Here is a 57,671-nt window from a genome sequence, read left to right as displayed (position 1 = left end):
GCATCGAACCGCCATTTTCTAGAGAATTTGCGGCGGAAGGCAACGATATAAGCCGGGTAATCGTGTATAGACCTGCGAACGCAACTGAGGGCGGAGAGAGGATTATCATGCCTGTAGACGCGCTAGGCATTCCAGGCAGACACAATGCGGCAAATGCGTTGGCGGCCATTGCGGCGGCCATTGCGGCGGGCGCTCCAATTGAATCGCTGGCCAAACCTTTGATGGAGTTCAAAGGGGTAGAGCATCGCCTTGAGTTTGTGAGAGATCATAACGGCGTTTATTACTATAACGATTCCAAGGCGACCAATCCGACGGCGACTACGATGTCCGTCCGTTCCTTGAAAAGACCTATCGTGCTGATCGCGGGCGGTCTTGACCGAGGCTCCGATTACATGGAGCTGCTGCCTCTGTTCAAGGGGTTGAAAGGGCTTGTCACGCTGGGCGAAACAAGCGAGAAGCTTCTGCGAGTGGCGGAGCTGGCAGGTTTATCGAACGTCCTTTCGGTGAACGCTGAGAAGGACGCCGAGGGCACCCTCCAGCAGGCGGTCAAGCATGCGGCAGAGCTGGCGGAGCCGGGCGATGCCGTGCTGCTGTCGCCTGCGTGCGCGAGCTGGGACATGTTTGCATCCTATGAGCAGAGAGGGAGCATTTTTAAACAATCGGCGCATACCTTGTAAGTAGGGGGCCTGTCCCTACTTTCCTATGCTAAGAGGTGTGTTCGCTATGGCAAAAGCGCGGTCTGCCCCGGATATTTGGCTGCTTGCGGCAATAGGGCTTATTCTTGCGATTGGTTTGATCATGGTATACAGCGCGAGCGCGGTGCTCGCCTTTCATGAATTTGGAGACCGATTCTATTACGTAAAGCGGCAGCTGTTGTTTGCCGGGCTGGGCATAGGTGCGTTACTATTTACGATGAACGCCCATTATTCGAATTGGAAGAAATGGGCGCCGGCCGCATTGATCGTCTGTTTCGTCTTGCTCGTTATCGTTTTGATCCCCGGAGTCGGGGTCGTGCGGGGCGGAGCGCGAAGCTGGCTCGGCATCAGCTCCTTCGGCATTCAGCCTTCGGAGTTTATGAAGCTGGCCATGATTTTGTTCTTATCGAAATGGCTGTCTGAGAAGCAGCAAACGATTACGCTGTTTGCGAAAGGGCTTATGCCCCCATTAGGCCTTGTCGGCCTCGCTTTCGGCATGATCATGCTGCAGCCCGATCTCGGAACCGGCGCGGTTATGGTCGGAGCTTCTCTTATTCTTATTTTTACGGCCGGCGCAAGAATGGCGCATTTGGGCGCGCTTGCGCTTGTGGGCGTTGCGGGCTTCGTCGGACTTATTTTGGCGGCCCCTTACCGCCTTGCGCGGATTACTTCTTTTTTGGACCCTTGGGGAGATCCCCTTGGCGGCGGCTATCAAATCATTCAATCGCTTTTTGCGATAGGCCCCGGAGGGCTTGTTGGTCTCGGCCTTGGCATGAGCAGGCAAAAGTTCAGCTATTTGCCGGAACCGCAAACCGATTTTATTTTTTCCATCTTGGCGGAGGAGCTTGGTTTTATCGGCGGTGCCGCTTTGATCTTTTTATTTTTAATTGTAGTGTGGCGAGGCATCCGGGCGGCGATTGCGGCGCCGGATACTTTCGGAAGCCTGCTCGCTGTCGGCATAACCGGCATTATCGGCGTACAGGTGCTTATTAACATTGGCGTTGTCATCGGCATGATGCCGGTAACCGGCATTACGCTGCCGCTAGTCAGCTATGGGGGCTCTTCGCTTACGCTGCTGCTGACGGCGCTTGGCATTTTGCTGAACATATCCCGTTATTCGAGGTGAAAATGATGCGTATCGTGTTGACTGGAGGAGGAACGGGCGGCCATATTTATCCTGCGGTTGCCGTTGGCAAACATATGGTGCAGAACGATCCGGACACGAAGTTGCTATATATCGGAACGCCAAATGGAATGGAGAGCAGAGTGGTTCCTGAACATGGCATCCCGTTTGAGTCGATTGAAATTACAGGCTTCCGCCGGAAGCTTTCATTTGAAAATGTAAAAACGGTCATCCGCTTTTTGAAAGGGGCGCAGCGGTCGAAGAAGCTGCTGCTGGAGTTCAAGCCCGACGCAGTCGTCGGAACGGGCGGCTACGTGTGCGGTCCCGTCGTTTACGCGGCGGCGAAGCTTGGCATTCCTACTTTTATCCATGAGCAAAATGCAATTCCCGGTCTGACCAACCAATTTTTGTCCCGTTACGCGGATCATGTCGGTGTCAGCTTTCCGGATGCGGAATCCCATTTTCCAAAAGCGAAACAAACGTCGTTTACCGGCAATCCTTGCGCAACGAACGTACTGCGCGCCGTTTCCGGGAGGGGGCTTCAGTCGCTGGGACTGCCTCCTGGCAAGCAATATGCGCTTATGGTAGGGGGAAGCAGAGGGGCTAGAGCTTTTAACGAAGCGATCGTGGAGATGGCCCCTATGCTGGATAGGCTGGGCAGTGTTCATTTTGTATTTGTAACGGGCGATATCTACTATGAGTCTACAAAAAAAAGAATAGAGGAGACGGCGCCGGACGCGCTGGCGCGGCTGACTCTCCTCCCGTATGTGCACAATATGGCCGAAGTGCTGCGCGATTCGGCGCTTGTCGTCAGTCGTTCGGGCGCGTCCTCGCTTGCGGAAATTACGGCGCTTGGACTGCCGTCCATTTTGATCCCGTCTCCTAATGTAACGAACAACCATCAGGAGGCAAACGCAAGAAGCCTCGTATCGGGCGGAGCGGCCGAGATGGTGCTGGAGCGGGAGCTGTCTGGAGCTTCGCTCATCCGCAAGCTGGAAGAGATGCTGAAGGACCCTTCCCGTCTGTCGGCGATGTCGGACGCTTCAAGCCAGCTTGCTGTTCCGGATTCGGCGAGCCGGATCGCGGACGTTCTCATTCGGATGAATGCGAGGCGCTAGCGGACGGTGTGGGCGATTGTCACACAAAATGGCAATAAGGCATAGGATACGTTATAATTCGTGACCGTCAACTGCGGGAGCGGAATTACAATAGTCGGCGAATGGCAGAAGATCTTGCAGCATCAAAGGAGGAAGTCGCAATGGAAGCACTTATAGCGGAACTGGAAAAGGCTGGCGTAGGCGAACTGCTGCGCAATGAACCGCTTTCGAAACATACAACTTGGAAAATCGGCGGACCGGCCGATCTTTTGATTCTTCCGAGGGGAAAGGAAGGGCTGGTAGCGGCCGTCCGGCTGCTGCATCGGCACGGAGTGGAGTGGACCGCTCTTGGGCGCGGCTCCAATATGCTGGTCGGAGACAGGGGCATTCGCGGCGTTGTAATCAAGCCGGCGAGCGGACTCGATTATGTGCGCTTCGATGGGGGGACCGTTATTGCGGGAGCTTCCTATTCATTTATTAAACTGTCGGTTATGGCAGGCAAGCAAGGCCTGACGGGATTGGAGTTCGCGGGGGGAATTCCCGGAACGGCAGGCGGCGCCGTCTACATGAACGCGGGCGCGCATGGGTCGGATGTGTCACGTATTTTCAAATATGCCGACATTGTTCTGGAAACAGGAGAATTGGTTCGCTATGGGCGGGAAGATATGCGTTTTGCCTACCGGCACTCGATTCTTCATGAGATGAAGGGGCTGGTTGCGGAAGCGGCATTTGAGCTGGAGGAAGGCGACAAGGCGGAAATTACTGCGAATATGGCTTCCTATAAGGAACGGAGACTTAGAACGCAGCCATTGCAGATGGCCTGCGCGGGAAGTGTATTCCGCAATCCTCCCGGCGACTTTGCGGCAAGGCTGATCCAAGAGGCGGGGCTTAAAGGCTACAGCATTGGAGAAGCGCAGGTATCCGAACTTCATGCCAATTTTATTGTCAACACAGGGACAGCGACAGCTAGAGATGTTCTCGCCCTTATGTCTCATATCCAAAGCACCGTGGAGCAGCGTTTCGGCGTCAAGCTGGTGCCGGAGGTATTGGCGGTGGGCGAGCGGTAACTCGGAGGTGATACATTGGACAAATTGGTGATTGAAGGCGGGAAACCACTCTCAGGAACCATAGTTATCCAAGGAGCGAAAAATGCCGCCTTACCGATATTGGCAGCGAGCCTGCTGGCCGAGGGCACGACTACGATTGATTCCGTGCCTCATCTGCTCGATATCGACGTGATGCTGAACATTTTGCGCGAATTGGGATGCCGGGCCGAACATGCTGGAGACACGGTTGTGCTGGATACATCATCGGCACATACGGCGCATGTTCCGGAAACGCTTATGAAACAAATGCGATCTTCGATTTTTCTGATGGGCCCGCTTCTTGCGCGGTTTGGCGAAGTCCAGGTTTATCAGCCTGGCGGCTGCGCGATCGGCGAGCGGAAAATCGATTTGCATTTGCAAGGCCTTGAGGCGCTTGGAGCGGAAATTGAAGAGGTAGGAAACCGGATCATATGCCGGGCAGGCAAGCTGAAGGGAGCCGATATCCATCTGAGTTTTCCAAGCGTAGGCGCGACGGAAAACATTATGATGGCGGCCGTTCTAGCGGAAGGCCGTACAACGCTTAGCAATGCGGCCCGGGAACCTGAAATTCAGGATTTGCAGCGGTTTCTCAATGAAATGGGCGCTAAAATTATGGGCGCCGGAACAGATACGATTACGATTGAAGGCGTGAGCCGCCTAACTCCTTGCAGATACAAAGTGATTCCCGACCGAATCGTAACGGGCACCATTATGGTGGCAGCTGCGGCTACAAGAGGTCAGATCACGCTCCAGCAAACTCAGCCCGCCCATCTCTCTTCTCTCATTCACGTTCTTCGTCGTGCAGGTGTTCAAATCGTCGTCGACGGTGATATAATAAAGGTTGGCAGTTCCGCAAGGCCGAAAGCGGTGGAGCGTATCGTGACTTCCCCGTACCCGGCTTTCCCTACCGATTTGCAATCTCAGGTTATGGTGCTTCTCGCTCTGGCGGACGGAGTAAGCATTTTGAAAGAAACGATTTTTGAAGGCCGCCTTAAACATGTGGATGAACTGTCCCGCATGGGAGCGGATATCCGGGTCGATATTAACGCAGCGTTTATCCGCGGCGTGCCGCGGCTTTACGGAGCGACGGTAGAAGCAACCGATCTGCGCGCGGGCGCGGCGCTTGTGATAGCCGGCCTTGCCGCTCAAGGCCGAACGGTTGTGGAGCAAGTTCATCATATCGACAGGGGCTACGACAAAATAGAGACCATGCTGGGCAGACTTGGAGCCCGGATTACGCGGTCCGCCCCGGTGCCTCATACACCTACTAATTCATGATATGCCGGTGACTGGCAAGTTAGAAACGATAGGCTTCCTCGAGGATGAGAAGATAAAGCGACGGGTGCGAACATGCCGATCCGCTTTACTTTGCAACTGCTAGAGGGGCCGTCGTTTTACAGAAACGAGGGACAAGTTATGAGTACAGGAATGCCTGTGCTGAAGGAGCCCGTTCGCAAACGCAAAGGCAACAAAAAGCTGCTTGCCGTATTGTTTCTGCTCTTTGTCTCTTTGCTTGCGGTTTTGTTTTTTAATTCCTCCATCAGCAAAGTTTCAGATATTCAAATTACGGGTACCCATTTTACGACAACGGATGAAATTGCAGCGTCAGCCGGCCTCGCGGTAGGAGACGCTTTTTTCAAAACGGCATCGGAAGTCATCTCCTCCAAAATACAGAAGCTGCCTCAGGTGCAATCGGCAAAAGTGACAAAGGCGTTTCCTGGAGTCGTTAAAATCGTGGTGCAGGAATATCCAGTCGTCGCCTTCGAGCTTGCCGTAGACGGGAAATTGACAGCTTTATTATCGAATGGAACGAGCGTAGAAGCGGACCATGAGGGTGACCGGCTACTGGACAAGCCAGTGCTGACGGGGTGGAAGCCGGACGATTCCGTTAAGCTGGAGCTTACAAAGCAATTGGCGAAAATTCCGGACAAGCAATTATCCGATCTTTCGGAAATAACACCTATTCCTTCCAATGCCTATCCTGACCGCATCCGTATGTATACGCGCACTGGCTTTGAAGTGATGACGGCCGTCTCCGTTCTCCCGGACAAAATCGAGGCGCTTAACGCCGTCATTGAAACTCAAGAGCCTGGAAAGATCACCATGCTGCTCGCAGATACGTATGTCCCTTTTCAAATAGAGGACTTAGAAAATGTGGAATCTGGGCAAAAAGAGACTACTCAATAGCTTGAAAGAATGGTAGAATTTTATGTATTACGCCCTTGGACAAGGGCTGGCGGCGATTTGCCGGGCATAAAAATACGGCGCAATATTCATGCAAAAGAATGACGCTAACGCTTTAATAGTAATATTTTTCCAACCTTCGATGGTCATTCATGAAAGTTATGAAATTTTTGTTGAAAAAAGAGGGAAAATATTAATAGCGTTGAATATGTAGAGAGACTTAATTCAATTTACAATATAACCGTAATTATTATTATTGGAAACGGAGGTGCCGCAAGTTGAGCAGCAATGACATCATCGTCAGTTTGGACATCGGTACATCCAAGGTTCGTGCTATTATTGGCGAGATGAATAATGGAGCCATTAATATTATTGGTGTTGGATCGGCCGATTCAGAGGGGATTCGCAAGGGAGCAATCGTCGATATTGACCAGACTGTGCAATCGATACGCAATGCGGTAGAGCATGCGGAGCGCATGGTCGGCATTCAAATATCTGATGTATACGTAGGTATTCAAGGCAATCATATTGCGTTGCAGACGAATCATGGCGTTGTTGCCGTATCCAACGAGGACCGGGAAATCGGTGAAGAAGATATTGAACGAGTATTGCAAGCCGCGAAAGTCGTTGCCCTTCCTCCAGAGAGGGAGATTATTAATCTCGTGCCGAAGCAGTATCTAGTAGACGGGCTGGAAGGCATATCGGACCCTAGAGGGATGATCGGGGTACGGCTGGAAGTGGAAGCGACGATTGTAACGGGAACGAAGACGGCCATACATAATCTGATGCGGTGCGTGGAAAAGGCGGGATTGCGCATTTCCGGCGTTATTTTGCTTTCGCTTGCTTCTGGAGTCATGTCTTTGACAAAAGACGAAAAAAGTATTGGCACGGTGCTCGTCGATATCGGCGCGGGCTCCACAACGATCGCCGTTTACGATCAAGGCGGTCTGGCAGCCATTTCGACTCTGCCGATCGGAGGAGAATTCGTTACGAACGATATCGCTTATGGTCTCAGGACGCAGAGCGATCAAGCAGAGAAGTTTAAGCTGAAATACGGCTGCGCTAACGTGGCAGACGCTGCGGAGGACGTGAAGTTTAAAGTGACTCGCATGGGAAGCAACCTGGAGAAGGAGTTTTCCCAAAAGGATTTGTCTAGCATTATCGAGCCTCGCATGCAAGAAATCTTCCAGCTCATTAGACAAGAGGTTCGCCGGCTTGGCTATGGAGAAAAAGTGAACGGTTACGTGCTGACCGGCGGGGCAGTCGCTTTGCCGGGCACTCTCAACCTTGCTCAATTGGAGCTGGAGGCATCGGTTCGCATTGCGTTGCCGGATTATATCGGCGTGAAGGATGCGGCCTATAGCAGCGGAGTAGGCATGATTCAATATGTGTCGAAATATATGGGTGTACGAGGCGCTGGCGCCGTCAAGAAGACGTCAAGCCGCAAAGCGGGTCCCGCAGCTACATCTTCTAAACCCGGTATGTTCGAACGGATTAAAAATATGTTTAACGAATTTATTTGACTGGGGGACAATGAGAGATGTTGGAATTCGACTTGGAGCTTGAACAGCTTGCACAAATAAAAGTAATTGGCGTTGGCGGCGGCGGCAGCAATGCCGTCAACCGAATGATTGAAAATGGCGTTAAAGGTGTGGAATTTATTACGGTAAATACGGATGCTCAAGCGCTGCATCTGGCAAAGTCCGAGCATAAGCTCCAAATTGGGGACAAGCTTACGCGGGGTCTTGGCGCTGGCGCTAATCCGGACGTAGGAAACAAAGCCGCAGAGGAGTCGCGCGAGCTGATTTCGAACCAGCTTAAAGGCTCCGATATGGTATTCGTGACGGCCGGCATGGGCGGCGGCACAGGAACGGGAGCGGCTCCGGTCATTGCCGAAATCGCCCGCGAATGCGGCGCGCTTACGGTCGGTGTTGTAACGCGTCCGTTCACGTTCGAGGGACGCAAGCGTTCCGGTCAAGCAGAGCAAGGCATTGAAGCCTTGAAAGAAAAAGTCGACACGCTGATCGTCATTCCGAACGACCGTTTGCTTGAAATCGTCGACAAAAAGACGCCGATGCTGGAAGCGTTCCGCGAAGCGGACAACGTTCTCAGACAAGCGGTTCAAGGCATTTCCGACCTGATTGCGGTACCCGGTCTAATCAACCTTGACTTTGCCGACGTCAAAACGATCATGACGGAGCGCGGCTCCGCCTTGATGGGAATCGGTATTGCTGCAGGCGAGAACCGTGCGGCAGAAGCGGCTCGCAAAGCGATTATGAGCCCGTTGCTTGAAACGTCGATCGACGGCGCTCGCGGCGTTATTATGAACATTACAGGCGGCAGCAATTTGTCGCTCTATGAAGTGAACGAAGCGGCGGAAATCGTCATTTCCGCGTCCGACCCTGATGTAAACATGATTTTCGGCGCTATTATCGACGAAGATTTGAAAGATGAAATCAAAGTAACGGTTATCGCTACCGGTTTTGAGTCCAAGGCATCCGCTCAACAGAACGCTGCCCGCAGAGTTGCTCCGCAAGGCGCAGAGCAAAGCGAAACAAAAGCGGCACCGAACCCATCGAGCGTAAAACCTTTTGGATCGGGCACATCAAGCGATCAACTTGAAATTCCTGCCTTTTTGCGCAAGCAGCCTCGCGATCGTTAATACGATACATTTGCAATAAACGAGAAAAAACGCCCCTTCGGCATAGCTGAAGGGGCGTTTTTTGTATGGAAAGTCGACAAAAAAAGATGGCTGAACCCGTCATGAATAGACAGACTTTGAAATAGGATTAACATATACTGGTGGCATGACGGTATATATCGATATATTGTTTCTCCGGGAGCTGCTGGTAGACGGTGCCGTTTTGCTGACGACGGCATGGGTTCGGCATTACAAACCGAATCCGTGGCGAATACTTGCCGCATCAGCGTTCGGCGCTTGTTATGTTGTACTTATGCTTTTTCCGGGTTTATCATTCCTCTTTACGCTGGCCGTCAAGGTATTGTTTTCCTTGATCATGGTGTGGATCGCTTTCGGCTTTGCCTCCTTGCAGCATTTTATCCGAAATATAGCGGCCTTTTATTCCGTCAATTTTGTAGCGGCCGGCGCTGTACTGGGACTCTATTACTTATTTATGCAAGGCTCGGGCGAGGTGTGGAAATCGATTACGTTTGCAAATGGCAGCGTGAATGCGGAATTGAAGCTAGGCCTCTTTTATTTTGCTGCCGCCTTTTGTATCGGACTCTATGTGTACAAGGCGGTTTTGAGGGGGAAAAGAGAGAAGGAGCTGGTGCGTACCCATTTGGCTGAAGTAAAAGTAGTCATCGGAGGACAGTCATTTGCTTGCACAGGACTTATCGATACCGGCAATCAACTCTACGATCCGCTCACCCGAACGCCGGTTATGGTTATGGAAGCGTCGAAGTGGGAGGAAGATTTGCCTGAAGCCTGGCTCAAATCCATTCGCGAAGGCGGGGCCGATCGGCTCGTAGCCGGAATGGATGTTGAAACGTTTAAATGGCAAGACCGTTTGCGCCTTGTCCCTTATCGAGGGGTGAACAGAGGCTCGCAATTTATGCTCGCGCTCAAGCCGGATTCCGTTGAAGTGACGCGGGAAGGACAAGTATTTGAAACAAGCAGGGTGCTAATTGGATTAGACGGCGGCAAGCTTTCGTTAGATGGAGCTTACCAAGCCATTATCCATCCGGCAATGGTACAAACATAACCGGTTATCGCACACTTCACTCGGGGAGGGATGGGTCACATGCTCGTCAAGTATAAACTGATTTTGCATTTATACTACTATCGGATTTTGTTTTTATTCGGCCTAAAAAGCGAAGAAATCTATTATATCGGCGGAAGCGAGGCTTTGCCTCCCCCTTTGACGCGCGAGGAAGAAGAATATTTGCTCGAGAAGCTGCCATCCGGGGACACCGCGATTCGCGCGATGCTCATCGAAAGAAATTTGCGGCTTGTCGTCTATATCGCCAGAAAGTTTGAAAATACCGGCATTCATATTGAGGACTTGGTTTCGATCGGAGCGATCGGGCTAATCAAAGCTGTCAATACATTCGATCCTGAGAAAAAAATAAAGCTGGCCACTTATGCTTCCCGCTGTATCGAAAACGAAATTTTGATGTATTTGCGGCGGAACAGCAAGACGAGGACGGAAGTTTCGTTCGACGAGCCGCTGAATATTGATTGGGACGGCAACGAGCTTTTATTGTCGGACGTGCTTGGGACGGAAAACGATACGATTTATCGAAATATAGAGGAGCAAGTGGACCGCAAGCTGCTCCACAAGGCGCTCGACAAGCTGTCCGAACGCGAAAGAATTATTATGGAGCTTCGCTTTGGACTGGCGGACGGCGAGGAAAAAACACAAAAGGATGTTGCCGATATGCTGGGCATTTCACAATCCTATATTTCGCGGCTGGAGAAACGAATTATTAAGCGGCTGCGCAAGGAATTCAACAAAATGGTTTAACGTTAAGGGACGCGCGGCGTCCCTTTTTCATTTTTCCTGGACATGTCAGACGAGGAATAAAAAGAGGGTCCGGGGAGATAATGAACATTAATGTTTCTCCTTGGGAGGTAATCACGATGACCCGAAATAAAGTCGAGATTTGTGGAGTGGATACCGCGAAACTGCCCGTATTGACTAATGTCGAGATGCGCGAGCTATTTACGGCGTTGCAAACCCGGAACGAGTGGGCAGCAAGGGAAAAATTAGTGAACGGCAATTTGCGGCTCGTTCTCAGCGTTATTCAGCGGTTTAACAATAGGGGAGAGTTTGTGGACGATCTGTTTCAGGTTGGCTGCATTGGACTTATGAAGGCGATCGATAATTTCGACCTTAGTCAAAACGTTAAGTTTTCCACCTATGCCGTGCCGATGATCATTGGGGAGATTAGGCGTTACTTGCGCGACAACAACCCCATCAGAGTGTCCCGCAGCTTGAGGGACATAGCGTACAAAGCGCTTCAAGTTCGCGACAGTCTCACCAACAAAAATTCTCGGGAGCCCACAATTTTCGAAATTTCCGAAGCTTTGAACGTTCCTAAAGAAGATGTCGTATTTGCACTTGACGCTATTCAGGATCCCGTGTCTCTTTTTGAGCCGATTTACCATGATGGAGGCGATCCGATCTATGTCATGGACCAAATTAGCGACGACCGCAATAAAGACGTATCCTGGATTGAGGAAATTGCCCTGCGCGAAGCGATGCATAAGCTGAACGACAGGGAAAAGATGATTCTCTCCATGCGCTTTTTTGAAGGCAAAACGCAAATGGAGGTTGCCGACGAAATCGGTATCTCGCAGGCACAAGTATCCAGGCTGGAGAAATCGGCTATTCAACAAATGCAAAAACACGTCAAAACATAAAAAACGGAGGGGCGGCTTAAGCCTCTCCGTTTTTTGATGCCGGGGGCATTGGAGCGGGCAGCGAATTTTTAAAGAGGGGGACATATTGGGCATTTGTCTCATATACATAAAAGAAAGGCAGTCGGTCAACAATCCCCCGGAAACGTGGTGAGAAGGCATGAAAATATCCGATTTCCAGTCCAAAGATGTGATCAACATTGTAGACGGGAAAAAGCTGGGCCATATTAGCGATCTGGAGCTTGATCTTCGTCAAGGAAGAATCGATTCCATTGTAGTGCCGCAGTTTACAAAAATGTTTGGTTTGTTCGGCAGCAACGGTGGGGAAATGGTTATTCCTTGGCGCAATATCGTCAAAATAGGGGCGGATGTTGTGCTTGTGCGCATGGATGAGGCAAAAGCGCTGCGGGGCGAAGAGGAAGATTTGCACGCCCGGGCATAAGCGGGTAAACTTGAGCATAGGCAGGTAAAGGATGCTTAAGCAGCGGTCGTGCAAAACCTCCGCTTATTATTCATGGGGTGATCGTATGGAGCCATTTGTTCAGGCTAGAGAAATAGAGAATCGGAATGAGGCGGAGACACCTTCGCTTTTTTTGTTGTCGGAATGGATGGACGGCGATAGAGGGTTGGCGGCCGGTTTTTCCGGCCGTGGAGGCGGAGTGAGTTCCGCTCCATGGAACAGCCTCAATATAGGGCTTCACGTGGGCGATTCGCCAGTGGATGCAGTAGAGAACCGGAGACGGCTGGCAGAAGCGATTGGTTGGCCGTTTGAAGCTTGGACATGCGCAGAACAGGTTCACGGCACCCTCGTTGCGGAAGTAAAGGCTGAGGATCGGGGACGGGGCAGGATCGAGCAGTCGGATGCGCTTGCGGGCTGCGATGCGATTATGACTAATGTTCCCGGCTTATTGCTAGCCTCTTTTTATGCGGATTGTGTGCCGCTTTATTTTTATGAGCCCCAATTAGGCGCGGTTGCGCTTGCTCACGCCGGCTGGAAGGGAACGGTAGGGGAAATTGCGGCCAAGACAGTGGAAGCAATGGGGAAGGCCTATGGAGCGGCTCCCGAATCGATCCAAGCGGCGATTGGTCCGTCTATCGGGGGATGCTGCTACGAAGTGTATGGCCCCGTCGTAGAGGAGATTGAACGGCTGCTCGTAAAACTTAAGCTGGATCAGACTTTCGCAGAGTCATGCCTTCAGCGGAATGAAAACGGCAAAGCTTTTGTCAACTTGAAAGAAATAAACCGACAGATTATGATAAAAGCAGGAATTTTGCCGAGCCGTATCGAAATAACCAATTGGTGCACCGGCTGCCGGACGGATTTGTTCTTCTCGCATCGGCTTGAAGGAGGCAAAACCGGAAGAATGGCCAGCTGGATCGGGATTCGGGAAAGGTGATTGGAAGTTATGTCTATGCAGGAAAGAATAAACGAAGTGCAGCGTAGAATCGCGGCGGCATGCGAGCGTTCGGGCCGTTCCCGGGACGAAGTGAACATTATCGCTGTTACAAAATATGTATCGCTTGATACGGCCGTATCCGCTTATGAGCATGGGCTCCGCCATCTGGGCGAAAACCGTTGGCAGGATGCGCAGCAGAAGTGGCATGCGCTGAGCGGGGAAGGCCGTGAACATGCGGAGCATGAAGGGCCAATTTGGCACTTTATCGGTTCGCTTCAAACGAATAAGGTAAAGGATGTTGTAGGGAGGTTCGCCTACATCCACTCGTTGGACAGGCTAACGCTCGCGGAGGCTATACATAAGCGGGCTTCCGGGCTCGGCATAACAGTTCCTTGCTTTATTCAAGTAAACGTATCGGGCGAATCTTCAAAGCAAGGTCTCGCGGCTGATGAGCTTCCTGCTTTTTTGGAGCAGTTGCAGCAGTACCCGTCCTTGCAGGCCATCGGACTGATGACCATGGCGCCCTACGAGGCGGAGCCCGAGGATACAAGGGAAGTATTTCGAGCGCTGCGACATCTAAGGGACGAATTGCGCCAGTCTTCGCCGCATGGCAGCCTCTTGGAGCACTTGTCCATGGGCATGTCCAATGACTTTGAGGTTGCGATTGAAGAAGGTGCGACTTGGATTCGCTTAGGCACTACACTAGTCGGGAAAGAGGAGGAATGAGGCATGAGCGTCATGAACCGGATCATTAATTTTTTTGGATTGCAGGAGGAAGAAGAAGTTGTTGAGCGCGAGCGGGTGAGCCAAATCGAAGAGCAGGAACATGAAACCTCGCCGTTTGAGACACGTAGAAACTTAAAGCAACAACAAGCCGTCAGCGGCAGCAACGTCGTAAGCATCCACTCCCAAAAAAATGTACGGGTCGTGCTGAGCGAGCCCCGTTCCTATGACGAAGCGCAGGAAATTGCGGATCATTTGCGTTCCCGCCGCGCCATTGTCGTCAATTTGCAGCGCGTCCGCAGCGATTTGGCGCTGCGCATTGTTGATTTCTTGAGCGGTACGGTGTACGCTTTAAACGGCAGCATCTCTAAACTGGGTCCTCATATATTTCTGTGCACGCCTGATTCGGTTGAAATTCAAGGTGCCATTACGGAAATGCTGGCGGAGGAGAACGATTACAACAAAATGAGGTGACCTTGAACTTGGAAGCAACTATTGTAAACATTGTATCAGACGTACTAAACATTTACAGCTATCTCATAATCGGATATGTGCTGTTGTCCTGGTTTCCTAATGCAAGGGAAAGCTTTATCGGACAATTTTTAGGCCGGGTAGTCGAGCCTTATATCGGGATATTCCGCAGATTTATTCCGCCGATTGGCGGAGTGCTCGATTTATCGCCAATCGTAGCCCTGATCGCTTTGCGTTTTATTGGGATCGGGTTGGAATCGGTTATTATATTTATACTGAACGGCTTAGGCGGTTAGGATATCCTTATGAAACAAGCTATGTACAACCACTTTCACCCCGAAGAAAAACCGTTTGTCGATCGGGTATTGGAATGGATAGATCGGTCCGCATTGCAGCATGAGCTGAAGCGGACCGATTTTTTGGACCCGAGACAAATTCAGATTTTGACGATTCTCGCAAACCGCAATCCCGATGTAGCTCTAAGAGTTGACGGAGGATACGAGAGAGCTGAGCGGAAACGCGCAATGATCGCCCCCGATTACCGCAGTCTGGACGATGAGGCTGCGGGCATTGTCGTGCTCGAAGCGAGAGCTGCGGGAACGTCCCATTTGGAGCTGGATCACGGCGATTTTTTGGGCGCTTTGCTTGGGCTTGGCATTAAACGGGACCGGATTGGCGATATTCATGTTCATGATTCTTTCGCACATATAATCGTTACGGATGAAATTGCCGATTATTTAAATATACATCTCCGGCAAGTGCATCGTTTGAATGTACTGACGGATGTGCTGCCGCTTTCCGGGCTTCAGATCACAGAGGTTAAGCTGGAAGAGATGAGCCTTATCGTAGCGTCGATGCGCCTGGACGGCATTGCAAGCGACGTCTACCGCATCAGCCGCTCCAAAATCGTCGATCCTATCCGTGCGGGCCGCTGCCGCATCAATTGGAAAACGGAGGAGAACCCTTCCGAGACGCTAAATGAAGGCGATATCGTCTCCATTAAGGGACTAGGGAGATTCAAAGTTTTGGAAGTGGACGGCGTGACAAAAAAAGGCAGAATTCGGGTAAAGGTCGGCAAATTTATTTAAAAGGTTGCAGGAAATGGCGCCGGACTGTCGAATCTCTTCACACAGACAGTGAGCGGTGGCGTTCGTGCAGCAAGCTTCCATCGTTTGCGCAAAAATCCAAACAGAAGCAGGAGGTGTTCCAATGCCGCTTACGCCATTGGACATACATAACAAGGAGTTTTCGCGAAGATTGCGCGGTTACGACGAGGATGAGGTTAACGAGTTTTTGGACCAAGTAATCAAGGATTATGAATCGCTCATCCGGGAAAACAAAGAGATTCAAAATCAAATGTTTGCGCTTCAGGAGAAGCTGAACCACTTTTCCAACATTGAGGAGACGCTGAGCAAGACGATTATCGTTGCGCAAGAAGCGGCCGACGAGGTGCGCAACAACGCCAAGAAGGAAGCACAGCTTATCATTAAAGAGGCGGAAAAAAATGCGGACCGCATCGTCAACGACTCCCTCAACAAATCCCGTAAAGTATCGCTCGAAGTCGAAGAGCTTAAAAAGCAAGCTTCTATTTATAGAGCTAGATTCCGGACGCTTGTGGAAGCGCAGCTGGAACTGCTGTCGCAGGACGGATGGGAGACGCTGGAGTCCAGCGCGCCGAGAGAAGCGGAGCGGGAACTGCTTCGCGGATAGATTTTGCGGCGGCAGAACAACGTTTGACACGGGCAGTCCTTTTGCGCTATAACTAAACTAATCAAAACGAATGAAATTCCTTGACGAGATCAAGTACGTTTCGCGTTCATTCCCCAGAGAGCCGGCGGTTGCTGCAAGCCCGGCGTATGAGCCGTTACGGAATATCCTCTCCGAGAAGAGGCGCCTAACCCGCTGCTTAGCGGTTTTAAGCGCCAACGGTCGTCCCCCGTTACCGGGAACTCGAATCAGGCTTTACCGATTCGTGACTAAGGTGCCGCAAGCGTCGCATTTGACGCTGCAGTCTTTTCCAAATGGAGGACTGGCGGAACAAGGGTGGTATCGCGAGTAAAACCTCGTCCCTTTTTGGGGACGGGGTTTATTTTTTTTATCGACATAAGGAGGCTAACACCATGCAACGCGTAGACGTTAAGGAACGTGCGCGCAGCCGTGAGCTGCGGGTGCTTCAGCAATGGAAGGAACAGGATACTTTTAAACAATCGATCGCAAACCGGGAAGGCAAACCTAATTTCGTATTTTACGAGGGGCCGCCTACGGCGAACGGAGCTCCGCATATCGGCCATGTACTCGGACGCGTAATTAAAGACTTTATTTGCCGCTACAAAACGATGTCGGGATACCGTGTTGTCCGTAAAGCGGGCTGGGATACGCACGGATTGCCGGTGGAGCTAGGCGTTGAGAAGCAGCTTGGCATTTCCGGCAAACAGGAAATCGAAAACTACGGCGTAGAGGCATTCGTAAAAAAATGCAAAGACAGCGTATTTGAATACGAAAAGCAGTGGCGTGAATTGACGGAAGCGATCGCTTATTGGACGGATCTCGACAACCCTTATATTACTTTGAAAAACGAGTACATCGAGAGCGTATGGCATATTTTGTCCACCATTCACAAAAAAGGGCTGCTTTACCGCGGTCACCGCGTAAGCCCGTATTGCCCTTGCTGCCAAACGACGCTTAGCTCGCATGAGGTTGCACAGGGCTATGAAGATGTGAAAGATTTGAGCGCAACGGCGAAATTTAAGCTAACGGATTCCGGCGAATATATTCTCGCGTGGACGACGACTCCTTGGACGCTGCCTGCGAACGTAGCTTTGGCTGTACATGCTGACCTCGATTACGTACGTGCTTCCAAAGACGGTGAAGTTTATATCGTCGCTCAGAACTTGGCTGAGAACGTGCTGAAGGAAAACTACGAAATTTTATCGACAGTTAAAGGTTCGGAGCTGGCCGGATTGTCCTATGAGCCGCCGTTCCGCTACGTGCCGATTGAAAAAGGGCATGTGGTCATTACCGGCGAATTTGTCAGCGATACTAGCGGTACAGGTATCGTTCATATCGCGCCTGCACATGGCGAAGACGACTACAAGGTAGCGCGTCAAAACGGAATCAGCATGCTGAGCGTCGTAAACAACGCCGGCCGTTATGTGGACGAAGTGACGGATTTGGCGGGACGTTTTGTAAAAGATTGCGACGTCGACATTGTGAAAATGCTCAGCGAAAAAGGACTGCTTTTCTCCAAAGAACGCTACGAGCACAGCTACCCGTTCTGCTGGCGTTGCAAATCGCCGCTTCTGTACTACGCGACAGAGAGCTGGTTTATTGAAACGACGGCGGTAAAAGATCAACTGATCGCGAACAACAGCGGCGTTGACTGGTATCCGGGACATATTCGCGAAGGCCGCTTCGGCAAGTTCCTTGAAGACCTAGTCGATTGGAACATCAGCCGCAACCGCTACTGGGGCACCCCGCTCAACGTTTGGGTTTGCGAAGCGACGGGACAGCAGTACGCGCCTGACAGCATCGCCGATTTGCGCGCCCGCGCAGTAGGCGAAGTGCCTGCCGATATCGAGCTGCATAAACCTTATGTCGACGACATTTTGCTAAAATCTCCATTTGCCGAGGGCGCTGTAATGAGACGTACGCCGGAAGTGATCGACGTATGGTTCGATAGCGGATCCATGCCGTTTGCTCAGCAGCATTACCCGTTCGGAGATGCAGCGCAGTTTGAGGAGCAGTATCCTGCGGATATTATTTGCGAAGGCATTGACCAAACGCGCGGCTGGTTTTTCAGCTTGCTCGCCGTTTCTACTCTGTATAACGGGAAAGCCCCGTATAAAGCCGTTATTTCGACGGGCCATATTTTGGATGAAAACGGGCAGAAGATGTCCAAGTCCAAAGGCAACGTTATCGATCCATGGGAAATTATTAACGAATACGGCACGGATGCGTTCCGCTGGGCGCTTCTGGCGGACAGCGCGCCATGGAACAGCAAGCGCTTCTCTCGCGGCATTGTAGGCGAAGCCAAATCGAAAGTAATCGATACGATTGTCAACACTCACGCTTTCTATGCCTTGTATGCGTCCATCGACGGCTACAAGCCGGAAGAGCATGCTGCGGCGAAGTCGGACAACAAGCTGGATCGCTGGATTTTATCCCGTCTGAACAGTTTGATCGGATCGGTTACAAAAGGATTGGATGCGAACGACTTCCTTAATCCGGCCAAATCGATTGAGCTGTTTGTCGACGAGCTGAGCAACTGGTATATCCGCCGCTCGCGCGACAGATTTTGGGGAAGCGGACTTACGGAGGACAAATTGGCGGCTTATGGAACGCTGCGTCAAGTGCTTCTGACGTTGTCCCGTCTCATCGCTCCTTACACGCCGCTGCTGGCCGACGATGTTTATGGCAACCTTGGCGGAGAAGGCAGCGTTCATCTCGTCGATTTCCCTGTCCAAGACGAATCGTTGATCGATTTGGAGCTGGAGCGCGATATGGAAAGCACCAAAGTGATCGTGGAGCTGGCCCGCAATGTGCGGAACGAGACGTCAATCAAAACGCGTCAGCCGCTTTCTGAGCTGATCGTGTCGCTTGACGGCAACTACCCGATTGACCAATATGAAGAGATTATTAAAGACGAAATCAATGTAAAAACGATTGTCGTTCAGCATTCGGACAGCGGATTCGTCGATTTTACATTAAAGCTGAATTTGAAAGTGGCAGGCAAAAAATACGGGAAGCAGGTCGGCCCGATTCAAGGCGCGCTTAAAGCGCTGACGGCGGAAGAGGCGCGTACGGTTGTAGTGGGCGGAAGCTTCGAATTCGCAACGGGCGAAGGGGAGACGCTGTCGATTAGCGTGGAAGAGCTGCTTGTCGAGAAACAAGCGAAATCCGGTTTCGCTTCTGCATCCGGAAGCGGGATGACGGTTGCTCTGAATACCGATATTACGCCGGATCTTGAGCAAGAGGGCTGGGTACGCGAAGTGATCCGCGCCGTTCAGGATACTCGCAAAAAGCTGGATTTGCCAATCGAAAAAAGAATCGATCTCGTGCTGGACGCGGATGCCGGGCTTAGAGCTGCGCTGGAGTCGTTTAGCAGCGTGCTGAGCGACAATGTTTTGCTGAATTCCGTTTCGTTCGAAACAGCAGAGGGTATGGATAGAGTAAAGCTGGGCGACAAGGAAATTGGCATTTTCATCAAAGGTTAAGGTTATAGTAAGGGAACAAGCGAAAGCGGCGAACGCCTAAGAGGGACAGCCGCTTGTTCACGAAAAAAGAAGCCCGCTTGTCCGCCTGGCTGGCGGGGCGGGCTTCTCTGCTTCGAACCGGAGGTGGCATCTATGACCAGAGACAAACGCAGCAAGGAGCCTCATACAAGCAACGGTGAGGGAAAAGATATGAACGAATTGACCCAATCGCTTGGTCTTTTGGACAAAAGATTGCAGCATATCGCCTCGGAGATGGAGAGGACGCATATCGCGGAATACGTCGATTTGCTCAACCGTCCCATTTCGCTCATTTGGCGCAATCTGCTTGCGGGAACAGCGAGAGGAGTCGGTATCGCAATCGGCTTCACCTTTTTTGCGGCGACGATTTTATACGTCCTGCAAATATTGGGGGCGCTCAACCTGCCCATTATTGGCGATTACATTGCGGATATCGTAAGAATCGTACAGATTCAGCTAGAAGGCAAAACATACTGATATTAGCGTCGCCTTGTCAGCGCTCGTCTTCTTCAAACTCCAAGCCGTGATCGCCTTCATCGCTGTGCATGTAGCGATTGTACTCGCGGTTTCGCACGACGGAAACATGCCGTCCCGTAATGTCGGTTGCGAGGAAGCTTTCCAGCGGCTCCACGTAACCGTCATTTTCAGTGGATTCGATCCCGATATGGTCGTAATCGGCCACATTCGGATTTTCAGACATGGCGGGGGAGTCGGAGTTGCCCCATTGCTCTACAATTTGCCAAGCATCCTCCCCGTCAAAGCCGGCGCCATCCTCACGCTCGTCAAGACTTGTCCGGCCGAACGGAGGCTGCATGAAGTTTTCTTCGATTGGCCTGCGCTCTGATACGATATTTCGCGGAGCATGGTCAATGCAATAAAGGGCATCGGGTACGGCATCCAGCCTCTCGTAAGGAATTGGTTTGCCGCATTCCGCGCAAACGCCGTAAGAGCCGGTTTCTATGGCGGTTAAAGCGGCTTCGATACGAAGCAGATGAAGCTCTTCCTGCTCCAGCAGCGAAATGTCTTTTTCCCGCTCATACAGCTCCGAGGCCGTATCGCCTGGATGATTGTCGATTGGAGAAAGCTCTCCGGTTTCATCGCGTAAGGAATCGCCTTTGCCGTAATGCTCGTTTTGAAGCAATCTCAATCGGATATCTAGATGTTCCTCAAGCAGCCTTGTCCGAAGCAAGGCGAGCTGGGGTCCTGTGGGAGATGTCATCGCTTAATAGCACCGTCCTTTGCAGCTTAACATGAATGCACCATTATCTTTTGCAAAAGCGGCTTTTTTCAATATGGACATGGATGGGAAAGGGACTCTTAAAATCGGCACTTTCCCCGTTGCCTAGGAACTGGTTCTAGAATCGGTCATATGCTACACTAGTTGAAGCGGACGGCGCTATGGCCGTTTTGCAGAACGTTTACATTTTGGGAGTGATCAGATCAGATGCGTCATTACTTTTATTACCTCATTTCTGTCTTGGTTCTCGTCATCGACTATGTCACCAAAAAGCTCGTAGCGACGAAGATGGAACTGTACGACGAATTTAGCGTCATTGGAAATTTCTTCTTGATTACTTCGCACCGCAACCGAGGGGCGGCATTTGGAATACTGCAAGAACAGCGGACATTTTTTATCATTATTACAGTCGTCATTGTGTCCGGACTTATTTGGTACATACAGGCCTCTAGAAAAACGGCCAAGCCGGGTTTAATTATCGGGCTTACCCTTGTACTTGGCGGAGCGATCGGCAACTTTATCGACCGTGTCCGTTTTGGCGAAGTTGTCGACTTTTTCAAATTCAATTTCGGCAGCTATACGTTCCCGATTTTCAACATAGCCGATGCAGCGATTGTATGCGGCGTAGCGCTTATTTTACTGGACACGTTTATGGCGGTAAGAGAAGAAAAGAGAACCCTCGCGGAAGGCGGGGACAAGGAGCAGGACAAGCATGAGCAATCAAACGCATGAGGAAACAAATGAAACAAATGAATACGAATGGGTCGCGACTTCCGCGGAGGCGGGAGACCGGATCGATAAATATATAGTGGAGCAAATGGACGAGGCGGGTGTATCCCGGACTCAGGTACAGGAATGGATTAAAGGCGGAGCCGCTTTGGTTAACGGCAAGGCGGTCAAAGCCAACTATAAACTATACGAAAACGATGCGGTGTCGCTTATCGTGCCGGATGCCGAAGATGCGAATATTACACCGGAAAACATTCCTTTAGAAATCGTTTATGAGGATTCGGACGTCATTGTTATAAACAAGCCGCGCGGCATGGTCGTTCATCCGGCACCGGGGCATTCTTCCGGTACGGTGGTCAATGCGCTCATGTATCATTGCAAGGATCTTTCCGGCATTAACGGCATGGTTCGTCCCGGCATTGTCCATCGTATCGACAAGGATACGACGGGGCTATTGATGGCCGCCAAAAACGATTTGGCGCATGTATCGCTTGCGGAACAGCTTAAAGAGCATACAGTGACCCGTAAATATATTGCGCTTGTCCATGGCAACGTTCCGCATGATCATGGAACGATTGAAGCACCGATCGGCCGGGATTCGTCCGACCGAAAGCTGTTTACTGTCACTGACCACAACAGCAAAGAAGCGGTGACTCATTTCATCGTACAAGAGAGGCTAAACGATTATACGGTGCTTGAACTGCAGCTGGAAACCGGAAGGACGCATCAAATCCGCGTTCATATGAAATATATCGGCTATCCGCTTGCGGGAGATCCCGTTTACGGAAGAAACAAGACGGTTGCGCTGAACGGTCAAGCGCTGCATGCCGCCGTTCTTGGGCTTACGCATCCCCGCACGGGGGAAAGACTGCTGTTTGAAGCGCCTCTTCCAGCCGATATGGAGCATGTGCTCAACAGCTTGCGGCTGAGATAATCCATTAAGCGCAAGTTGGAATCATTGCGGAAGACGGGAAATAAGTGCAAACTTTTGACGATATCCTGCATTATGTTGTCTTTAGAAGTAAGTTATTCTAGACCTAGACTAGGCTTAGACTAGCCTAATGATTTCATAGACAAGGATTGGTGAACCGTCATGACAGCCATTAATCAAAATTATTTGGAGCTGCAAGGCAGCTATTTATTTTCTGAAATTGCCAAACGCCGCACAACATTTATTCAAGAAAATCCAAACGCTGAAATTATTAGCCTTGGCATTGGCGACGTAACGCGCGGCTTGCCGGAAGCGGTTTTGAAAGCGATGCACCAAGCGGTTGACGAGTTGGCTCAGCCCGGCACATTCCGCGGTTACGGTCCGGAGCAAGGCTACGATTTCCTCATTCAAGCCATTATCGAAAATGATTACAAATCCCGCGGCATCGATATTGCTGTAAATGAAGTATTTGTTAGCGACGGCTCCAAATGCGACGTAGGCAATATTCAAGAAATTTTCAGCACGGACAGCATTGTAGCCGTACAGGATCCTGTTTATCCTGTTTATGTGGATACAAACGTAATGGCGGGCCGTTCCGGCAAATACAACTTGGATACGAAACGTTACGAAAATATCGTTTATTTGGAGTGTACGGCTGAAAACAACTTTAAGCCAAGCTTGCCGACGACAAAAGTGGATCTGATCTACTTGTGCTACCCGAACAATCCGACGGGCATGACGCTCACTAAAGATGAGCTTAAAGTGTGGGTGGATTATGCAAGAGAGAACAACTGCCTCATTTTGTTCGACTCCGCATACGAATCTTTCATTCAAGAAGGCGACGTGCCGCATAGCATCTATGAAGTGGAAGGCGCCAAGGAAGTGGCGATCGAGTTCCGCAGCTTTTCCAAAACGGCTGGCTTCACAGGCGTGCGCTGCGCATACACGGTCGTTCCGCGCGAGCTGAAAGGCCTTGACGCTGACGGCAACTCGGTCATCATCAACGATCTGTGGAACCGCCGCCACACGACGAAATTTAATGGCGTTTCGTATGTCACACAACGCGGCGCGGCAGCGATTTATTCCGCCGAGGGCAAAGAGCAAATCGCTTCGCTGGTTGAATATTACATGACGAATGCAGCGATTATCCGCGACGGACTTGCATCCATCGGCCTTGAAGTATACGGCGGCGTGAACGCTCCTTATATTTGGCTTAAGACGCCAAAGGGTATGGATTCCTGGAGCTTCTTCGACAAGCTTCTGTCGGAAGCGAACATTGTCGGCACGCCGGGCGTAGGTTTTGGCCAAAGCGGTCAAGGGTATTTCCGTCTGACTGCATTCGGAAGCCGTGAAAATACGGAAAAAGCAGTAGAGCGCATTCGCAAGCTAAGCCTGTAATACGGAGCATAAGCTTGACATTCGCTTATATTTCCCAGCGCTACTTTTGCATAGCATTTTGGAATAAACGAACACTATGGGTTAGCAAAGGGCAATTGCGCTCTTGACTTCTTTAGCCTTACGTGGGATAATTCCAATGATACAGAGCAGTACCTTTAACTCAGTCCCGAGAGGCTGGCAAGGTAGCGTGAATTTAGGTCAATAAGTGGAATGGAAAAGGATCATTTTGTGTCTTCCTGCGGCTGGATAGCCGGTGGGCAAGATGGATGCTCCTGCTCTATTTCTGACTCGTCACAAACTCCTTGCGAACTCCGCAAGGAGTTTTTTTGTCGAGAAAGACGCAAGGAAGGCATCTGGAACTACAGGAACTGATCAAGCAAGCAGAGGAGAGGGCGGCTATGGCGGAGGAAGAGCGTCTGGTCATTATGGACGAGGCAGCGATACGCAGAGCGTTAACGCGCATTGCGCATGAAATCGTCGAAAGGAATAAAGGGATCGACGACTGTGTTATCGTCGGCATTCGGACAAGGGGCATTTATTTGGCCAATCGGGTGGCGGATCGAATTGCAGAAATCGAAGGGAAGCCAGTTCCGGTTAGAGAGCTGGACATTACGCAATATAGGGACGATCGTCTTGAAGCGTCGGCATCCACGATGGAAGCGTCGGCGGCGCTCGGTGAAACCGAAGGGATTCCTTACAATACGAAGGATAAAATCATTATTTTGTTCGACGATGTTCTCTACACAGGCCGAACGATCCGTGCCGCTATGGACGCGCTTATGGATTGCGGACGCCCGCGCAGCATTCAGCTTGCCGTGCTGGTGGACCGGGGCCATCGCGAGCTTCCGATCCGGCCGGACTTCATCGGCAAAAACGTTCCATCCTCCAAGCAGGAGCAAATACAGGTGTCCTTAAGCGAGATTGACCTAATCGATCAAGTTACCATTATTCATCAGAGGGGGCAAGCTTAAGAATGACATTGACGCAGCTTAAACAACGAAGTTTGCTCGGCCTGAAAGAGCTTGGCAAAGACGAAATCGAATCCATTTTGGACCGTGCAGCTTATTGGGAAAATCATTCTGAAAAAATCAATCCCGTAAGCCAAGGGAAATTTGCGGCCAACATGTTTTTTGAAAATAGCACGAGGACGAGGTTTTCCTTCGAAGTTGCAGAGAAACGGCTTGGAGCCGAAGTGATTAACTTTTCCGCCGCGGCTTCCAGCGTAGAGAAAGGCGAATCCATCTACGATACGGTACGTACGCTTGAATCGATGGGCATCGACGTTGGAGTTATCCGCTTAAAGCCGGCAGGGGTGCTGGCCGAACTTGCGGAAAGCATCAAAGTGCCTCTTATCAATGCGGGCGACGGCAACAACGAGCATCCAACGCAGGCGCTTCTAGACCTGTACACGATGCGCAAACAGTTCGGTTCGCTGGAAGGGCTGAACGTGTCCATCATCGGAGACATTCTTCATAGCCGGGTTGCGAGATCCAATCTGTACGCGCTTAAGAAATTCGGAGCCAAAGTAAGCTTCTGCGCTCCTCCTAATATGCAAGCTTCCGAGCTTGATGCTCCTTATATTGAAATGGAAGAAGCGCTAAAATCTGATGTCGTTATGATGCTGAGAGTGCAGTTGGAGCGTCACGAAAGCGGAATGCTGAACTCCGCTGAAGCTTACCGCGAGCAATATGGTCTTACGGTAGAGCGCGCGGGCCGAATCGGGAAACATGCGATCATTATGCATCCTGCTCCGGTAAACCGGAATGTTGAAATTGACGGAGAGATCGTGGAGCATCCGCAGTCGCGCATCTTCCCGCAAATGGCAAATGGCGTACCGATCAGGATGGCCGTTATCGAACGAGCTTTGAACTAAAGACGCTAGTGAGTCAGCAGCGAAACAAATCGGAGGGTGAACGAAACTATGTCTTTATGGATACTTAACGGAAATGTATGGAACGAAAAAGCGGGAAAGCTTGAGAAAAAGCACATTCGCGTCAGCGACGGGAAAATAGCGGAGTTCGTAGATGGCGCAGCAAGCGTCGATACGGGAAGCTCCGAATTCATTGACGCCGAGGGCAAGCTTGTATCGGCCGGCTTCATCGATATGCATGTGCATCTCCGCGATCCAGGCTTTGAACATAAAGAAGATATTGTAACGGGCTCACGTTCCGCGGCTAAGGGTGGATTTACAACGATTGCTTGCATGCCGAACACAAGACCGGTCATCGACAAGCCGGAGACAGTCAAATATGTGCTCGACAAAGCCGCTTCCGCAGGTCTGGTCAAAGTTTTGCCTTACGCAGCCATTACGAAAAACGAGCTGGGAAGAGAGCTGACGGACTTCGCGGCGCTGAAGGAAGCCGGAGCGATTGGCTTTACGGATGACGGAGTTGGCGTTCAAAACGCACAAATGATGAAAAACGCAATGGCGCTTGCGAAGTCGCTCGATATGCCGGTTATCGCACATTGCGAAGACGATACGCTGGTCGAAGGCGCTTGGGCGTCGGAAGGCGAATTTTCCCGCAAGCACGGCATCAAAGGGATTCCGAATGAATCGGAAGCGATTCATGTCGGCCGGGACGTTCTGCTGGCAGAGGCAACAGGAGTGCATTACCATGTATGCCATGTGAGCACGGAGCAATCGGTCAGATTGATTAGATTGGCCAAGTCAATCGGCGTGTCGGTGACGGCGGAAGTTTGCCCGCATCACCTGCTGCTGTCGGACGAAGACATTCCGGGTCTGGACGACGCCAATTGGAAAATGAACCCGCCGCTGCGCACGCCGCGAGATGTAAAGGCGGTTATCGAGGCTCTTGAAGACGGAACGATCGACATGGTCGTGACGGATCACGCACCGCATAGCGCTGAAGAGAAAGGGCGCGGCGTTGATCTTGCACCATTTGGCATCGTCGGATTCGAAACGGCATTCCCGCTTCTTTACACGAAGTTTGTAGAGACAGGCAAGTGGACGCTCGGCTTCCTTTTGCAAAGAATGTCCTCCGACCCTTCCCGCGTCTTCCGTCTGGAAACAGGGAAACTGGAGCCGGGAGCTCCTGCCGACTTGACGATTGTAGACCTCGAAAGCGAACGAGCAGTGGACCCAACGACATTCCTGTCGAAGAGCAACAACACTCCGTTTGGAGGATGGCAGCTTAAAGGATGGCCGGTAGCCACGATTGTGGACGGCAAAATCGTCTGGAGCGAATAAGACTCTCGGTTTGAAATAGAAGGAATTTAATTTGAATCATTAAGAACACCAGAGGAGTGATACGGATGCAAGCAAGACTATTGTTGGAAGACGGAACGTTGTTTACCGGTTTGTCCTTCGGAGCGGAAGCGCAAATGATGGGCGAGGTTGTTTTCAATACGGGCATTACGGGATATCAAGAGGTTTTGTCGGACCCATCCTACTGCGGTCAAATCGTCACGATGACTTACCCGCTGATCGGAAATTACGGCATTACGCGCGACGACTTTGAAGCTGTCCGCCCTTACATCCATGGCTTTGTCGTACGCCGCCACGAGCCTGTGCCAAGCAACTGGCGCGCTCAATACTCGCTGGGCCAGCTTCTTAAAGAATACGGCATTCCGGGCATCAGCGACATCGACACTCGCATGCTTACCCGTAAGCTTCGCCACTACGGCACGATGAAAGGCCTGATCACAACAGGCAACGAGCGCGTAGAAGAATTGGCAGAGCGCCTGAACCTGTCGAACCTGATGACGGATCAAGTAGCCCGCACTTCCACAAAGCATGTTTTCTCCAGCCCAGGCACGCGCGAGCGTATCGTTCTGGTTGACTTTGGCGCAAAAAGCGGCATTTTGAAGGAGCTTACGCAGCGTGGTTGCGACGTCGTTGTTGTGCCTCATGACACGACAGCAGAACAAATCCGCCGATTGGCGCCGGACGGCATTCAGCTGTCCAACGGCCCTGGGGACCCGAAAGACGTTCCTTATGCGGTACAAATGATTTCCGAACTGCTCGGCGAATTCCCGATCTTCGGCATCTGCCTTGGGCATCAATTGTTCGCTCTTGCATGCGGAGCGGATACGGGCAAGCTGAAATTCGGTCATCGCGGCGGCAACCATCCGGTGAAAGAACTGGCAACGAACCGCTGCTACATCACTTCCCAAAACCACGGGTACACGGTAGTGGAATCGTCCGTTGAAGGAACGGAGCTGGAAGTGACGCATATCAACAACAACGACAAAACGATTGAAGGTCTTAAACATAACAAGTTCCCGGCGTTTTCGGTACAGTACCATCCCGAAGCGGCTCCTGGTCCGTTTGATTCCAGCTACCTGTTTGATGAGTTCCTGGATATGATTCGCACGCACAAAAAAAACAACCCACCAAAACCTCGTCAGGCTGTGCTGTCGGAGACGTTGAAAGGAGAGCTTCACTATGCCCAAAAATAATGAACTCAAAAAAATTCTCGTAATCGGGTCCGGCCCGATTGTCATCGGACAAGCGGCGGAGTTCGACTATGCCGGCACTCAAGCTTGCCAAGCGTTGAAAGAAGAAGGCTACGAAGTTGTATTGATCAACAGCAACCCGGCGACCATTATGACAGATACTAACATGGCCGACAAAGTGTATATCGAGCCGATTACGCTTGACTTTGTTTCCCAAATCATTCGCCAGGAGCGTCCGGACGGATTGCTGCCAACGCTCGGCGGACAAACAGGTTTGAACATGGCGGTTGAGCTGGCGCGTGCAGGCGTTCTGGAACGCGAAAACGTGAAGCTGCTTGGCACGCAATTAATAGCGATTGAAAAAGCGGAGGACCGCGACCTGTTCCGCGAATTGATGCGCGAGCTGGAGCAGCCGGTTCCTGAGAGTGAAATTGTGACTACGGTAGAAGACGCGGTAGCATTTGCGAACAGCATCGATTATCCGATTATCGTTCGTCCTGCTTATACGCTTGGCGGAACGGGCGGCGGCATTTGCGCGAATGAAGAAGAGCTGCGCGAAATCGTAGCTTCGGGTATTCGCTACTCTCCAATCAACCAGTGCTTGATTGAAAAATCGATTGCGGGCATGAAGGAAGTTGAATACGAAGTTATGCGCGATGCGAACGACAACTGTATCGTAGTCTGCAACATGGAAAACTTCGACCCGGTTGGCGTGCATACAGGCGACAGTATCGTCGTAGCGCCTTCCCAAACGTTGTCCGACCGCGAATATCAAATGCTTCGTTCCGCATCTTTGAAAATTATTAGAGCGCTGAACATCGAAGGCGGCTGCAACGTACAGTTTGCCCTCGATCCGCACAGCTACCAATATTATGTCATTGAAGTAAACCCTCGTGTAAGCCGTTCGTCGGCGCTTGCTTCTAAAGCGACGGGATACCCAATTGCGAAAATGGCGGCAAAAATTGCAATCGGCTACACGCTTGACGAGTTGGTTAACCCGGTTACCGGCCAAACTTACGCTTGCTTCGAGCCTACTCTTGACTATATCGTATCAAAAATTCCGCGCTGGCCGTTCGACAAGTTCGTTGATGCGAACCGCAAGCTCGGCACGCAAATGAAGGCGACGGGCGAAGTGATGGCCATCGGCCGCACGTTCGAAGAGTCGATTCATAAAGCGGTTCGCTCGCTTGAAATCGGCGCGCACAGGATTCATTTGAAAGAAGCTCATTTACTTGAAGAAGAAGTGCTTCGGAACCGTCTTGCCAAGCCGGACGACGAGCGCATGTTCTTGGTAGCGGAAGCGTTCCGCCGCGGCTTCTCCCTGCAAGAGCTGCAAGACATTACGAAAATCGACTGGTGGTTCCTCGACAAAATTCAGTCGATCGTAGCGTTTGAAGACCGTTTGCGCAAAGAGGCAACTTTGTCGCTGCAATCATTGTACGAAGCGAAGCGCAAAGGTTTCTCCGACCGTTCTATTGCAGAAATCCGCAAAGAAGGTTTCCCAAGCGGCAGCCATACAACAGAAGCGGATGTTCGCGCATTCCGTCTGCAAAACAACTTGAAGCCCGTTTACAAGATGGTTGACACTTGCGCAGCTGAGTTTGAAGCGACCACTCCTTACTATTACTCCACTTATGAAGTGGAAAACGAAGTAACGGAAAGCGACAAGCAAAAAGTGCTTGTACTTGGTTCCGGCCCGATCCGGATCGGCCAAGGCATCGAGTTCGACTACTCGACCGTTCATGCGGTATGGGCGATTCAAAAAGCCGGCTACGAAGCGGTTATTATCAATAACAACCCGGAGACGGTATCGACGGACTTCAGCACGTCCGACCGCTTGTACTTTGAGCCATTGTTCTTCGAAGACGTTATGAACGTCATTGAGCAAGAAAATCCAATCGGCGTTATCGTTCAGTTTGGCGGCCAAACGGCAATCAACTTGGCGGCGCCGCTGGCGAAAGCGGGCGTACGCATTCTGGGCTCCAGCCTGGAGAGCATCGATGCTGCGGAAGACCGCAAAAAATTCGAAGCTTTGCTTCGCAGCCTGAACATCGCTCAGCCGGAAGGCAACACGGTTACTTCCGTAGATGAAGCAGTTGTAACGGCACAGAAGCTGGGTTATCCGGTATTGGTTCGTCCATCTTACGTCCTCGGCGGACGGGCGATGGAAATTGTATACTCCGACGAAGAATTGCTGAGCTATATGGAAGTAGCGGTCAAAATCAATCCGGAGCATCCGGTTCTGATCGACCGTTACATGCTGGGCAAAGAAGCCGAAGTTGACGCGATCTGCGACGGCGAGACGGTTCTGATCCCGGGCATTATGGAGCATGTTGAGCGCGCAGGCGTTCACTCCGGCGACTCGATTGCGGTATATCCTCCGCAATCGCTCTCGGACGACATCAAAAACCAAATTATCGAAATTACGATCAAAATTGCAAAAGAGCTGAAAGTCATCGGCCTTGTCAATATCCAGTTCGTTATTCATCAAGAACAGGTTTACGTCATCGAAGTAAACCCGCGCTCCTCGCGTACGGTTCCTTTCTTAAGCAAAGTGACGAATTTGCCAATGGCGAACCTGGCGACAAAAGCGATTCTTGGAACAAAGCTTGCTGAGCTAGGCTACACCGACGGCTTGTGGCCGGAAGACGAATACGTATCCGTAAAGGTTCCGGTATTCTCCTTCGCCAAGCTGCGCCGCGTTGACCCGACCTTGACGCCTGAGATGAAATCGACGGGTGAAGTAATGGGCCGCGACGTTCAATATGCAAAGGCGCTTTACAAAGGTTTGATCGGCGCTGGCATGAAAATTCCGACTTCCGGCGCAATCGTGGCGACGGTAGCGGATAAGGACAAAGCGGAAGCAGTCGAACTATTGCGCGGCTTCTACAATATCGGCTACAAAATTTTCGCAACGGGCGGTACTGCGGATGCGCTTGAGGCGGCAGGCCTTTATGTCACTCGCGTCAACAAGCTGAGCGAAGGTTCGCCGAACATTCTGGACTTGGTACGCGAAGGCAAAGCGCACTTTGTCGTCAACACGCTGACCAAAGGCAAAACGCCTGAGCGCGACGGCTTCCGTATCCGCCGCGAAGCGGTTGAAAACGGCGTTGTCTGCATGACATCGCTTGATACGGTACGCGCGTTGCTGAACATGATGGAGACGATCAACTTCTCCTCCCATGCGATGCCGGTGGTCATTCAGAAGTAAAAAGATAAGCTGAAGCTTCTGGAGCCCATCGGTGCTTCAGAAGCTTCAAAACTATATAGAGAGGGGAATGACGATGGGGCTGACAAGAGAACAAGCCGCCGGGCGGATTATGGTTGCGCTCGATTATCCGGATGCCGCTGCGGCAGAGAAACTCATGGAGGAACTGAAGGGCATTCCCTGTTATATGAAAGTTGGAATGCAGCTTTTTTACGCGGCCGGACCGTCCTTTGTGGCAAGCTTGAAGGAGCGGGGCTATTATGTGTTTTTAGATGTAAAAATGCATGATATTCCGAATACGGTCAAAGGAGGCGCGAACAGCGTCACCCGTCTTGGCGTGGACATGTTCAACGTTCATGCGGGCGGAGGCAGCGCCATGATGGAAGCGGCTTTGGAAGGCGTGGATTCCGCTCTCGCAAGCGGTGCGAAAAAACCTTCCGTTATCGCCGTTACTCAATTAACGAGCACGAGCCAGTCGGTTTTGAATGAGCAAATCGGCATCGCAGGTTCCGTCGAGGATGCCGTCATTCGTTACGCCAAGCTGGCAAAAGCGGCAGGACTCGACGGCGTCGTAGCTTCGCCTTCCGAGGTCGTTTCCATTAAAGAAGCTTGCGGCGCAGCATTCCAGACGGTAACCCCTGGCATTCGCCCAGCCGGTGCCGATCTTAACGATCAATCACGCATCATGACGCCTGGAGAGGCGCTTCGTCAAGGAACAAACTTTATGGTCATCGGCCGTCCGATTACTGCGGCGGCAAGCCCGCGTGCTTCATTGGAATCTATTATTGAGGAGCTGATCTCAGTTGAGTAACGTTACACTGGAAGCTTTACCGAACGAAATTGCAAAACATTTGCTGGAAATCGGAGCGGTTGCGCTTAGTCCAAACGAGCCGTTTACATGGACGTCCGGCCTGAAATCGCCGATTTATTGCGACAACCGGTTAACGATGGCCTATCCGGAAATTCGCGAGCTGGTAGCGGAAGGTTTCGCGGCCGTCATCCGCGAGCGTTATCCGGACGCGGACGTTATTGCTGGCACCGCGACAGCGGGCATTCCGCATGCGGCATGGGTTTCGCAAAAGCTGAACTTGCCGATGGCGTATATTCGCGACAAGGCGAAAGGCCATGGCAAACAGAATCAAATTGAAGGCCGTATAGCGCCTGGCCAAAAAGTAGTTGTGATCGAGGATTTGATATCGACAGGAGGCAGCTCCATTAAAGCGGCGCAAGCGGTTGTAGAAGCCGGTGCGGAAGTTGTAGCTGTACTCGCAATCTTTACGTATCAATTCCAAAGTGCGACACAAGCGTTTGAGGCTGGTGGCTTTAAGCTGGAGACGTTGTCCGATTATTCCGCCTTGATTGAAACAGCGGTACAGCTTGGCAAAGTGGCGGAGTCGGATGTGGCGGCTTTGCAAGCGTGGAGAGAAGATCCGCAATCGTTCGGAAAATAACAGCGTTCCGTTAGGCATTGCAGCATACGAAGCACGAGAACAAAGCATGGCCCCCTAATGGCGGGCTGTGCTTTTTTTGTTTCATTTTCAAACCCCACATATTACCACACGTTTTTTCTTTGTAAATTTGAAATTTTGCTTTTATTTCGGCTATGGTTACCCGATATATCGATATAAGTGCTTTTAAGATAAGGAGCGGGTTGTTATGAAATTGTCGTTGCGTTTGAAACTTTCTTTGTTGGCGGTCATTCCTCTTATTTTTTATGTAGGGACGGGGCTATATCTAATAGGAGAGGAAAAAGCGGTATACGAAGTGATGTCCAAAGAGCTTTACGAAAAAGTCAACCAAGTGGATACGCTGGTGTTAAATGCAGACCGCGATTTATATCAAACGTATTCGGCTTACTTGCGCCTTGAAACGGGCAAGGCAGAGGGCGCCGTCTATGAAACGGCGGAGAAGGAGATGGCGGAAAATCGGGATCAAGCGATTGAGCGTATCGCAAACGCCAAATCGATTATGGCATCTTCCGATCTGCTGCACTTGGCATACGGGGAGTCCGGCCGGCAGGCGGGCGATATTTTGGACTCGTTCGAAGCAAGCTTCGGCAGTTGGTACGATGCCGCGCTGGCGGCTGTAAAGGACGGAGTGGCCAAACCGATTAATCAGGAGCTTGACGCCGGTTTTTTAACAAGCCGTACCGGAATTGACGAGGTTGCCGTCAGCATAGACGAATATGCGAATCGTAAAATTAAAGAGATCGGCGACCATTTAACGAAGACACAAAGGAACGTCATGATGGGGATGATAGCGGTCGCCATCGCTCTTGCTGCTTTCTGCTACTTTATGATCAAACGTTTGATGACGACGATCAGGCTTGTTGTGCAAAAGTCCAAGCTAGTTAGTGAAGGCGACCTAACTTCGCCTAAGGATGCAAAGTATTCGAAAGACGAGCTTGGCCAAATCTCGCAGTCGGTAGACGAGATGATTGACAACGTCAACGGGCTTATCGCGGGCATCAAAGCGAGCGCCGAGAAGGTAAGCGTTGCTTCCGGAGAGTTGTCCCTGTCGGCGAATGAATCGGCTGCAGCTTCGCAGCATGTCGCCCTCATCATTCAGGAAGTAGCCGAAGGATCGGAAATTGGGGCGCGTGGTGCGGAAGAAACGTCGAGAGCAATTGAAGAAATGGCCGTCGGCGTTGGCAAAATTGCGGAAAATACGTCGGTTATTGCGGATAGATCCGTTTCTACCGTTAATCAAACGGCAGATGGACGAGCGGCTCTTGAGCGGCTTGCCGAACAAATGAACGAGGTGAACGATGTCGTTGGCCGGCTATCGTCTACCATTTCGTCTCTGGAGGAGCGTTCGAAACAAATTGGGGCGATTGCTGAAAATATTACGGCGTTTTCCAATCAAACGAACATTTTGTCGCTTAATGCTTCGATTGAAGCTGCCCGCGCTGGCGAGCACGGAAAAGGTTTTGCCGTAGTCGCTGGCGAAATTCGCAAGCTTGCCGCCAGCTCGCTTGAATCTGCGGGAAGCATTAACGATTTGGTCGCCTTCACGCAAAAAGAGATTGCCGGCGCTTCCGCGTATATGCAGCAAACGACGCAAGTCGTGGAGCAGGGAAGCGAAAAGATGAAGGATGTTAGCCACAATTTGAATTTGATTGCGGCCGCCGTCCATGAGATGACGGAGCAATTGCATGAAAACTCCGCCATAACCGAGCAGATGTCCGCAAGCTCCGAGGAGGTCAGCGCTACGATGGAGCAAAGCGCCCATGCGGCGCAAGCGAATTTAACGAAGACGGAAAGCGTAGCGGCTGCGACGGAAGAGCAGCTGGCGCTGATGGAAAATATTTCGGCGGCCTCCGGCAGCCTGGATGAAATCGTGCGCCAGCTCAGCAAGGAAGTCGCTCATTTCAAAGTTCGCACCTAATGCCCGAAGCTGTCCCCGGCCGCTTTTCCTCGCCACGGACAGCTTCTTTTTTGGCGTATAAAGGATGCGGAAAAAATGTTTGACAGAAGTTTTCATTAATCGTAACTTTCTTATACTTATTACCGTCTAAGTAGTTAGATTAGAATTATGAAGAGGTATAGAGAGGATAGGGGGGAGTAGAAACGCCTATGGCCATAACTCAAAATGAAGAGTTAAAGAACGAACAGGCGCCGGCGATAGAAGAAGGACCGGCCGATCAGGAGGCCCATTCGCATTCCGCCGAAAGGGCTGAAACGCTGTTGACCGTTCAAGCTGTTGAGAGAACTTTTCAAGTAGGCGGCAACGCTCTCCATGTATTGAAGGGAATTCAAATGGAAGTGAAGAGGCGCCAATTAGTTATGTTGAAAGGGAGATCGGGCTCGGGGAAGACGACGCTGCTCAATTGCCTGGGCGGCCTCGATACGCCGAGCAAAGGGGAAATTCGCTTTAACGGCGGGCCTTTCAGCACGATGAGCGACGACGAAAGAACGCTGGTGCGTCGCAAAAGCATGGGGTTTATTTTTCAGGCTTTTGCCCTGATGCCGCTTCTGTCCGCTTGGGAAAATGTGGAGCTGTCGCTTCGCATGGCGGGTACGCCGCGTACCGAGTGGAAGGATAGGGTAGCGGAATGCCTAGAGCTGGTTGGACTGGAGAAGCGGATGCATCATCGTCCCTTTGAGCTGTCCGGCGGCGAACAGCAGCGTGTAGCCATCGCAAAAGCGATTGCGCATCGCCCGATTTTGCTGCTGGCCGACGAGCCGACTGCCGAGCTGGATACGAACATGTCCGCGCAGGTCATGGCGGTTTTCCAAAATATTATTCGCACTGAAAACGTCTCAATCTGTATGACTACACATGATCCTACAATTTTGGAGGTTGCCGACCATGTCTATGAAATGGTGGACGGGAAGTTTATTTAAAAAATCTTTGATCGTTGCGATGAGCACGACAATTGTATTTACTAGCGGATGCTCGCTATTGCCTGATGAGAAGGCTGAGGAAGTGCTGCCGGAAATCGTTCCGCCGCAAATTTCCAAAAAGCCGGAGCATGTGGTGACAACTAAGACGCTTGAATCCAAAGTTCCGGTTATCGGAAAGCTCATTTCCTTGAAGGAAGAAACGCTTTATTTTACGATGGAGAACTCGCCTTTTGTCAAAGAGATTTACGTGAAGACTGGCGATAAAGTAAAAGCGGGCGACATGATCGCGGTGCTGGACGTGGAAGACATGCAAAAAGCGCTTAGAGATGCGCGGCTGGCATTCCGCAAGGACGAGGTGGAAATGAAGGATACCCTTCGTAACCGCGACGAAATGGAACCGCTTGATTTTGAAATGAAACAAATCGCTTTTGAAGAGAAGCGGCAAAAAATTAGCGATATGGAAGAAGAAATCGCAAAAGCGACGCTTACTGCGCCATTTGACGGAACGATCGTTTCGGTCAGCGTGCAGAAGGGCGATCAGGTGAAAAAATATGCTCCGATCGCGATCGTAGCAGATACGGCGCAAATTACGGCTGCCGCAAAGCTGACCAAAACGGACTTGGAAAAAGTATCCATTGGCATGGAAGTAGCTGTAAGCATTAGCAATGTCGGCGATTTTAAAGGGAAAATTAAGCAGTTGCCAGTGAAATCGACAGAGCAGGACAATGGAAACGGCGGTATTCCGGGCGGAGAAGTGAAGCCGGAGAGGCCAGAAGACTTTATGATTTTAGAGCTGACTGGACTGCCTAAAAATTTGAATCGCGGTACGCCGATTTCGATTAATGTCATTACAAAGCGGACGGAAAATGCAATTGTCATTCCTCCTTCGACACTGCGCAATATCGGAGCTCGTTATTACGTACAAGTCATCGATAAAGACGGCAAACGCGAAGTAGACGTCGAGGTCGGTCAGCAAACGGCGACGGCCGTAGAAATTATTAGCGGACTAGAGCCCGGACAGAAAGTTGTAGGTAAATAGCAATGGGTATTCCGCTGTTTCGATTTCTATTCCGCAAAATGTGGAATACGCGTTGGCTGACGTTAAGTACGCTGGCGGGATTGACGCTTGCCGTCGCCTTTGCAACCAGCATTCCGATGTATGCCGACGGAGCGCTCAAACGAGTCGTTGCGAAGTCGCTGCAGGAGAAGAGCGAGGGCATGCCGGCTGGCTCCTTGTTAATGAGGTATCAGTCTACGCCAGGACAAAATACAGATTTGAAATCTCTCGCCGAGCTAGAACAATATATTAAAACAGTAGTGCCTAAAGACATCGGATTTACATACGACACTTATTTAAAAAGTTATGCTATCCGAAGCGGCGACGTTGTGCCCGAAGATCCAACAAAAGTAGATGCGGGCCGCAACAGGCAGCTTACGCTCATGACGATGTCTGAACTCGAGGGACATTCCGAGCTTGCGCAAGGGCGCTGGTTTGCCAAAGGAGCAGGCGATTCCAAGTTGATTGAAGCCGTCATGCTGGAGGAAGCGATGTTCCGCAACGACATTCATATCGGCGATGTGTTTGAATATCCGGTATACGGCGGTTTGAACTTGACGCTGAAAGTAAAAATTGTCGGCGCAGTCAATCCGAAAGACGCTGCGGATTCCTATTGGTATCAAGGGCTGGACAGCATGCTCGGCACCTTGCAAATTAGTGAAGAGGCATTCCAAAAGGTACTGCTTGAGCAGTTGAAAATCCCTCTTCAAAACGCCGGATGGTATTATGCATTTGATCTTTCCCAAGTCAAAACAAGCCAGCTTTCGCCGCTTGGCAAAACGCTGGAGCGTCTTAACATCGAGCTGTATCAGCGGTTAAAGGAAACGCGGGTGGAAATTTCATTCGCTTCCATGCTGACGGAATTTAAGAAGCAAAGCCTGCAATTGCAAACGCTTTTGTTTACGCTGGCTGCGCCTATGATCGCCATGGTCTTTTTCTTCATTGCGATGAACGCCCGCCAGTCGCTGGATAAGCAGCGCAGCGATATCGCAGTTCTCCGAAGCCGGGGAGCAGGAACGCGGCAAATTATTTGGATTTATTTATTGGAAGGGTTGCTGCTTGGCTCGATCGCGCTTGCCAGCGGTCCGTTTATTGGCTGGTTTATGGCGAAGAGCATCGGTTCGGCCGACGGCTTTCTATCCTTCGTCAACCGCAAATCGATTCCGATAGGTTTCTCTACGGAAGCGATTATTGCTGGCGGAAGCGCGGTATTGCTTGCGATTTTGGCTACCGTTATTCCGGCCGTCATTTATGCACGGTCATCGATCGTCAGCTACAAGCAAGAGCTGGCACGCTCCGATCGCAAGCCGGTTTGGCAGCGCTGGTTTCTCGACGTTTTGCTGCTCGGCGGAGCGGGCTACGGCTGGTACATGTTTAACGAGCGCCAAATGCTTACGTTCCAGACAGGCATGACGACAGATCAGCTTAATGTGCAGCCGTTTCTATTTTTTGTGCCGGCACTGGCGATTTTTGCATTGGGACTTTTTTTCCTGCGGTTGTTCCCGTGGTTGCTGCGTTTCTTCAACTGGCTCGGGAAAAAGTTTTTGCCGGTACCGCTTTATTTGACCTTGACCCAACTATCGCGGTCATCGAAAGGCTATTATCCGCTTATGATTTTGTTGGTGCTGACGTTGGGTCTTGGTGTTTACAACGCTTCGGCGGCACGGACCATCGATCTCAACTCTACGGAGCGCACTCTATATAAATACGGATCGGATGTCATTATTCAGACCGTATGGCATGGAACTCCCGAAGTGACGAAGCCTCCTAGCGGAGGAAACGGCGGGGGCAATGGAGGCGGCAACGGCGGAGGAAACGGTGGCGGAAATGGCGGAGGCGGCAATGGAGGAAACGGCGGGGTACCGTCGCGAATTCTATATAACGAACCACCATTTGAACTGTTCCGAAAATTGGAGGGCGTTGAGGCGGCAGCCCGCGTTCTCACGACGAAGGGCAATGTAGTCGTCTCCGGCAAATCGGTTGGCCAAGGCAATATTATGGGGATCGACAACGTCGATTTCAACAAAGTGGCTTGGTTCAGGGATGATTTGTACCCGGTTAATCCGGTGCATTATTTAGCGAATCTCGGAAAAGTCGAGAATGCCGCTATCATTCCATCGGGCGTCGCGGAAAAGTATCAGCTAAAGGCTGGAGACACTGTTTCCGTTGGCTTCCAGGATGGGATGATCGATTTCTACATCGTGGGCATTTTGCCGTATTGGCCAACCCAATACCCGGACAAAGCGCCGTTTGTTATCGCGAATTTGGATTACATTTACGATCAGGTGCCAATGATTCCTTACGAGGTTTGGCTGAAGATGAAGCCGGATGCCCTCGTTAAGCCAATCGTGGAAAAGCTTCAAAAAGAAGGCATTGAGCTTGTTTCAGTTAAAGATGTACGGACGGAGCTGATTACCGAGTCCAAACATCCGACAAGAGGCGGCGTATTCGGCATATTGAGCCTTGGTTTCCTCGTTTCGGTAGTCATTACGCTCGCCGGCTATATTTTATATTGGTTTTTCAATTTGTCCGGCCGCGTCGTCCAATTCGGCGTGCTTCGCGCCATGGGCTTGTCGCGCAGGCAGCTTACAGGCATGCTGCTGTTGGAGCAGCTCTTTACGGCGGGGCTTGCGATTGGCCTCGGCGTCCTCATCGGCAAGGTTGTTAGTATTCTGTTCCTGCCATTTCTGCAAACCGCGGAAAATGTGGCAGAAACGGTGCCGCCTTTCCGGGTCGTATTCGAAGCCAAAGATACGAATCAACTATTTATCGTCGTAGGATTTATGATGTTAGTCGGCGCAGCCATTCTATTCCTGCATATCCGCAGGCTGAAGGTGCATCAAGCCGTGAAAATGGGAGAGGAGCGTTAACGGCCAATGATTGATTGCGAAGGTTTAGTCAAAATATACAAAACCGATGACTTAGAGGTTGTCGCGCTCCAAGGCCTTAATTTAACGGTGGAAGACGGCGAGCTGATGGCGATTATCGGCAACAGCGGCAGCGGCAAGTCGACCCTTTTGAACACGCTCGGAGGGCTTGACCGCCCTTCGGCCGGCGCTGTCAAGGTAGGGCCTTGGGATTTGCTCAAAATTACGGAGGAAGAGCTAGTCAAATATAAGCGCGAAACCGTAGGCTTCATTTGGCAAAACAATGCGCGCAACTTGCTTCCTTATTTAACAGCCTTGGAAAATGTGGAGATGCCGATGATGCTGTCTGGCAAAGTCGACCGCGCTTACGCCAAGCAACTGCTGGAATGGGTGGGGCTTAAAGAAAGAATGTACAACAAGCTGCATCAACTCTCCGGAGGCGAGCAGCAGCGCGTCGCGATTGCGATTTCGCTGTCCAACCGTCCGAAGCTTCTGCTAGCGGATGAACCGACCGGCTCAGTCGATACGGCAACTTCCGATTTGATTATGAACATTTTCCGAAGGCTTAACCGCGAGATCGGAATTACCATTGTCATTGTTACGCATGATATGTCGCTAGCTAGCAAAGTAGACAGAGTTGTAGCGATACGAGACGGCTTGACCAGCACAGAGTTTATTAAGCGCAATCCCAACATTTCAGATGGGGGTGAGGTGGAGCAGCCTGTGGGCAAAGGTCTGAACAACGTACACGAAGCGTATGTCGTCGTCGACCGGGTAGGCCGCCTCCAGGTTCCGAAGGAATATTTAACCGCTCTGGGCATCAAAGACAAAGCGTCCATGGAATTCGACGGCGAAAAAATTATCATTTCATCGCCAAAATCATTAGGGGGTAAAAACGATGAATAACAAGGGCATTATGAAATCTCGTTTTGGCAAATGGGTTATGCTCAGCTTGTCTCTAACGCTGCTTGCAGGCCTTCTGTCCGCATGTAGCGGAGGCTCCGGGCCTGCAGATTCGGAAAATCGGGTGCTTCGGATTGGCGTATTGTACGGCGGTACGGATAACGAGCCTTATTTCCGCCAGCAATACACGGATATGTTCGAAATGCAGCATCCAAACATTCAGTTTGAAATCGTAGGCGCCATCAATTCCGACGATCAGCGATTTGAAACGACAGAGCCGGGCAAAGAGCAAGAGCAGCCGGATCCGTACGAAAAAATGAAGGAAATGTTGACGGGCCAAAATCCGGTTGACGTTGTTGTTCTCGACTACAACATGCTGCGCCGTTTCACGCAAGACAATTTGCTTTCCCCGCTGGATCCGATGATTCAAAAGGATAAGTTCGATCTTAGCGATTATGTTCCTACCGTTATCGACGGCATCAAAGCGGCGGGCGACAACAATATTTATGCCCTGACGCCGACATTTACTTCTGCGGCCTTGTACTATAATAAGAAAATTTTTGCCGAAAAAAATATCGAGCCGCCAACAGACAAAATGCAATGGGAAGAAATATTCAGCAAAGCTCGTCAAGTATCAAGCGGCGAAGACGCAGACCGCGTATTCGGCTTCTCTTTCAACCGTTGGGTAAACGATGCGTTCACCGATTCCCAAACATACAGCAAAGCTCAGGGGCTTCGTATTTGGGACGATAAAGGTGAAAACATGGTCGTGAACAACGATCAATGGGCTCAGGCTTGGGATACAATTGGAGCGCTGCATAAAGAAAAAATCGTTCCAAACCAAGAGTTTATGAATAAGCTTTATGAAAAAATGAACGCTTCGGGCGAGCCAAACAACGATCCGTTTTTCGGCGACCTGTTCCTGCAAGGAAATGTAGCCATGATGATCGGCGAGTCGTATTATATTAACGATTTGAGAAGAGCGAAAGACAACGCAGGCAAAGTAGAAGGGTTTGAAATGGTGGATTGGGACGTTGTCACGGTACCAGTCAGCGCAAACAGCCCGGATGCCGGCGGCAATATCGGTCTTAGCCAGTTGATGGGCATTAACTCAAAAGCTCAAAATCCGGACGACGCTTGGGAATTTATTAAGTTCTCCAACAGCAAAGAGTGGGCTAAGCTAAAATCCAGAAGCAATTACGAGCTCGTTGCCCGCAAAGAGTTCCTTAAGCCGGTTGGCGATATGACGTACAACATCGATGCGTTTACGCTGCTGAAGCCGCTTCCGCCTAGCAATGCTAACGAAGAGCAAATTTTCCGCGACAAGCCGGGCGTTTGGGAAGTTCAGAGCGTTGGCAGCCAATTGTTCCAGGAAGTTATTGAAGGTAAAAAGGAAACAAAAGCAGCGCTCGCTGAATGGGAAACAAGAGGCAACGCGATTTTGAAAGGCCAATCGGAAAACGGCGGGACGGGACAGCCGTTCCCAATGCCAATGCCAAGAGGCTAACAGAATGAAGCTGCAAGCTTGCAGCTAATGGAATTATACGATTGTCTGTCGACGGTACTTTGTCCATTGACAGCAAGCAAAGAAAAGCCGTTCCATCTGCGACAAAACGCGGATGGGACGGCTTTTTTGCATTCTTTTGGCTATAATACATTTTCTTAAATGTTCACGGTTAGATGGTCTTAATTCGAACCGGTTAACTGAAAGGATTGATATGCGGTCCAGCCGCCTTGATCGGTTTGATAGACCAAGTGCAGTCTATCTACAGCATTCGTGTATCGGATTTCTTTCATTCGAAGGTTGCCGTAAAGATCATGAAGCTCGTCTGGTGGCATATTGCGGCCTATTGTGACGTGCGGAGTAAATACTTGGTTAGACATTGGGATTGCGAGAGGGCCACTGCATATGGCCTCGTGAAGCCTCTCAACGGGCGAGGGGTCTTCCAGCGCAAAATAGAGTGTAGGAGTGACGGGAAAAAAGGTTGATACGCGATTAAATATGACGGTGAAAGGTGCGGTTGAGGCAGAAATTTTTTGCAAATGATCGACAGCAAGCTTGAGTTTCGTCTCATCCCATTCCTCTGCATCGCGAAGCGTCATGTGGGGCGGAATGTTGTTGTAATGCGGATCATGCCGAATTCTCCAATCATTGGCCGCGTCTTGCACTTCCTTTTCCGGAAATAGGGCGACTCCATATAACATTCCAATCATCTCCTTTACCATTGATCGCTTATTCTATAGTATACCCTATTTTTGAAGAGACTAAGAACTTTATACGCTTGTTTTCTGAATTTTTGGGTAATCTAAAGGAAACAACAGGAGAATACGGGAGGTAAAAGCTATGATTAAATGGGTTTATTGGCTGCGTTTGTACGAAACCAAGTTTCAAGCGGGTTGTTTGGTAAGAAGAATGGAAAACGACTGGTGGATATACGGATACGATTGTCCGCAGGAAATCGAGGTTTTTCAGTCTCGGAAGGGCAGATACGGTGTACGTTTTTTACCGTAGCATAAATTAGAAAAAATTGCTTGACTGTATAGAATGATCTATAGTATATTAATTCATGTCGCCATTAAAGATGCACTTGCCGAAATGGTTAACGTCGCGGGGTGGAGCAGCTCGGTAGCTCGTCGGGCTCATAACCCGAAGGCCGCAGGTTCAAATCCTGCCCCCGCAACCAAACTTGTCGATCAATACGTTGAAATATACGTTATTCGAGAGGGCCCTTAGCTCAGTTGGTTAGAGCGGTCGGCTCATAACCGATTGGTCGGGGGTTCGAGTCCCTCAGGGCCCACCATTTTCAAAAAGCAAGCATCCATTACCATGCCGGGGTGGCGGAACTGGCAGACGCACAGGACTTAAAATCCTGCGGTGGGTGACCACCGTACGGGTTCGATTCCCGTCCTCGGCACTTTTAATGACATTCCTCGTAGTTATACGGTTTTCTAGTTGGTTTGACTGAGATGTAACCATTAGAAAATGTCAGTATAATACGATACGTAAAGTACATAATCCTGTGTGATCAATATGATCTATAGGGTAAAATTAGCACCTTATAATCGCGCTTTTTTCGTTGCAAAACGAATAAAACGTGAAGGGGTGCTTTTTCTATGCCTGAAAAGCCAAAACCAGTTAGACGAAAGAATACGATTGCAGTCAGTGGGTACGATGCAGTAAACAACTCAGTCGAGGCAGAAGAATTCCAGACAGCTTCAAGTACATTCATTCGTCACTGTCACATACGCAATCTTTCTGATGGCACAATTACTTATTACAAGATGTGCGCTTACACGTATGATGGAATCAAAATGGATTAAGCGTCCCATGGATGTTGACGCAGATGCTATCCATAAATGTATTTTGTTAAAACGACAAGAAGGCGCTGTAGATACTACTATTGATAAGTACTTAAGAGGCTGGAGAGCGTTTTTTAACTTTTTAAACATTGAGGGCTATCTAAAGTAATCCGTTCGACAAAGTGGCTAAAATCAAATCTGAGCGTCGAATTATTGAGACATTTAGTAAACCACAAATTAAACAACTTCTTGAAACACCGAATAAGCAGACATTCACTGGATATCGTAACTTTGTAATCATGCTTCTTCTATTTGACACTGGTGTTCGAATTTCTGAATGTGAAGGGATTTTAATTCCAAACATCAATTGGAAAGAAAAACGGATCAATGTTTATGGGAAAGGACGAAAAGAACGATTCGTTCCATTTCAAAGGACTCTTGAAAGACACCTGAAGGAGTACATTTCGATTCGGGGTTTATTAGATCATGATTTTCTTTTCATTAACATCGATAATTCTCCAATTAAGAAGCGCACAATACGGGAGATAATTTCAGAAATAGGTGTTGCAGCAGGAGTCACGGGAGTAAGGGTAAGTCCTCATACTTTTCGACATACGATGGCCAAGATGTATGTGATGAATGGAGGAGATCCATTGTAGCTACAAATAATTCTGGGTCATGCAACTCTAGATATGGTTCGAACCTATGTAAATCTCTTCTCGTCAGACATCTCTAAAAAACATGAACGCCATTCACTGCTAGAGAATCTTTACCTAGAAGACTAAATTCATTAAACTAATAAAGCCGATTTCACTCTGACCCGGAGCTGAAGTCGGTTTTATTAGTTTAATGAATTGTCATTCATAGCAGAACAAATGTTCCTAAATAATAAATCCATCACTCAACAGGGATGGTGCCAATTCAATGTCCAAGAAACTAACCAACAACGGTATGTGGGAATTCAGCCGTATGATGCTGCCGGAGCACAAAATAAGATTAAACCAACTCGCACACGAACAAAAGAAGCGTCCACGAATCACTCTGGATGACCAGGAGTGGGAACTTATCTCCAAGCCGTAAACGACTCTCTGAGCCATCGTAGGAAGATAACCATTAGAATTTCCTCTGGAGGAATTGACTGTAGAGGGTGTTGTAGACATTGTAGATTCGTTGAAGGGAAGGTTCATGGTCGATGGGGAGTGGTTTGATATTAGGGATATTGAGAGTGCCAGAAATGATGAGTGAGATCTCATCCAAAGTCGAGACAAATTAATCGTGGTGTTGTATAGTTTACAATAGGTCTTAGATGTCAGATGAATGCAATTGGGGGAACAAGCAATGGCGCTGGCAGTGTTTTTGATTTTAGTAGGATTAGGCATTATGGCATTAGGATACAGTAGGAGAAAAATGGAGAAGTCATCTAGGAAATCGCTGATGCTAATAGCGGTTGCTTCCTTTTTGATAGGATGCATGGGTATGGCAGTAGAATTAGACCGAGGTACAACGGATAACGCACAGGAAATCGCAGCGCCTGAAGCGACACAGAAGCCTAAAGGAACACCTAAAGAGACAACTAAAGATTTGCCTACTCCAACTCCAACTACTGAACCAACGTTAAAAGAATTAGGGTTAGATGGACTTAAGGACTTGCCTGAATATACAGTTAACACTTACAAAGAAAACGATAAGATGCCCACGGCAAATGGTGAAATGAACTGCACTAGCAAAACTTGCTATCAGGTGATTTTCGATGTGCAAGTTGACACTCCAGAAGAGAAGGCACTCGATGAGAAACTAGATACGATACAACCATTGGGCGATCATGAAGTATCCACTTACGAAGTCGGCTTTTGGGCAAAAGACAATAAGAGATTGTTGGATGCAACGTTTCGTTAATGAAATGTATTTTTTCAAATGACTTCTAAGGGGATGGAACTTTTAATGGAATTGAATCAAATTAATTTAGAAGGAATCAGAAAACTGCATCAGACTAGTTATGTAAAAGAAGCGAATGATTTTCTTGAATTGGGATGGGTTTTGATTTAGTCTGCATCTTACTGACTATGGACATCCGGTTGAACGTCATCAAGATACAGTTTTCACTTTAGGTTGGAAGCATGAGGGCGAAATAAAGTATCCTATTGAAGATAAGCCAGACTACTCTATTTTTGTTCGAGACTAAAGAAGCTAGATTCGAATAGAAGATCATTACTTCGACTCAAGATATGAGAAAATAATAACGGAATTGTCTAAGGCGATTGGGGAAGACCAACTTAATGCAAAGATTGAATCAAACAATTCTGATGAATGGGAAGAGGGTGTAGCAGGGGAATATTTAACAGCTACATTAGGTATAACTCATGATCAATATCATAGAGCTACCTCAGGCAAGAAGAGTTACTTCCGTAAGTATTCTCAAGTTGAAGCATATGACTAAACTTAACAAAGCTCCCTCGGTTAGTATCTGAGGAGAGCTTTTTTAGAGCTTCCAGCTTAGTATTCATTAAGCGATAAGCAAATTTGTATTTTCCTAATTCTCTATGATATTCTATTGGTACAAATATACTATATTTCCAGAGGCAGTCACAGAATATGAGAGGATTTGCTGCTTCTGATGTCCTGAAAATTGCTGTTTTAGTTGGTGTACTTCTAGTGATTCTGTGAGGATTAAATAACCAAGATGTCGCGAGTGCAGCAATTGCAAATTTCATTACATCTTTCTTTAAAACGGTAACTGACATCGTTTCAGCGATGCTTACACCAATCTTCAATAAATAAATTTAAGGGGATTAGCGAATGTCTAATAAGGAATACCAAAAAAATGTCGTAGGTAAAATTGGTGGCCTAGATACCGTGGTTACAACAGGGAATGGAGAGTTTATTGTTAACGCTCGAGGTGGTAAGATTTATAAGGATCTGTGCAAGCACAAGCAACTTGAGATTACGGAGCAAGGTAACACGTATGAAGTATTGTCTGCTGGCATTCATCAATGGAATGGAGATCCACAAGCCATTGCAACAATCCAAGAAGGCAAGGAAACTATTGTATATTTAATTCCTAATGATTATTCCTCTTGGATTGACACTCTGCGTGCAAATAGCATGATGGGTAGAAAAGTGCTGCCTGCTAAGGTGAAATTCTCCCTTACTAATGGTCGTTATGGCGCTGATATTAAATAGGTAAACTCCAAGCTCTTTTCGGATAAATGCTCTCATCCGATAGGAGCTTTGTTTTTTTGACAGTAGTTCTGATGAATTATCAAAACCCTCTTGCACTAATAACAAACCTGAAATAAAATGGAAACCTATTCCGATTAGGGAGGTCAGAAGATGAGCGTATTATACAAAAAGTTCAATGATATGATCCCGACTAACGAAAGTTAAAGGAGCTATCCCTGCTCCTTGAAAGAAACATTTTTTCCATTTATTAATTGAATGAAAGTGAATAATCTTATCGGGCGAACAATCCTCGATTATCCAACTCATTTTAACCTCTTTTCTAAGCGGTTTCTTGATAAAATTATTATTGTGTTCTTGCTTGGTAAGGAAATGTTTTACACTTGAAATGATGTTTTATCCTTAATTGCTATTTCAAAATACAAATTCAATGTTTTAGATCCCTAGGTTAAAGGTTCATATATGGGATCTTCTAAAATTTTTGCGGAGGGGATGAGAAGCACTTAGTTCTCAGATGGAGGGGGTATTTATCTTGAGTAGTAACGATTTCTGTTTTATAACTGTCCCATAAAGTATTATTATTCAATTCAGCCAATGTTTTTGGGTAATAGATATTGTCTTTTCTTGTGTAGGATTGCTTTGCAGTTATGATTTGTTTAGTATTGAATTTTCTCTTTTATTGAAGTTGTATCTACAATTTTGAATGGAATTTAAAAAGTCAATTTCGATAATTAGGTCTTTATTGTAAATGGAATTTATAGTACTATGGAACTAAGTTTAGGAGTTCCATATTCACCAAATATAGGAGGACTTTCTCATGAATGCACTCACGATACTTAGACAATTGTTCCGTAAACTTACAAAAGATGAAGTAGCCTCGATTTTAAATGAGAGAAGTATGTTGCCAAATAAATATAAAAAAAAGAAAGAGCTCGAAAATTACTTTCTAGCTTTATCAAATATTATTGAGCCTGAAGAGGTTAAGGACTTAGTCGAAATGGCAGTACTTAAAAAAACAAAAGGGTTATCAGCATATACCCACAAATTAGTGAGCTTAAATGGAATAGACAAGCAGGATATCTCCAAGCTGATGAAAGACTTTCAAAAAAAGGATCATCCTTTCACCGACATATATACATTTACGCTGACTGTGGATTCTTTACAGGATTCGGTACTCACACTTACGTTTAGAATTAAGGAATACGCTGAATTTTGGAAAACTGGAGAGCGTAATCTTGGGAACTTATCTGCAATATATAATTGTCCTGTAGTTATAAACATGAATTCAAAAGTACTTACTATTTTTTCTGGTGATGACACCATACACGGATTAATAGATAGGTATATTGGGGAAATTATGAAATTACCTATTCAAGTTTATAGAATAATGGAGAAAACTAGTGCTTTGACGTGGAATGACAATGCTAGTTATAAGACAACATTATTTTTAGATTTTATTTATAACAGACTCAAGGATGCGGGGCTTTCATCCAGCTTCAGTAAGTTGAAATTTAAAATTGACAACAGTGATGCAGAAGACGTCACTATAAGTGGCAATGGAAATAACTTAATTAATTATGAACTTGCTTGTGAATATATCTCATTGGGTAAAGACATATTGCAATTTAAAATAAATGCAAGTTACGAAAAAGAAAATTTCTCGTGTTACTTTTCATTAAAGGGGAAAAATTTAGATGTTTTAAAAATAGTCGTAAACGATCTGCAAGATGATAAAGTGAAACAAAAAGTAATAGAATTTTTACAGAAAGAATACATTGAGATGTGTAACGAAGGAATTAAAAACCTTAAAAATATACAAGATAGGTTACAACAGATATATCGTAAATTTGTCGAAAAGAACACCCCTTATTAATTCAGTAATAACATAAGAGATAGGGAGTGGCAAAACTCTTGGAAATATCCGATAGAGATTGTACGCTATACTCCGTTGTTGTTTCAGATGAAATGCTAATTGATGGAAAGATAAATTCGTTTGATGAATTAACCTTGGAAGAGCGTCATTCTAAATTTTCGATATATATCTATTGTTGGCAAGATCCGATTAGATTTAATGATAAAGTAATTTCAAAGAACACAAAGAAAATCAAATTTTTATGGTTTCATGAAGAAAATACTCTTTGTTTTTTTGCTAATTCAGAGAGTGATCTTTACTATGTGACATCAAAGCTTGTACAGAAATGTAAATGGATATTACACAAAAAATTGCAATTTCAAAATCGGCTTGATGCAGTTTTTAGCAATAGCTCCTTTTTTTCCGAGTTAATATCAGTTGTAATAAAGCGACAAATAGGTGACGTTGAAAAGCTATTGACGATTTCTGTAAACCAGTTAAGTAGAGAAAAAAAGTTAAATCTTATATCTAGATATGAGGTTTGTAGTTTGAATTACTTCTTTTCAGGAATATATTTCTCGATTGATTGTAATTCAGTAATTTCATTTCATGATACAGATACTTTTGAAGAAATACTTATCATTGTAGAGGGAATTAATAATGAAAATTATAAGCATCATCAATAGATTTTATCCATATATTTTTTTAGTATTGTCTCCGTTGCTATTGCTGTATTTGAACTGTAAGTATCAAGTGGTAGACTTTTTCATAACTGATGAAATACATAATAAAGTGGAAATTTTTAGTTGGATGTTTGCAGGCATACTTTCTATTGTTTCTATTTTCGCATTATTCATCGGATTTGTATATGAAAATAAACTGTTGTCAGGTTCAAGAAACTTGCGAATAATATACAATCCAATTGCGCTTAATACTGATGAATTTAAACAAAGAATTACGGATTATCAAAGGGATATTGTTAGAGGTCATAACGTCAATGTTATATTTTACAATCTTCTGTTAATCACATTTTGTTCTATTTTTTCTTGGGGCTTAGTTGTTATGTTGTACATGGATAGTGATTATAAACTAGGATTTTCTGATCTCGCAGCTATTACAAATACTCTTATATTAATTTTTTGGGGTATTCTAACTATACTTCTTGTAAGTTTAACATACTTATTGAACAATATTAGACTAAATAAAGACCCGCTTGAAAAGGGAATGCTTCCAACTCTAGAAAAGTTGTCTGATTTTGATTTTATTAATAATCAAAATATAGATACTAACGAGTTCTTGAGGGTGATATCCCCTGAAATAAGATTTTATCAAAATAATACAGAAGATAATAATGATGTAGAGGTTTTCTTCCCAGTAAAGTTTAAAAATATAAAGGTAGTTATTAGAATATTAGATAAAGATAAGAATTTAGTCTTAAGAATTTTTGGTGTTTGTGGTGATGTTAATTATTTGGGTGAAAGCGTTAGATATCATGTAACATCTGAACTGACTGGAAAAGTTTATCGTTTACTGTACGTGGGTTCAAGTGCAGAATACAGGTATTATGATACAAATAATCAGATTATTACCCGTGTTATATGTTCTCTAACTTTGGTTAAGAATTCATTTACATTAATACCTATTCATGTAAAAGAGTTTACGGTTGATTCAAGAGAAATTGACTTTGTTCTTATACAGAATATCCAAACAGACAAATTTGTAATGCAGAATGAGAGCCAGAGAATTGTTAACTAATTATATATTGATGTTTGTATTATTTTCTAGGCACGTCTTGAGTATTAATAATCTATTCAAGTTTAGTTAAGCTTAATATAAACTTATACTGTAAATCGTTGGAATTAACAAATTTATAAATGGCATTAATAAATATAGGGTTTAAGACCTGCGGTGGGGTGACCACCGTACGGGTTCGATTCCCGTCCTCGGCACTTCTTAGTCTATAAGGGTTTTTAGAAAACCTAGAAACTATAATCAGTTAATAAATACCAAATGTTCTGGGTATCTAAAGATTCAGGATTTAGAGTATACAGGACTTAAAAAAGTGAAGACAAACTCCCTTTCAACACTTGCAGAAAACAAGTGATGAAGGGAGTTTTTTCATGGCAAAAATTACGAAAATAACGAATGTTCTATCTGTGAATTGGGTTGAAGCTTTAGAACAATTTTTATTTTGGAAGAAGACGTAAGGGATTAGCTAACAGCCACAGAAGGATTATAAGCAACAAGTAAGCCAATTCTTCAAGAGGTATCCTGACTCGTTTGAGGAGCCAGAGAATTTGAAGAATAATTTATTCCACTATCTTGGTCAAGACAATATCAAACCGTGTACATTCAATAATCGATTAATTTACCTCCGAACATTTTTGAACTGGTGTTTTGATCAAACAATTATTGAAGCTAACCCATTCCCATTGCAATAAAGAAACGTAAAGATGAAGGGCTTATTGTCAATATAGATCATCAAGTACTTAGACGGTTGCTTGAACTTCCAGATCAAAAAACTTTTGCTGAGCTACGCGATTTTGCGTTAATACTTTTAACGTTTGATACAGGAGTTCGGCCTAAAGAAGCGCTATTTTTATTTCTTCAAGATTTTATTCAAATTCACAAGAAATCTACATTACCAGTGAAAAGGCGAAAACGAGAGTAACGAGATCTTTAACGATATCTCTTCCAATAGTAAAAGCAATGCGGATAGGCTTGAAAATACATTGAAGCGTTAGGATATCATATTCGTCCTAATGATTTGAGACATTCGTGCGCACTTGAATATATTATAAATGGTGCGAATGCTTTAACACTTCAAAAGACACTTGGATATAGTGATTTAACTATGACTAAGCACTATGTAGCTTTGACAAACAATGATATAAAAAGAGAACATTCAGTATCAAGTCCGATCAATAGACTGACGCTGGAAACAAAACGACTACGGAATTTGTGATCAAATCACGTTACGGCTAGAGAGGACTAACTATGTTTAGCTAAAAAAATGAAAGTAATGTGAGAATTACTGTTTGTAGTATGAGTAAAAATTTGGATGACGACAATAAGTTGATTTGTTATGATAAAACTGCAAATCGGAAAGTATCGGTCGAAACAGACTCTTTGCAATTATTCGTAAGAGCTTTTTTTGTATTATGGGGGTAATTTTTTTGCCGCAACCTAGACCTTGTTTAGCTGAGATTATAGATGTAATGAAAGAAATTGGTGGTCATGGTACACTCGATGATATATATGAGCGCGTGTCTGAGTAATTGGTTACAATGCGCGTAATCGTCCTGACATTATCATCGTGAAGAATGCCACACTATCTGCTATTTGTTCAGAAGAGTTCGATGATGACAGCCCTTTGTTGAAGATGAAGCGAATACTAATTATCGAACTGAAGCGATGAGGCTTTGCAGGGCGTAGTGAGATGGATCAAGTAGGACTCTATGTGGAATATCTTCTTGAATTCTTGATATTTAAGCGGTACGCCAAGCATTAACGCGTTTGTTGTGGGGCATGAGATTGATCCCAAAATAACTTGGATCCGTAAGGTTGGAGGCAATCCTGAGAGGGGGCGCATTGAGGCGACTACCTTCGGTCAGTTGGTAAATACAGCCAATCAGCTATTGATGCGAGTCAGGGAGTAACTGACGATCGGTATAAGGGTTATACCGACTTTACGATCGTTTCAAAGGTGCTGAATGAACCCTATCAAGAGGTTTTGTTTGAGGATACGGAGTCTGCATAACTATGGTTATAAATGATTCACTATAATAAAAGAGGAGGGTTTAAAATGACAGCATCCAATGTAAAACTCAGGCTACAAAAGGATAACGTTCCATTGTGGGCACTTGGAGAACAGGATCATAGTTTTTGGTATTTTGAGAATGAACACGGAGAACAATGGGTAGCGAAGCGTGAGGCAGATACACTCTATATTTCAGGGGTAGATATCGATTGGAGAGAGTTTCATCTAACGTTAGAAGAGGCATATGGGGAACGTGAACGGATTAATACTATTCTGACTGCTAAATTGTTATCAGGGATCCCAGAGTTAGGTGAATTTGTTGGAGAGAACTACGTGGGAGTACTAGCTGCACGGCAACGGCAGTTTGTTAAGTTGCCTCTATCTCAGCTTATAATGGATACTTGCGAACTGCTCTGGGTGGTGTCTATCCTAACAGCAGCTATTCCAGGGATGGAGTGGGATCGAAAGAAAGCACAGAAAAGCTAAACTGACCTGGGGAATATCTATGAGAATTATAATAAATTAAACTGGAGTCTCTGATGGATAACAAAATTCATGATCTGTTGCGGGAGGGTACACTACAATCCCAGATGGAACTCATCTCACTTCTTATTAACAGATCAGAAAATAAGCAGAGTAACATCTCGTATTACAGAATATTTCGACAATATCTGATTGATTTTAAGATTAGCGTAGCAACTCCATTTATGATGGTGGGCCCAAAAAGGGGATTGTCTTGTTTTGTTTCAGAATTTCTATCTTTATATGTAACTGTTCGTGATTATGAGGAGCAGGCAGCATTATTGAAAGATCTCTTGCAAGATTTAGCTGATCTCAGTCATTCAAAGAGACCGATGTTAAAAATGACTGTTGCTCAGAATTTGCTTCAGGTACTTCAACAGTTGGAAGCTAGCAGGTTCCTAGCCCGTAATCATAATGGCATACCACTAAGATTCTATTTTGTACCATATGGAAACACAAGCATGAATGCGGGCTACTTTCCACATCTTAATTTGGTAGTTATTTATAAGTGCGATATAAATAACGGAGAACACCCAGAATATGTATTCATGCACGAGCTGGGTCATGTATTTCAACTTTATACAACAAGGAATTTAACAGCCGTACCAGACTCCTTCAAGAAAGTCACGAGAGGGATGTTTAAATCTTGTCCAGAGGAAGTGTTAGTTGAGGTTTTTGCAGATTGCTTTTCTGTTGCTGTCATGAAAGGAACTCCATTTGAAGAAAAGAATCCTTTTTGTACTTTATTTTTGCAGGAGCATCAGATACTACTCAAAGAGTACTTCTCATCACTGTTTGTAACCAAAAGAAAGTAACGAGGGTGGAAGGTGGCGTAGAGGTAAGTTCACGGCTGTTGTTGTTTAAGAGAGATATCCTCTTGACTCAATTGTATTAATGCAATACATTATTGTTGTGAATAAGATAATGTATAGAAACAATACAATTTTGAGGTGAGTGGATGAGAGGGAGTTTAGAGCTATTTAAGGAATGGTATTGTCATAACAAAGCGGATGTTCAAAGAGATTTTCAAAAGTACATTGAGCAATATGCATCAGACACTGAAGAGTCATATAGCAAAATAATGTATGACTTATGTGAAAGGTTTCAACGGGCACTTGATAGCTGCAGTCTCCCAAAATTAACGGATGATTGGTGGTATTATGACTACGCACAGACCAATGATGGTATAGATCTTAGGCTTTATTACTGTGATGAGTTTAACCTAGATGATAATGGGGAGCTAGAGTCTTCTACATCTACAGAGGAGTTTACCTTGTTAAGTGTGAAATGTGATTATTTGAAAGTAGAACAGTTTGCTAAGATTAACAATGTATCTGATATAACGGTTCGTCAATGGATTCGCAGGGGAAAACTACGGACAGCAAAAAAAGTAGGTAGGGACTGGCTTATTCCCTCCATCGCGCCTAAACCTGCAAGAGGGTTTAGGGCTGCTTCTTACCACTGGGAGAGGCTTCCTACAATGTTATCGGATTCGTTTCCTTATCTTAATGGATACGATTGCATTTATATCTTTCAGAATAAGGAAGTGAAAAATCAGTTTGAGGGTATCTTGGGATATCCAGGACAGAGCAATAGAATGAAAGTTGCGTTACCTATTCAGGATAGAGAAAAGCTGGAGTTAGCGCTTATTAGTAGCGGTGTTGTGCGCGTTGAGGAGTTCTCATTTAGTTAATGACAGGAAGCCGGTTTAAGGAGAGGACAGGATGGTTTTTTATGCTTCAGCAGCCAGTAAGGCGCTACAAAGCACGATTACAGAAAATAACATTCGAACGATGTATCATCAATGTTTGACATACTATCCAGGCGACTTTGTTCATCGAGTATTGCTTTATGAAGATGGTAGAACCGAATATCATAGGATTATGAGGGGGAGTATTGAGCTAGCTGATGTCCGAAAGGGGAACGCAGTCATTGCATTACAAACATTGGAGTTTAATAAGGAGGCAGTAGCAGATGTGGAAGCATTTGTTGCTAACTGTACGAAGTCAGCCTTATATAAACTACAAAAACTCGTGAAAGGATGAATGTGTATGAAGACAAATAAAGAATATCAAGTAGAAGTAGAAAAGAAATATGGGAAGCCCCTTAAAGTTATAATGCATGAACTCATTGTAGAATGCGGCATGGATCAATGGGATGGCTCAACTAAACTCGGAGTACCCAAAGAAACATTCATAGTCTGGAGAACTAAGTTTCGCCTTGGTCCTGATCAAAGGAGAGCGGATTTAGCCGAGCAAATGCGAAATAAAACACATCAAGAATATAAAGAAGAGCTGGTTAATGTTGATCTTAAAAGGCCATTCGAATATAAAATTGAAAAATCTTTAAGAGGTTTTAAGGAAGTTATTGAAAGAATGGTGGAGTTGGAAAAGCAACGAAGGGTGTTATCTGATATTGGTGCTATTGGAGATATTTCGCATATGATGCGAATTGCAACGCTAGAAAGCATAGTTTCATATCTAGATCAATATGACTTATCAGAGCTACACAAGACTTTTGAGCACGATGTAGAGCATTTAAAAACAATAATGCGTAGGGAGAGTAGATGGATAATAAGCTAGATACTATTTTAGAAGAAGTGCAACCTGAATTCAATTAACTGATATTGGTCAAATCGATTTACAGAATTAATGGTCGCTATGACTACTCCCGCAGGTGCTAATGTACCCGTAGAAAGACACGTAGCGTGATCCTCGGACAGGCATTAAAAGCGAACTTTCGTTCTTGTTCATTGTTGGATATAATTAATGTAGCTACACAGGATTCTAGATTCATTGGTAGTTACGAATCCTTTAAAGTTAAAGCAGTATAGATTGTGCGAAATCTAGTATCCACGCGGTTTTTGCGGGGCTGGCAAGACGCTAAAGAACTTAAAATTCTGCGGTGAACCTGATCGATTCTCATCCTATGTACTATTTTCTATAAGCCCATAGTTCATTAAAGAAAGTTAAAAATAAGTGGGCGATATATATTCAGTGAAATGAAAAATCTTCTGCGATCGAGAAGTAATGGAAGCATAAAAAAGACCATATAATTCGTAATATTCAATTTGATCCGAATATTACGAATTATATGGTCTTTTTTTATCGTAACTAATAAACAAAAAAATTATATAATAGCAAAGGGGGGAGATGTATTATTAAGAAGTTTTTACAGACGTCCCCTTTATACCCTATATTTTAATTACGCGGAGGGTAATTTATTTTTCGTTATTAAAAACACAAATGCTGGAGTTTAATATGTCAATTCTATTTTTAATGATGTACTCTTTACAATCATCGATTGAAGGGGAGTCACCTAAAAGTATCAAATCGTTTTCAATTGGATGATATAAGAACCATTTCTTTACTCCATCAGCCACGTATAGTGCAGGAAGTTCACCGAATCTGGAGTTAAAGAACTTGATTACATGATATGTAGCTGGAATTAGTATACTTACTGAAAAGATTAATGATAAAACGATTGATGTTAGTATATAAACAGTGGAATTATTTAAAATTACTTTTGAAATTGTAGTACCCGAATAATAAGAAATTAAAATATAGCAACTTGTTATATATATTAAAGATAAGTAGATAAGAATATTTTTAGATACGAGATTAGAAGTAGTATAACTTTTATCGATTAAATTACTTATTGTGAAAAATAAGAAGAAAAGTGAAAGAATAATTAAACAGATGACCGCTATTAGTTTGTTATAATTTATCTTTGAGTAATGAAATGCGAGAGTCATAAATGCAAGCATTAATGTAGATATAAATACGTGTACAAAATATTGTAATGCTCTTACTGTAAGTCTCCTTTCTTTTGTCATTATCACCTTTTCAATTGGACTTGATGAGTAGAGAGTTACAGGTTTAAATTTCAATAAAAATAAAAGCAGTGAGATAATACTTGCTGGTACTCCAATGATTGATAAAAGTGAAGTTAGCGCCTCCATTAATACACCTCCATAAGATTGCACTACATAGATCATTATACCTATTTATGGAGATGCTTGTAAGATGGAGTGGGATTAATTGTCTGATTTTCGAAATTGAAAAAGTAAGCATGTGTTTCTCGTCTATTTTCGATGTCAGTTGTATTCTTGTTAAAAATTTGATAGCAATTCCAAGCTCAGGCACTTCAAATAGATTAGTACATCTTTTAAGCGGCACTTCGAAAGCATTCCTTTTTGAGAGGTCATAAGTAACAAAAGTAATAAGGGGGATAAGGTTTGAAGATATATAACAAGCTTGTACGTGATAAGATCCCACAGATTATAGAGAGAAATGGAAAGCAATGTGACATTAGAATTCTTGATGAGGCAGAATACGGAGCTGCATTAAACTCGAAGTTGCAAGAAGAACTAAAGGAGTTTTTTGAGGCAAAAAACGTAAATGAGCAGATGGAAGAATTAGCGGATCTATTAGAGGTGGTATATAGTATTGCCGAAAGCAAAGGAGTAGCAGTTGAGGATTTAGAAAAGATTCGTTTAAGCAAGCGTGTTGAACGAGGTGGATTTGAGAAGAGAATTATGCTGCTAACTAGCTATGAGTAAGTTGTTCTCATCACGAGG

The 57,671-nt window shown here is 47.0% G+C and carries 53 protein-coding genes, 3 tRNA genes and 1 other annotated feature (1 of these 57 cut by a window edge); of the genes, 53 read left to right on the top strand and 3 right to left on the bottom strand.

Going from position 1 to position 57,671, the window contains the following annotated elements; genetic code table 11:
* From murD to ACFQZE_RS08480, 20 genes are all read left to right on the top strand, one after another.
* A protein-coding gene (gene murD / locus ACFQZE_RS08575) for a UDP-N-acetylmuramoyl-L-alanine--D-glutamate ligase (protein WP_379355790.1) crosses the window boundary here: on the top strand, positions 1 to 677 show its final stretch. It extends 763 nt beyond the left edge of the window; only the last 677 of its 1,440 coding nucleotides appear in the window; the start codon falls outside the window, past its left edge; its stop codon occupies positions 675 to 677.
* A gap of 46 nt (positions 678 to 723) precedes the next feature.
* Entirely contained in the window at positions 724 to 1,821 is a 1,098-nt protein-coding gene (spoVE, locus tag ACFQZE_RS08570; protein WP_379355787.1) for a stage V sporulation protein E, read from the top strand.
* 5 nt (positions 1,822 to 1,826) lie between these two features.
* Complete coding sequence (gene murG / locus ACFQZE_RS08565) at positions 1,827 to 2,936, top strand: undecaprenyldiphospho-muramoylpentapeptide beta-N-acetylglucosaminyltransferase (RefSeq protein ID WP_379356986.1); 1,110 nt, start codon at positions 1,827 to 1,829, stop codon at positions 2,934 to 2,936.
* 140 nt (positions 2,937 to 3,076) lie between these two features.
* On the top strand, positions 3,077 to 3,982 hold the full coding sequence (gene murB, locus ACFQZE_RS08560; RefSeq protein ID WP_379355785.1) for a UDP-N-acetylmuramate dehydrogenase: 906 nt from the start codon (positions 3,077 to 3,079) through the stop codon (positions 3,980 to 3,982).
* Positions 3,983 to 3,997: 15 nt separating this feature from the next.
* Positions 3,998 to 5,278 (top strand): UDP-N-acetylglucosamine 1-carboxyvinyltransferase, encoded by a 1,281-nt coding sequence (gene murA, locus ACFQZE_RS08555; RefSeq protein WP_379355783.1) that lies wholly within the window; start codon positions 3,998 to 4,000, stop codon positions 5,276 to 5,278.
* Between the two features lie 138 nt (positions 5,279 to 5,416).
* Complete coding sequence (locus ACFQZE_RS08550; RefSeq protein WP_379355781.1) at positions 5,417 to 6,187, top strand: cell division protein FtsQ/DivIB; 771 nt, start codon at positions 5,417 to 5,419, stop codon at positions 6,185 to 6,187.
* A gap of 275 nt (positions 6,188 to 6,462) precedes the next feature.
* The gene (gene ftsA / locus ACFQZE_RS08545) at positions 6,463 to 7,707 is read left to right on the top strand and encodes a cell division protein FtsA (protein WP_379355779.1); all 1,245 of its coding nucleotides are present in this window, start codon (positions 6,463 to 6,465) and stop codon (positions 7,705 to 7,707) included.
* A 17-nt stretch (positions 7,708 to 7,724) separates the two neighbouring features.
* Positions 7,725 to 8,846 (top strand): cell division protein FtsZ, encoded by a 1,122-nt coding sequence (gene ftsZ / locus ACFQZE_RS08540; protein WP_379355777.1) that lies wholly within the window; start codon positions 7,725 to 7,727, stop codon positions 8,844 to 8,846.
* Between the two features lie 145 nt (positions 8,847 to 8,991).
* Positions 8,992 to 9,909, top strand: coding sequence for a sigma-E processing peptidase SpoIIGA (gene spoIIGA / locus ACFQZE_RS08535; protein WP_379355775.1), 918 nt, complete (start codon positions 8,992 to 8,994; stop codon positions 9,907 to 9,909).
* Positions 9,910 to 9,948: 39 nt separating this feature from the next.
* Positions 9,949 to 10,671 carry an RNA polymerase sporulation sigma factor SigE gene (gene sigE / locus ACFQZE_RS08530; protein ID WP_340872878.1) on the top strand — a complete coding sequence of 241 codons (723 nt, stop codon included), beginning with the start codon at positions 9,949 to 9,951 and terminating at the stop codon, positions 10,669 to 10,671.
* A gap of 116 nt (positions 10,672 to 10,787) precedes the next feature.
* Entirely contained in the window at positions 10,788 to 11,570 is a 783-nt protein-coding gene (gene sigG / locus ACFQZE_RS08525) for an RNA polymerase sporulation sigma factor SigG (RefSeq protein WP_087567858.1), read from the top strand.
* A 157-nt stretch (positions 11,571 to 11,727) separates the two neighbouring features.
* Positions 11,728 to 12,009 carry a YlmC/YmxH family sporulation protein gene (locus tag ACFQZE_RS08520; protein WP_379355772.1) on the top strand — a complete coding sequence of 94 codons (282 nt, stop codon included), beginning with the start codon at positions 11,728 to 11,730 and terminating at the stop codon, positions 12,007 to 12,009.
* An 85-nt stretch (positions 12,010 to 12,094) separates the two neighbouring features.
* Complete coding sequence (pgeF, locus tag ACFQZE_RS08515) at positions 12,095 to 12,964, top strand: peptidoglycan editing factor PgeF (protein ID WP_379355770.1); 870 nt, start codon at positions 12,095 to 12,097, stop codon at positions 12,962 to 12,964.
* Between the two features lie 9 nt (positions 12,965 to 12,973).
* On the top strand, positions 12,974 to 13,690 hold the full coding sequence (locus tag ACFQZE_RS08510) for a YggS family pyridoxal phosphate-dependent enzyme (protein ID WP_379355768.1): 717 nt from the start codon (positions 12,974 to 12,976) through the stop codon (positions 13,688 to 13,690).
* A 3-nt stretch (positions 13,691 to 13,693) separates the two neighbouring features.
* Positions 13,694 to 14,161: a cell division protein SepF gene (locus tag ACFQZE_RS08505; RefSeq protein ID WP_379355766.1), complete on the top strand. Its 468-nt coding sequence runs from the start codon at positions 13,694 to 13,696 to the stop codon at positions 14,159 to 14,161.
* An 8-nt stretch (positions 14,162 to 14,169) separates the two neighbouring features.
* The gene (locus tag ACFQZE_RS08500; protein WP_379355764.1) at positions 14,170 to 14,454 is read left to right on the top strand and encodes a YggT family protein; all 285 of its coding nucleotides are present in this window, start codon (positions 14,170 to 14,172) and stop codon (positions 14,452 to 14,454) included.
* A gap of 9 nt (positions 14,455 to 14,463) precedes the next feature.
* Positions 14,464 to 15,246 carry a YlmH family RNA-binding protein gene (locus ACFQZE_RS08495; protein ID WP_379355762.1) on the top strand — a complete coding sequence of 261 codons (783 nt, stop codon included), beginning with the start codon at positions 14,464 to 14,466 and terminating at the stop codon, positions 15,244 to 15,246.
* A 121-nt stretch (positions 15,247 to 15,367) separates the two neighbouring features.
* Positions 15,368 to 15,868: a DivIVA domain-containing protein gene (locus tag ACFQZE_RS08490; RefSeq protein WP_379355760.1), complete on the top strand. Its 501-nt coding sequence runs from the start codon at positions 15,368 to 15,370 to the stop codon at positions 15,866 to 15,868.
* 71 nt (positions 15,869 to 15,939) lie between these two features.
* Positions 15,940 to 16,232: a binding site (T-box leader), on the top strand.
* Between the two features lie 46 nt (positions 16,233 to 16,278).
* A complete protein-coding gene (gene ileS, locus ACFQZE_RS08485; RefSeq protein ID WP_379355757.1) occupies positions 16,279 to 19,371 on the top strand; it encodes an isoleucine--tRNA ligase in 3,093 nt (1,030 codons plus the stop codon).
* A 189-nt stretch (positions 19,372 to 19,560) separates the two neighbouring features.
* The gene (locus tag ACFQZE_RS08480) at positions 19,561 to 19,866 is read left to right on the top strand and encodes a DUF5665 domain-containing protein (protein ID WP_379356984.1); all 306 of its coding nucleotides are present in this window, start codon (positions 19,561 to 19,563) and stop codon (positions 19,864 to 19,866) included.
* A 16-nt stretch (positions 19,867 to 19,882) separates the two neighbouring features.
* On the opposite strand, the gene ACFQZE_RS08475 is transcribed toward ACFQZE_RS08480, so the two are convergent.
* Positions 19,883 to 20,608, bottom strand: coding sequence for a TraR/DksA C4-type zinc finger protein (locus ACFQZE_RS08475; RefSeq protein WP_379355755.1), 726 nt, complete (start codon positions 20,606 to 20,608; stop codon positions 19,883 to 19,885).
* 225 nt (positions 20,609 to 20,833) lie between these two features.
* On the opposite strand from ACFQZE_RS08475, the gene lspA reads away from it, so the two are divergent.
* The 16 genes from lspA (at position 20,834) to ACFQZE_RS08395 (ending at position 41,988) form a co-directional block, all read left to right on the top strand.
* Complete coding sequence (gene lspA / locus ACFQZE_RS08470; protein ID WP_379355753.1) at positions 20,834 to 21,358, top strand: signal peptidase II; 525 nt, start codon at positions 20,834 to 20,836, stop codon at positions 21,356 to 21,358.
* Positions 21,339 to 22,289 (top strand): RluA family pseudouridine synthase, encoded by a 951-nt coding sequence (locus ACFQZE_RS08465; protein WP_379355751.1) that lies wholly within the window; start codon positions 21,339 to 21,341, stop codon positions 22,287 to 22,289. The genes lspA and ACFQZE_RS08465 overlap by 20 nt, the downstream gene beginning before the upstream one ends.
* Before the next feature lie 159 nt (positions 22,290 to 22,448).
* On the top strand, positions 22,449 to 23,684 hold the full coding sequence (locus ACFQZE_RS08460) for an LL-diaminopimelate aminotransferase (protein ID WP_379355749.1): 1,236 nt from the start codon (positions 22,449 to 22,451) through the stop codon (positions 23,682 to 23,684).
* A gap of 398 nt (positions 23,685 to 24,082) precedes the next feature.
* The gene (gene pyrR / locus ACFQZE_RS08455) at positions 24,083 to 24,655 is read left to right on the top strand and encodes a bifunctional pyr operon transcriptional regulator/uracil phosphoribosyltransferase PyrR (protein WP_379356982.1); all 573 of its coding nucleotides are present in this window, start codon (positions 24,083 to 24,085) and stop codon (positions 24,653 to 24,655) included.
* A gap of 2 nt (positions 24,656 to 24,657) precedes the next feature.
* On the top strand, positions 24,658 to 25,557 hold the full coding sequence (locus ACFQZE_RS08450; RefSeq protein ID WP_379355747.1) for an aspartate carbamoyltransferase catalytic subunit: 900 nt from the start codon (positions 24,658 to 24,660) through the stop codon (positions 25,555 to 25,557).
* Positions 25,558 to 25,605: 48 nt separating this feature from the next.
* Positions 25,606 to 26,892 carry a dihydroorotase gene (locus ACFQZE_RS08445; RefSeq protein WP_379355745.1) on the top strand — a complete coding sequence of 429 codons (1,287 nt, stop codon included), beginning with the start codon at positions 25,606 to 25,608 and terminating at the stop codon, positions 26,890 to 26,892.
* A gap of 65 nt (positions 26,893 to 26,957) precedes the next feature.
* Positions 26,958 to 28,103 (top strand): carbamoyl phosphate synthase small subunit, encoded by a 1,146-nt coding sequence (locus ACFQZE_RS08440; protein ID WP_379355743.1) that lies wholly within the window; start codon positions 26,958 to 26,960, stop codon positions 28,101 to 28,103.
* Entirely contained in the window at positions 28,090 to 31,311 is a 3,222-nt protein-coding gene (carB, locus tag ACFQZE_RS08435) for a carbamoyl-phosphate synthase large subunit (protein ID WP_379355741.1), read from the top strand. Before ACFQZE_RS08440 ends, carB begins: the two co-directional genes overlap by 14 nt.
* Positions 31,312 to 31,384: 73 nt before the next feature.
* Positions 31,385 to 32,119, top strand: coding sequence for an orotidine-5'-phosphate decarboxylase (gene pyrF / locus ACFQZE_RS08430; RefSeq protein WP_379356980.1), 735 nt, complete (start codon positions 31,385 to 31,387; stop codon positions 32,117 to 32,119).
* Positions 32,112 to 32,759 carry an orotate phosphoribosyltransferase gene (pyrE, locus tag ACFQZE_RS08425; protein ID WP_379355739.1) on the top strand — a complete coding sequence of 216 codons (648 nt, stop codon included), beginning with the start codon at positions 32,112 to 32,114 and terminating at the stop codon, positions 32,757 to 32,759. Before pyrF ends, pyrE begins: the two co-directional genes overlap by 8 nt.
* Positions 32,760 to 32,964: 205 nt before the next feature.
* Entirely contained in the window at positions 32,965 to 34,695 is a 1,731-nt protein-coding gene (locus ACFQZE_RS08420) for a methyl-accepting chemotaxis protein (protein WP_379355737.1), read from the top strand.
* A 188-nt stretch (positions 34,696 to 34,883) separates the two neighbouring features.
* A complete protein-coding gene (locus tag ACFQZE_RS08415; RefSeq protein WP_379355735.1) occupies positions 34,884 to 35,654 on the top strand; it encodes an ABC transporter ATP-binding protein in 771 nt (256 codons plus the stop codon).
* A complete protein-coding gene (locus ACFQZE_RS08410; protein ID WP_379355733.1) occupies positions 35,620 to 36,693 on the top strand; it encodes an efflux RND transporter periplasmic adaptor subunit in 1,074 nt (357 codons plus the stop codon). The genes ACFQZE_RS08415 and ACFQZE_RS08410 overlap by 35 nt, the downstream gene beginning before the upstream one ends.
* 2 nt (positions 36,694 to 36,695) lie before the next feature.
* Positions 36,696 to 39,581, top strand: a complete 2,886-nt coding sequence (locus ACFQZE_RS08405) for an ABC transporter permease (RefSeq protein ID WP_379355731.1) — start codon at positions 36,696 to 36,698, stop codon at positions 39,579 to 39,581.
* A gap of 6 nt (positions 39,582 to 39,587) precedes the next feature.
* Positions 39,588 to 40,484: an ABC transporter ATP-binding protein gene (locus ACFQZE_RS08400; protein ID WP_379355729.1), complete on the top strand. Its 897-nt coding sequence runs from the start codon at positions 39,588 to 39,590 to the stop codon at positions 40,482 to 40,484.
* Positions 40,477 to 41,988 carry an ABC transporter substrate-binding protein gene (locus tag ACFQZE_RS08395; protein ID WP_379355727.1) on the top strand — a complete coding sequence of 504 codons (1,512 nt, stop codon included), beginning with the start codon at positions 40,477 to 40,479 and terminating at the stop codon, positions 41,986 to 41,988. The genes ACFQZE_RS08400 and ACFQZE_RS08395 overlap by 8 nt, the downstream gene beginning before the upstream one ends.
* A 179-nt stretch (positions 41,989 to 42,167) precedes the next feature.
* On the opposite strand, the gene ACFQZE_RS08390 is transcribed toward ACFQZE_RS08395, so the two are convergent.
* A complete protein-coding gene (locus tag ACFQZE_RS08390) occupies positions 42,168 to 42,686 on the bottom strand; it encodes a 2'-5' RNA ligase family protein (protein WP_379355725.1) in 519 nt (172 codons plus the stop codon).
* 139 nt (positions 42,687 to 42,825) lie between these two features.
* Between ACFQZE_RS08390 and ACFQZE_RS08385 the strand changes: the two genes are divergently transcribed.
* From ACFQZE_RS08385 to ACFQZE_RS08310, 16 genes are all read left to right on the top strand, one after another.
* Positions 42,826 to 42,993: a hypothetical protein gene (locus ACFQZE_RS08385; RefSeq protein WP_379357048.1), complete on the top strand. Its 168-nt coding sequence runs from the start codon at positions 42,826 to 42,828 to the stop codon at positions 42,991 to 42,993.
* A 95-nt stretch (positions 42,994 to 43,088) separates the two neighbouring features.
* Positions 43,089 to 43,165 (top strand) — tRNA-Met (locus ACFQZE_RS08380).
* A 40-nt stretch (positions 43,166 to 43,205) separates the two neighbouring features.
* Positions 43,206 to 43,282: transfer RNA gene (locus ACFQZE_RS08375), tRNA-Ile, on the top strand.
* 28 nt (positions 43,283 to 43,310) lie between these two features.
* Positions 43,311 to 43,396 (top strand) — tRNA-Leu (locus ACFQZE_RS08370).
* 567 nt (positions 43,397 to 43,963) lie between these two features.
* Positions 43,964 to 44,440 (top strand): tyrosine-type recombinase/integrase, encoded by a 477-nt coding sequence (locus ACFQZE_RS08365; protein WP_379355723.1) that lies wholly within the window; start codon positions 43,964 to 43,966, stop codon positions 44,438 to 44,440.
* A 679-nt stretch (positions 44,441 to 45,119) separates the two neighbouring features.
* A complete protein-coding gene (locus ACFQZE_RS08360) occupies positions 45,120 to 45,677 on the top strand; it encodes a hypothetical protein (RefSeq protein WP_379355721.1) in 558 nt (185 codons plus the stop codon).
* 900 nt (positions 45,678 to 46,577) lie between these two features.
* Positions 46,578 to 46,961 (top strand): hypothetical protein, encoded by a 384-nt coding sequence (locus ACFQZE_RS08355; protein ID WP_379355719.1) that lies wholly within the window; start codon positions 46,578 to 46,580, stop codon positions 46,959 to 46,961.
* A gap of 814 nt (positions 46,962 to 47,775) precedes the next feature.
* A complete protein-coding gene (locus tag ACFQZE_RS08350; RefSeq protein WP_379355717.1) occupies positions 47,776 to 48,831 on the top strand; it encodes a hypothetical protein in 1,056 nt (351 codons plus the stop codon).
* A 26-nt stretch (positions 48,832 to 48,857) separates the two neighbouring features.
* Positions 48,858 to 49,496, top strand: a complete 639-nt coding sequence (locus ACFQZE_RS08345) for a hypothetical protein (RefSeq protein WP_379355715.1) — start codon at positions 48,858 to 48,860, stop codon at positions 49,494 to 49,496.
* On the top strand, positions 49,471 to 50,565 hold the full coding sequence (locus ACFQZE_RS08340) for a hypothetical protein (protein WP_379355713.1): 1,095 nt from the start codon (positions 49,471 to 49,473) through the stop codon (positions 50,563 to 50,565). The genes ACFQZE_RS08345 and ACFQZE_RS08340 overlap by 26 nt, the downstream gene beginning before the upstream one ends.
* Before the next feature lie 976 nt (positions 50,566 to 51,541).
* Positions 51,542 to 51,775, top strand: coding sequence for a tyrosine-type recombinase/integrase (locus ACFQZE_RS08335; RefSeq protein WP_379356977.1), 234 nt, complete (start codon positions 51,542 to 51,544; stop codon positions 51,773 to 51,775).
* Positions 51,776 to 52,615: 840 nt separating this feature from the next.
* Positions 52,616 to 53,056, top strand: a complete 441-nt coding sequence (locus tag ACFQZE_RS08330; RefSeq protein ID WP_379355711.1) for a hypothetical protein — start codon at positions 52,616 to 52,618, stop codon at positions 53,054 to 53,056.
* A 53-nt stretch (positions 53,057 to 53,109) separates the two neighbouring features.
* A complete protein-coding gene (locus tag ACFQZE_RS08325) occupies positions 53,110 to 53,907 on the top strand; it encodes a hypothetical protein (protein ID WP_379355709.1) in 798 nt (265 codons plus the stop codon).
* A gap of 143 nt (positions 53,908 to 54,050) precedes the next feature.
* Positions 54,051 to 54,785: a helix-turn-helix domain-containing protein gene (locus ACFQZE_RS08320; RefSeq protein WP_379355707.1), complete on the top strand. Its 735-nt coding sequence runs from the start codon at positions 54,051 to 54,053 to the stop codon at positions 54,783 to 54,785.
* Positions 54,786 to 54,816: 31 nt separating this feature from the next.
* Positions 54,817 to 55,137, top strand: a complete 321-nt coding sequence (locus ACFQZE_RS08315) for a hypothetical protein (protein WP_379355705.1) — start codon at positions 54,817 to 54,819, stop codon at positions 55,135 to 55,137.
* A gap of 6 nt (positions 55,138 to 55,143) precedes the next feature.
* A complete protein-coding gene (locus tag ACFQZE_RS08310) occupies positions 55,144 to 55,674 on the top strand; it encodes a hypothetical protein (protein WP_379355703.1) in 531 nt (176 codons plus the stop codon).
* Between the two features lie 638 nt (positions 55,675 to 56,312).
* Here ACFQZE_RS08310 and ACFQZE_RS08305 read toward each other — a convergent pair.
* Positions 56,313 to 57,053, bottom strand: a complete 741-nt coding sequence (locus tag ACFQZE_RS08305; RefSeq protein WP_379355701.1) for a hypothetical protein — start codon at positions 57,051 to 57,053, stop codon at positions 56,313 to 56,315.
* A 276-nt stretch (positions 57,054 to 57,329) separates the two neighbouring features.
* On the opposite strand from ACFQZE_RS08305, the gene ACFQZE_RS08300 reads away from it, so the two are divergent.
* Entirely contained in the window at positions 57,330 to 57,653 is a 324-nt protein-coding gene (locus ACFQZE_RS08300; RefSeq protein ID WP_379355699.1) for a pyrophosphohydrolase domain-containing protein, read from the top strand.
* The last annotated feature ends 18 nt before the right edge of the window (positions 57,654 to 57,671 follow it).

Origin of the sequence: Paenibacillus sp. GCM10027627 (assembly GCF_042675505.1) — a bacterium.
GTDB lineage: Bacteria > Bacillota > Bacilli > Paenibacillales > Paenibacillaceae > Pristimantibacillus.
This window is presented reverse-complemented; position numbering and strand designations above follow the sequence as displayed.

Bases quoted from the DNA above. Each gene is read 5' to 3' on its own strand.
- spoVE (WP_379355787.1), top strand. From the start codon at position 724: ATGGCAAAAGCGCGGTCTGCCCCGGATATTTGGCTGCTTGCGGCAATA.
- murG (WP_379356986.1), top strand. From the start codon at position 1,827: ATGCGTATCGTGTTGACTGGAGGAGGAACGGGCGGCCATATTTATCCT.
- murB (WP_379355785.1), top strand. From the start codon at position 3,077: ATGGAAGCACTTATAGCGGAACTGGAAAAGGCTGGCGTAGGCGAACTG.
- ACFQZE_RS08550 (WP_379355781.1), top strand. From the start codon at position 5,417: ATGAGTACAGGAATGCCTGTGCTGAAGGAGCCCGTTCGCAAACGCAAA.
- ftsZ (WP_379355777.1), top strand. From the start codon at position 7,725: ATGTTGGAATTCGACTTGGAGCTTGAACAGCTTGCACAAATAAAAGTA.
- spoIIGA (WP_379355775.1), top strand. From the start codon at position 8,992: ATGACGGTATATATCGATATATTGTTTCTCCGGGAGCTGCTGGTAGAC.
- sigE (WP_340872878.1), top strand. From the start codon at position 9,949: ATGCTCGTCAAGTATAAACTGATTTTGCATTTATACTACTATCGGATT.
- sigG (WP_087567858.1), top strand. From the start codon at position 10,788: ATGACCCGAAATAAAGTCGAGATTTGTGGAGTGGATACCGCGAAACTG.
- ACFQZE_RS08520 (WP_379355772.1), top strand. From the start codon at position 11,728: ATGAAAATATCCGATTTCCAGTCCAAAGATGTGATCAACATTGTAGAC.
- pgeF (WP_379355770.1), top strand. From the start codon at position 12,095: ATGGAGCCATTTGTTCAGGCTAGAGAAATAGAGAATCGGAATGAGGCG.
- ACFQZE_RS08510 (WP_379355768.1), top strand. From the start codon at position 12,974: ATGTCTATGCAGGAAAGAATAAACGAAGTGCAGCGTAGAATCGCGGCG.
- ACFQZE_RS08505 (WP_379355766.1), top strand. From the start codon at position 13,694: ATGAGCGTCATGAACCGGATCATTAATTTTTTTGGATTGCAGGAGGAA.
- ACFQZE_RS08495 (WP_379355762.1), top strand. From the start codon at position 14,464: ATGAAACAAGCTATGTACAACCACTTTCACCCCGAAGAAAAACCGTTT.
- ACFQZE_RS08490 (WP_379355760.1), top strand. From the start codon at position 15,368: ATGCCGCTTACGCCATTGGACATACATAACAAGGAGTTTTCGCGAAGA.
- ileS (WP_379355757.1), top strand. From the start codon at position 16,279: ATGCAACGCGTAGACGTTAAGGAACGTGCGCGCAGCCGTGAGCTGCGG.
- ACFQZE_RS08480 (WP_379356984.1), top strand. From the start codon at position 19,561: ATGAACGAATTGACCCAATCGCTTGGTCTTTTGGACAAAAGATTGCAG.
- ACFQZE_RS08475 (WP_379355755.1), bottom strand. From the start codon at position 20,608: ATGACATCTCCCACAGGACCCCAGCTCGCCTTGCTTCGGACAAGGCTG.
- lspA (WP_379355753.1), top strand. From the start codon at position 20,834: ATGCGTCATTACTTTTATTACCTCATTTCTGTCTTGGTTCTCGTCATC.
- ACFQZE_RS08465 (WP_379355751.1), top strand. From the start codon at position 21,339: ATGAGCAATCAAACGCATGAGGAAACAAATGAAACAAATGAATACGAA.
- ACFQZE_RS08460 (WP_379355749.1), top strand. From the start codon at position 22,449: ATGACAGCCATTAATCAAAATTATTTGGAGCTGCAAGGCAGCTATTTA.
- pyrR (WP_379356982.1), top strand. From the start codon at position 24,083: ATGGCGGAGGAAGAGCGTCTGGTCATTATGGACGAGGCAGCGATACGC.
- ACFQZE_RS08450 (WP_379355747.1), top strand. From the start codon at position 24,658: ATGACATTGACGCAGCTTAAACAACGAAGTTTGCTCGGCCTGAAAGAG.
- ACFQZE_RS08445 (WP_379355745.1), top strand. From the start codon at position 25,606: ATGTCTTTATGGATACTTAACGGAAATGTATGGAACGAAAAAGCGGGA.
- ACFQZE_RS08440 (WP_379355743.1), top strand. From the start codon at position 26,958: ATGCAAGCAAGACTATTGTTGGAAGACGGAACGTTGTTTACCGGTTTG.
- carB (WP_379355741.1), top strand. From the start codon at position 28,090: ATGCCCAAAAATAATGAACTCAAAAAAATTCTCGTAATCGGGTCCGGC.
- pyrF (WP_379356980.1), top strand. From the start codon at position 31,385: ATGGGGCTGACAAGAGAACAAGCCGCCGGGCGGATTATGGTTGCGCTC.
- ACFQZE_RS08420 (WP_379355737.1), top strand. From the start codon at position 32,965: ATGAAATTGTCGTTGCGTTTGAAACTTTCTTTGTTGGCGGTCATTCCT.
- ACFQZE_RS08415 (WP_379355735.1), top strand. From the start codon at position 34,884: ATGGCCATAACTCAAAATGAAGAGTTAAAGAACGAACAGGCGCCGGCG.
- ACFQZE_RS08410 (WP_379355733.1), top strand. From the start codon at position 35,620: ATGTCTATGAAATGGTGGACGGGAAGTTTATTTAAAAAATCTTTGATC.
- ACFQZE_RS08405 (WP_379355731.1), top strand. From the start codon at position 36,696: ATGGGTATTCCGCTGTTTCGATTTCTATTCCGCAAAATGTGGAATACG.
- ACFQZE_RS08400 (WP_379355729.1), top strand. From the start codon at position 39,588: ATGATTGATTGCGAAGGTTTAGTCAAAATATACAAAACCGATGACTTA.
- ACFQZE_RS08395 (WP_379355727.1), top strand. From the start codon at position 40,477: ATGAATAACAAGGGCATTATGAAATCTCGTTTTGGCAAATGGGTTATG.
- ACFQZE_RS08390 (WP_379355725.1), bottom strand. From the start codon at position 42,686: ATGTTATATGGAGTCGCCCTATTTCCGGAAAAGGAAGTGCAAGACGCG.
- ACFQZE_RS08385 (WP_379357048.1), top strand. From the start codon at position 42,826: ATGATTAAATGGGTTTATTGGCTGCGTTTGTACGAAACCAAGTTTCAA.
- ACFQZE_RS08360 (WP_379355721.1), top strand. From the start codon at position 45,120: ATGGCGCTGGCAGTGTTTTTGATTTTAGTAGGATTAGGCATTATGGCA.
- ACFQZE_RS08355 (WP_379355719.1), top strand. From the start codon at position 46,578: ATGTCTAATAAGGAATACCAAAAAAATGTCGTAGGTAAAATTGGTGGC.
- ACFQZE_RS08350 (WP_379355717.1), top strand. From the start codon at position 47,776: ATGAATGCACTCACGATACTTAGACAATTGTTCCGTAAACTTACAAAA.
- ACFQZE_RS08340 (WP_379355713.1), top strand. From the start codon at position 49,471: ATGAAAATTATAAGCATCATCAATAGATTTTATCCATATATTTTTTTA.
- ACFQZE_RS08330 (WP_379355711.1), top strand. From the start codon at position 52,616: ATGACAGCATCCAATGTAAAACTCAGGCTACAAAAGGATAACGTTCCA.
- ACFQZE_RS08325 (WP_379355709.1), top strand. From the start codon at position 53,110: ATGGATAACAAAATTCATGATCTGTTGCGGGAGGGTACACTACAATCC.
- ACFQZE_RS08320 (WP_379355707.1), top strand. From the start codon at position 54,051: ATGAGAGGGAGTTTAGAGCTATTTAAGGAATGGTATTGTCATAACAAA.
- ACFQZE_RS08315 (WP_379355705.1), top strand. From the start codon at position 54,817: ATGGTTTTTTATGCTTCAGCAGCCAGTAAGGCGCTACAAAGCACGATT.
- ACFQZE_RS08310 (WP_379355703.1), top strand. From the start codon at position 55,144: ATGAAGACAAATAAAGAATATCAAGTAGAAGTAGAAAAGAAATATGGG.
- ACFQZE_RS08305 (WP_379355701.1), bottom strand. From the start codon at position 57,053: ATGGAGGCGCTAACTTCACTTTTATCAATCATTGGAGTACCAGCAAGT.